This window comes from Cupriavidus sp. 01L46 (assembly GCF_056399905.1).
This window is the reverse complement of the sequence record NZ_JBFTSF010000014.1, coordinates 1-51,550: the sequence shown is the minus strand read 5'-3', so window position 1 is coordinate 51,550 and position 51,550 is coordinate 1. Positions and strand designations below refer to the sequence as shown.

The following is a 51,550-nucleotide window of genomic DNA, read 5'->3' as shown; positions in this document are numbered from 1 at the left end:
GTGGTGACCCACGCCGCGCGCGGCACCGGTGTCGGCACGGCCATGATGCACGCCGCCATGCGGCTGGCCGAAGAGGCAGGCGCCTCCAAGCTGGCGCTATCGTCCAGCGCGCGCCGGCTGCAGGCGCATCAGTTTTACCGGCGGCTTGGGTTTACGGAGCATGGGACCAGTTTCAGCATCGGGCTGCCGGTGGCGGCTGTGCACCTCTGATTGGAGCGCTATCCCATCCGCTTGCCCCCGCTCCGCCTGACCGTCTCCCGCCCGGCCACGGGCACCCTCTCCACCAGCGCCTCGATACGTTCGCGAAAACGTTGCGTGACAGCGGTTTCGGCCAGCGCGTGATACGCCAGCCGGAGCGCGAGGCAACGTTGCCGGCCGCGTTGCTGGGCACGCATACCGACCAGGTGCTGCATGATGCCGGCGTGGTGGCGGGCCMGGAACAGGACCCTACGGCTGGTGTTGGTTCTGTTGCTGTTGCTGGTGGTGGCGCGTGCGCTCGTGCGTGAGCCGCATCAGCGCGCTTGCCGCATCCTCCAGCGCGCCGCTGTTGTCGATCACCGTCAGCCGGCACCCTGCCGGCACGGCGAACGGCTCGCCCGCGCGCTGCAGGCGCCGCACGATGGCTTGCTCGTCCTCGCGGCCGCGCAGCCGCAGGCGCTCTCCCAGCACGTGCAGGCGCACGCTGATCTGCACGGCGTGCAGGGCCGGATAGCGCGCGTGGGCGGCGGCCAGGTGCTCGCGTGATCCGTTCACGACCACGCACAGGCCTTGGGCCAGCCAGTCGTCGAGCTCGGTCCCGATGCCGTAGCACAAGCCGTGGCTGCGCCAGTGCAGCGCAAAGCCGCCTTGCGCCACGCGGTGCTCGAACGCTGCGGGGGTGATCGCCACGCTGTCTTCATCGGCACTGCTGGCGCGGGTGATGCAGCGTTGCGCCACGCGTACGCCGGCATCGTCCTGCAACTTGTCGCGCATCACGCGCAGCAGCGAGTCCTTGCCGCTGCCGGAGGGGCCCATCAGGTAAACCAGGCCGCTGCCGTCCGGGGCTTCGGCACCGGGCGCGGCGATGTCGGCCCGTGCCGCGGTGTGCATGGCCTTGGCGCTCATGCCGTGGCTTCCAGCAGAGCCGCCCCGGCGGCATCGGTGGTGCTGCCGTCAAAGCCATAGTGGCGGGCGGCCAGGAAGGGCGCATCCGGCGTGCTTTGCACGAACAGGCTGACGTCGCTTACCGTCATCGGCTGCTGCAGCAGCGGGCCGCTCGCGGCTTGCAGCATGGCGATGGCGCTGTCCTGCTCGAATTCGTCGAGCAGCCCCGTGAGCGTGATGTGGAAGATGAACGTCTCGAACGCGTAGGGGTAGCCCCAGGCATCCAGCATGCGCCGGGCTGGCTCGCTCAGTTCCCCCGGMTTGCGGCGTGCCAGTTCGGCAGGGGTGGGCGGCGCGCGGAAGCTGTCGAACTCGCGCACCGCTGCGTCCGCCAGCGCGTGCATGCGCGCATTGGCGCTGGCGTCGCCACCGAGGCACCAGGCCAGGAAGCCCCGCAGGTTTTGCAGTGCTAGCGGTACCGCGAAGGGCTGGCGGTCCAGCGCGAAGGCGCGCATGGCGGCGTCCAGCCCGGCAGGCGTCTGGCCGTCCGCCAGCCGGAACGGGGCCTTGAGCGTGGCATGCAGGCCATAGTAGGCCGGTGCCTCAGTCCAGCGGGCAATCTGGGCAATGCGGTGGGCATCGTGCGCAGCGGGACGCGCGATTGCCTCGCCTGTCTCGGCGCTGCGGCCCAGCCATTGCTCGCCCACCATCCGAAAGGGCGCGGCGGGATTGAGGTAGATGGCGTAGCGGTAGGCCTGCGGCAATGGATTGTTCGACATCGGGTTCGGCGTCCTGGGCGTCCTGGGCATTATGGGCGTGACGGTCAGGCCGCGCGCCGCGCGCCGCTGGCCTGCACCAGCGGGAAGGCACGCGTGGCGTGGTGCAGCACACCGCCGACAATGGCGGCGCAGACCTGGGGCAGGGCGGGATCGCGGTCGTCGACGATGATGGCGTCGGCGCGCAGGCCGGGGCTGAGCGCGCCGCGGTCGTTCATGCCGGCGGCGCGCGCCGGGTTGCGCGAGACCAGGTCCCAGGCGGCCGGCAACGGCAGCACGCCGAGCTGCGCCACGCGGAACGCGGCTTGCAGGGGCGCCGGGTAGTAGTAGTCGGAGGCCAGCACGTTGCACAGCCCGGCGGCGATCATCTCGGTGGCGTCCGGGGCGCCGGTGTGGCTGCCGCCGCGGATCACGTTGGGCGCGCCGAATACGGCGTGGTTGCGCAGCGCGTGGGCGGCGCGGGCCACATCCACGGTGAGCGGGAATTCCGCCACGGTGCAGCCTTGCTGGTGGTAGCGCTGGCGGGTGGCGGCGTCGCCGTCGTCGTGCGAGGCGACTTGCAGGCCGGCGGCGCGGGCAGCGGCAATCAGCCGGGCCACGCCGTCGGGCACCTTGCTTGCCTGCGAGGCCGCTTGCTCCAGGCGCTGGCGGAAGATGACCGGGTCGCACTCCGCGCGGTCCGCGTACTGCGCCAGCTTGCGCGCGTCGTGCAGGCGGGTGGCCATCAGCGGCAGGTGGTCGTTGATGGCCAGGAAGCGCACCTTGCCGCTATCGATCCAGGCCAGCGCGGTTTCCAGCCCGGCCAGGTGATGTGCCTCGAAGCGCAGGTGCACATGGTGTTGCGCGCCAAGGGTGCCGCGCATGCGCTCCAGGCCGTCGAACATGCGCTGGGCGTAAGCCTCGCCGCGCAGGCCGCCTTCCCACGACAGCGTCACGCCGTGCAGCTCGGTGGTGATGCCATGCGCGAGCAACTGGCGGTCCACGTCGAACAGCGCGCTGGTGTACGGAAAGCTCACGCCAGGGCGCGGCATCACGGCGCGCTCGAAGGCGTCGCCGTGAATGTCCACGATGCCGGGCAGCACCAGCAGGTCGCCCGCATCGAGGGCAGGCCCTGCCGTGCTGGCCGGCCCGGCCAGGCAACCGTCGCGGAATGCGAAGGCGGCCGGCGCAATGCCGTTGGCGGTGAGAACGCGGCGGCCGCTCAGGCCGGCAAGGGTGGGGTGAGGTGCGTGATTGGTATCCATGCTGGCGACCTTAGCGCGGGCAGATGACAAACAGATGTCTAGACCAATTTGGTCGGTGGGGCGTGCGTTCCAAACGGCCGGCGATTGCGCATTTTAGTCCGGGTCGGCTACGGTCAGCTGGACCCAGTCGCCGGCAAAGCGCACCACGCTGTATTGCAGCGGCACGCCGTCCAGGTCGACGTTGAGCGCCTCCACCTGCAGGATCGGCCGCGTCTTGGGCTGGTTGAGCTGACGGGCCACCGGCGCTGTCGGCATGGCGGCGGTGATGCGCGACCACTTGCGCGTGTAATCGGTAATGCCGTAATGGGCGAACGCCTTGGAGATCGACAGGCGCGCACGCAGCTCGGCGTCCATGCCGGGGAAGCGCGCGGCATCGAAATAATGCTCGGCCACGTCGATGGTGCGGGCTTCAGCCTTGCCCAGCATCTGCACGCGCAGGATGGGCGCACTGCGCGCCAGGCCCAGGTGCTTGGCGATCTCGGGGGCGCGCAGCGTTTGCGACTCCAGCACCTCGATGTGGCCACGCATGCCCTGGCTGGCCAGGTTCTGCGAAAAACGCGTGCGCCGCCCGATGGCGTAGTCGATCGCGTGTTCCTGCACGAAGGTGCCCCGGCCTTGCTCGATGCGCACCAGCCCGTTTTGCTCCAGCTCGCCCATGGCGCGGCGGATGGTATGGCGGTTGACGGCGAAACGCGTGGCCAGCTCTGGCTCGGGCGRCAGGCGCTCGCCCGGGACATAGAGCTTGTTGCGGATGTCGAGCGCCAGGGCCTCGCCGATCTGGCGCCATACCGCTACTCCCGAGCCCCGCTCGACTTCCTGTTCCACCATCGTGTCCTGCCTTTTCGTCATCCTGCGTTAATCATTTGCGTGCTTCAATAGGATGCGATTGTGCCTCAACCTGGCCATGCCGTGCACGGGGCCCGAAGTGGGCCGAAGCGGGCCGAAGCGCCTTGCCGGGCGTCATGAAAGCTTCATCTGGCTGTGTTGTAGTTCGGCCATGGATGGTATTCTACATCTAAACGTATAGACGTATAGGGGATGTGAAATGGATCGAACCGATACCGACGCGGGCACGCAACCAGGGGCGGCGGCCCAGCAGCAAGCGGCCCGAGCGGCCTGGCTGCGCGTGCTGGCTCTGGCCGCTCCGGATGCCCTGGCGCAGGCCGTGGGCCGCCTCGGCGCGCTGCCGGCCTACCGCTTGCTGCGCAAGCCGGAGAGCGGCATGGCCATGGTGCGGGGGCGCGCCGGTGGCACGGGGGCGCAGTTCAACCTCGGCGAGGTCAGCGTGACGCGCTGCGCGGTGACGCTGGAGCCGGGCGTGGTCGGGGTGGGTTACGTGCAAGGCCGTACACACGCCCATGCGGAGCAGATCGCCGTGCTGGATGCGTTGCTGCAGTTGCCCGATTGGCATGCGCGCGTGCAGGCCGAAGTGGTCACGCCGCTGGCCCAGGCGCGTACGGCGCAAGGCGAACACAAGTCCGCCGTGGCGGCGCAGACAAAGGTGGAGTTTTTTACCATGGTGCGTGGAGAGGACTGAGATGCCAGGCCAAACGATTGCCGCCCAGACGGCTGGATACGACAACGTGCCCCCGGGGCGGCACGGCGCGCTTGCGCCGATGCTGCTGCCTGGCTTCGACGATGCGGTGCAATCGGCGCAGCGGACCTTCCGCGCCGCGCTGGATGCCATGTCCCACCCGGGCAGCGTCGGCGAGCTGGCCGAGCCGTGCGGCGTACCACAGGGCCTGTCCCCGGCCTTGAGCGCGCTGCTGCTCGCGCTGGTCGACAGCGATACGCCGGTGTGGCTGCCGCCCGGGACGCCCGAAGGCGTGCGCGCCTTCCTGCGCTTCCATTGCGGCTGCCCGCTGGTGGCGGAACCAGGGCAGGCGGCCTTCGTGACGGTGCCGGCCGGTTACGCCGCGCCCGATCTGGCCGCATGCGCCTTGGGCGATCCGGCGTACCCGGACCGCTCCGCCACGTTGTTGATCGAGGTGGGTTCGCTGAACGGYGGCCCCGAGGTCACRCTGCGCGGCCCGGGCATCGAGACCCACGCCACGCTGGCCGTGCAAGGCTTGCCGGCCGATTTCTGGACCCAGTGGCAGGCAAACCATGCGCGCTTCCCGCTCGGCGTGGACGTGCTGCTGACCAGTGGCAGCGCCCTGAGCGCGCTGCCGCGCACCACCCAAGCGGAGGCTTGACATGTACGTTGCCGTCAAAGGGGGCGAACGCGCCATCCTCAACTCGTACCGCATGCTGGACGACTACCGCCGTGGCGACCGCCGCGTGCCGGAGCTGACACTGGCGCAGGTGCGCGAGCAGATGCCGCTGGCCGTGTCGCGCGTGATGGCCGAAGGCTCGCTGTACGACCCGCACCTGGCCGCGCTGGCCATCAAGCAGGCCGCGGGCGACCTGATCGAAGCCGTGTTCCTGCTGCGCGCCTATCGCACTACATTGCCGCGCTTTGGCTATTCGGTGGCGCTCGATACCGGCGCCATGCGCCTGCAGCGCCGGATCTCGTCCACCTTCAAGGAYGTGCCGGGCGGGCAGGTGCTGGGSCCGACCTACGATTACACCCAGCGCCTGCTSGAYTTCACGCTGGARGCCGAGCGCGACAATGCGCCGCTGCCGGCTGCGCAAACCACGCTGGATGCGCGCATGCCACGCGTGACGGACCTGCTGCGCCAGGAATCGCTGATCGAGCCGGAGACCGTGCCCGAGCACGACCCCGCGCCGCCCGACCTCACGCGCGAGCCGCTGGAGCTGCCTGCGGCCCGTCCGGCGCGCTTGCAGAACCTGGCCCGCGCCGATGAGGGCTTCCTACTGTCGATGGGCTACTCCACCCAGCGCGGCTACGGCAACTCGCACCCGTTCGCGGCAGAGATCCGCTACGGCGAGGTGGAAGTGGAGCTGTTCGTGGAGGAACTGGGCATTGCCGTGACCATCGGCGAGATCGAGGTCACCGAATGCCAGATGGTGAGCCAGTTCGCCGGCAACGCGCAGGAAGGGCCGAGCTTTACGCGCGGCTACGGCCTGGTGTTCGGCTATGGCGAGCGCAAGGCTATGTCGATGGCGCTGGCCGACCGCGCCATGCGCGCCGCCGAACTGGGCGAAGGCGCCGATGCGCCCGCCAACGACGTGGAGTTCATGCTCTACCACAGCGACAACGTGGAGGCCTCTGGCTTTGTGCAGCACTTGAAGCTGCCGCACTACGTGGATTTCCAGACCAATCTCGACCTGCTGCGCCGCCTGCGCGCCGAGCGCGGGCAGGGCGTGCCGTCTCCGGCGCCGACGCCGCCCGGGCAGGACGCTGCCGGCATCTCCCAAGTGCTGGCGCAGGAGGCCATCGCATCATGACCGACACCAATGCCAACGCCACCGTGCGCGACGAACACTACAACTTCGGCTACCTGGACGAATCCACCAAGCGCATGCTGCGCCGTGCGCTGCTCAAGGCGGTAGCGATCCCCGGCTACCAGGTGCCCTTCGGCAGCCGCGAGATGCCGCTGCCCTATGGCTGGGGCACCGGCGGCATCCAGGTCACCGCCTCCATCATCGGCAGCGACGACGTGCTCAAGGTGATCGACCAGGGCTCGGACGACACCACCAACGCCATCAATATCCGCCGCTTCTTCGGCCGCGTGACTGGCGTGCAGACCACCGAGCGCACCGCGCAAGCCACGATCGTGCAGACCCGCCACCGGATTCCGGAAACGCCGCTGGCCCAGGGGCAGATCATGGTGTTCCAGGTGCCCATCCCGGAGCCGCTGCGCTGGCTGGAACCGAGCGAGACCGAGACCCGCACCATGCACGCGCTGGCGGAATACGGCGCAATGCATGTCAAGCTGTACGAGGACATCGCCCGCCATGGGCGCATTGCMACCACCTACGACTACCCGGTGATGGTCAACCAGCGCTACATGATGCGGCCGTCGCCCATCCCCAAGTTCGACAACCCGAAGCTGGACTACAGCCCGGCGCTGATGCTGTTCGGCGCGGGGCGTGAGAAGCGGGTCTATGCGGTGCCGCCCTTTACCAGCGTGAAGAGCCTGGACTTCGACGACCATCCGTTCGCGGTGGAGACGTGGGATGGCTGCTGCGAGCTATGTGGCTCCACCGACAGCTATCTCGATGAAATCATCACCGACGACGCGGGCGGGCGCATGTTCGTCTGCTCCGATACCGAGTACTGCGCCACGCGCCAGGAGCAGGGTGAGACCGGGCCGAACGGCACGGCCGCCAACGCACGCAAGGAGGCAGCATGAGCCGCACCGATCCGCACCAGCCGCTGTTGTCCGTGCGCGGCCTGACCCGCACCTGGGACGGCGTGCATGGCTGCCACGATGTCAGCTTCGATCTGTTTCCCGGCGAAGTGCTGTGCGTGGTGGGCGAGTCCGGCTCGGGCAAGAGCACCTTGCTGCAGGCGGTGTCCTGGCAGGCCGCGCCTGAATCCGGCAGCGTTTGCTACGACACCCGCGAGCAAGGGCTGGTTGACCTTGCCACGCTGTCCGACGCCCGGCTGCGCCTGCTGGCGCGCACCGACTGGGGTTTCGTGCGCCAGAACGCGCGCGATGGCCTGCGCATGCGGGTGAGCGCAGGCGCCAATATCGCCGAGCGCCTGATGGCGGTAGGCGGGCGCCACTATGGGGAGCTGCGCGACGTGGCCGGCACCTGGATGGAAAAGATGGAGCTCGACCTGGGCCGCCTGGACGATGCGCCGACCAGCTTCTCCGGCGGCATGCAGCAGCGCTTGCAGATCGCCCGCAACCTGGTGACGCATCCGCGCCTGGTGTTCATGGACGAGCCCACCGCCTCGCTCGACGTCTCCGTGCAGGCCCGCCTGCTCGACCTGCTGCGCCGGCTGGTGGCGGACCTTGGCCTTGCCGCCATCATCGTCACCCACGACCTCGCCGTGGCGCGCCTGCTGGCGCACCGCACGCTGGTGATGCAAGGCGGGCGCGTGGTGGAAAGCGGCCTGACCGACCAGATCCTCGACGATCCGCACCACCCGTACACCCAGTTGCTGGTGTCTTCCATTCTGCAGGGCTGATCATGACGCACGACGCCTACCACCATCCAAGCATGGCCGCCGACGCCCAGCGCATCCAGGTGCGCGGCCTCGGCAAGACCTTCATCCTGCACAACCAGGGCGGCACGCGCCTGCCCGTGCTGCAGGCCATCGATTTCGATGCMGCCGCCGGCGAATGCCTGGTGCTGGCCGGCAGTTCCGGCGCGGGCAAGAGCACGCTGCTGCGGTGTCTGTACGGCAACTACCTGGCCACCGAAGGCAGCATCCGCATCCGTGACAACGATGCGTGGGTGGAGCTGACCCGCGCGCCGGAGCAACGCATCCTGCAATTGCGGCGCGAGGTGATCGGCTATGTCAGCCAGTTCCTTCATGTGATCCCGCGCGTGAGCACGCTTGATGTGGTGGCCGAGCCGCTGCAGCAGCGCGGCGCCAGTGCCGGCGAAGCGCGCGAGCGTGCCGCGGTGCTGCTGGCGCGGCTGCAGGTGCCGGGCCGGCTGTGGAGCCTGCCGCCCGCGACCTTCTCGGGCGGCGAGCAGCAGCGCGTGAACATCGCGCGCGGGCTGATCGGCGGCCATCCGGTGCTGTTGCTCGACGAACCGACCGCCTCGCTCGACGCGGATAACCGCGCGGTGGTGGTGGCGCTGATCCGCGAAGCGCTGGCCGAGGGCCGGTGCCTGGTCGGCATCTTCCACGATGAAGCCGTGCGCGAGGCGGTGGCCACCAGGCAGCTGCCATTGCACTCGCCGGCTGTCACGCAGGCCGCGCCGGCCGGCAAGCTTGCGGCTGTCGCCGGCTGAGCCGTTCATCCTGATCGTATTCATTCGCTCCCAAGCGCTCCCACTCGTTCCCCATCGTTCCCACTCGTTCCCGGAACCGACCATGCTTCCTGCTTACCTGACTCATGCACGAATCGTCCTGCCCGATGGCGTGCTAGCCGACAGCGCCTTGCTGATCGACAACGGCCATATCGCGGCCATCGAGCCCGATGCCGCCGCCGTGCCGCGTGCCGCCCAGGTGATCGACTTGCGTGGCCAGACGCTGCTGCCCGGCCTGGTCGACCTGCATTGCGACGCGATCGAGAAAGAAGCCGAGCCGCGCTCGCGGGTGATGTTCCCGCTGGATTTCGCCGTGGCGCAGATCGATCGCCGCAACGCCGCCGCGGGCATCACCACGCCTTACCACGCGGTATCGTTCGCCGGTAACTCGTTCGGCGTGCGCAACTTCGACACGGCCGGCGAGCTCGTGCGCGCTGTGGCCGCCTTCCGCGGCCACAGCCTGGTGGATAACCGCATCCATTGCCGCTATGAAGTCACCGACGCCAGCGCATTGCCGGTGCTGGAGCAACTGGTGGAAGCCGGCCTGGTGGACCTGGTCTCGGTGATGGACCATTCGCCCGGGCAGGGCCAGTTCAAGACGCTGGAGTCCTACCTGGCTTACATGATGGGCAACCACGCCATGAGCCGTGAAGAGGCCCATGCCGCCGCCGATAGGAAACTGGTGGAGAAGCACGGCGCACTGGACCGGGTTGAACGCTTGCTGGCGCTGGCCGCCCGCATAGGGGTGCCGGCCGCGAGCCATGACGACGACTCGGCACAGCGTATTGCCACCATGCATGCGCTGGGCGTGCGCATGAGCGAGTTCCCGATCAACCTGGAGACGGCGCAGGCCGCCAAGGCAAAGGGGTTGCCGACCATCCTTGGCGCGCCCAATGTGCTGCGCGGCCAAAGCCAGAGCGGCTCCATGCGCGCCATCGACGCCATCAGCGCCGGGGTGGCGGATTGCCTATGCTCGGACTACCAGCCGTCCACGCTGATTGCCGCCGCCTTTGCCACGGAACGCCTCGCCGGCCTGAGCCTGCCGCAAGCCGCCGCGCTGGTCAGCGCCAACCCGGCCGCGGCTTGCGGGTTGTCCGATCGCGGGCGCATCGGGGCCGGGCTGCGCGCCGACCTGGTAGCGGTTGCCATGGTGGCCGGACAGCCGCTGGTGACGCATACGTGGTCATCGGGCCGCCTGGTGTTTGCCGCGCGCTATCCGGCGGGCGCCCTGGCGCTTGACAGCGCAGGCCTGGTCCAGATGCCGCTGCCGGACGAATCGGACGAACCGGGAGAACCAGGGCGCGCGGCGGCATGACCATGGCGGCTAATATTGGCAATGGGTGGGCCGAGTCGCCGCAGGCGGGCAGCGTGGCCGCGGTAAGCCTTAGCGCCACGCACACCTTCAGCAAGGCGGTGACGCCGGTCATCCGCCTGCTGGCCGGGCTGGGCGTCGAGGGTGACGCGCATCTGGGGGAAACCGTCAAGCACCGTTCCCGCGTGGCGGTGGACCCTAGCCAGCCGAACCTGCGGCAGGTTCACCTGCTATCGGTGGAACTGCAGGCGATGCTGCAGGCCGCCGGCCATGCGGTGGCGCCTGGCGCGCTGGGCGAGAACATCACCACGCGGGGCATCGACCTGCTGGCGCTGCCAACCGGCGCGCGGCTGCACCTGGGCGACACCGCGCTGGTCGAGATCACCGGGCTGCGCAATCCCTGCGCGCAGATCGAACGCTTCCAGCCGGGCCTGCTTGCGCAGGTGCTGGGTCGGGACGATGAAGGCAAGCTGGTGCGCAAGGCCGGCATCATGGGCATTGTCCTGGCCGGCGGACTGGTGCGCGCGCACGACGCGATCCGCGTGACGCTGCCGCCCGAGCCTCACCGGAGGCTGGATCGGGTTTGAGCAGGACGCGTGGATGAAGGTACGGGTGAGGGTGGAGCAGCCCTAGCGATGCGACGCGCGAACGGTTCCGTGGTGGGAGCCGTGCCAGTCGCCCGGTATGTCGGGGAAGATCTCGCACTCGCCGCGCACGATCAGYTCCACCGTYGCGCAKACGCCYTTGACGCCKCGCGGGCCGACGCAGACCAGGCTGTGAGGGTGTTCCGAATGATTGGGAATGGCGTACACGCGCATCCCTTCCTGATACAGGGGATGGGCGGGCAGCCTGGCGTTGAGTAGTTCGACAAAACGCAAGGGACTTACAACCGGCTTTTCCATGTTGCTCTCCCATGGAGCATGGGCGCGACCTCCGGCGGGCTCCGGACGGGCCGAAAGTGCTTGGTGAACCGGCTGGACGGGAGGCGGGGGGAGCCTTCCGTCCATGTCACCTGCACAAACCAGGAATGTGGCCAGGACGCCGCGGCAGGCGCGGAATACGGCGCAAAAGCCGCTTACTGCGGCGATCGATTCAAGGGGCCACGCCGTAAGGTTAGGCGATTTATTGGCGGGATCAAGCTTGCCGTCGGCGTCAAAGCGCTAATGGGACGAGGGCGGTACCCTGCGCTGCCACCGCCGCTCGGGAAGACTGGCTGGCGGGCTGAGGTATATTCCACGGGTGGCAGATACGCGCCTCCTACCGATTTCCCTTTCCGCATGAACGTTACGCCACCCCTTGCCACCGCCGGTGCTGATCCCAAGGCCGCTTCCTTCGCCGCATTGCGCGCGCACTACGATGGCGCCGTCCTGCCGCTCTGGACCGGGCCGGGCTGGAACGCCACGTTGCAGCTGCCCTATGAGGCGCTGTCCGGCACCGGCCAGCAGCCTTTGCCGGTGGCGCGTTACCGCGCCATGGCCTGCGCGCGCCAGCTCTATGTGTTTTCGCAGTGCGATGGCACTGATGGGGCCGCCCATGCGGCGCGCCTGTTCGCATCGCTCGGGGGCCGCTTTGCCGATGGCGGGCAGGGTGGCTTCATCTACAGCATCGACGCGCAGGGACGGCCGCTAGATACCACCAAGGACTTGTACACCCACGCCTTCGTCGTCTTTGCCTGCGCGGCGTATTTCAAGCGCTCGGGCAGCACGCAGGCGCGTGCCTTGCTGGATGGCACCACACGGTTGATCGAGGAGCGTTTCGCCACCGCGGATGGCCTGTACCATGCCGCGCTAGCGCAAGAMCTTCGCCCGCTAGGCGGGCCGCCCCAGCAAAACCCGATCATGCACCTGACCGAGGCCTACCTGGCGGCGTTCGAGGTCACCGGGGAGCGTCGCTATGCGGACCGGCTGGCGGGCATTGCCGCCGCCGTGCTGGCCACCTTTGTCGACCCGGCGACCGGTTGCATTGCCGAGTTGCCGATGTGCACCGATCGCGCTGGCAACCGGGTCGAGCCCGGCCATCAGTTCGAGTGGTTCTCGCTGCTTGCCAGCGCGCCCGCGTTGTTCGAGGGCTCCGGGCTCGCGCAAGCGCTGGCACGCGCCTTCGGCTTCGCCCTGCAGCACGGCGTCGACATCAGCACCATGGGCGTGGCGGCAGCATTGCACCTGGACGGCTCGCCGCGTGACCCGATCCAGCGCATCTGGGCGCAGACCGAATTCGCGCGGGCGCTGGCGGTGCGCGGCGACAGCGTGGCGCTGGCGCACCTGCAGGCCTGGCTGAACGCCTACCCGGCGCGATTCCTGCACGCGGGCGGCTGGCATGAGTGCCTGTCGCCTGCCGGCAAGGTGGAGCGGGCGGAGATGCCTTCAACCACGCCATATCACCTTGCCACCGCGTACCAGGCACTGCCGCAGGATTGACGGCCTGGCGGATCCACCGCCGCATCAGCCGGCCGCGCGGCTGAGCAAACGGTCGAACTCGTTGCGCACGATGCGGTAAGACTCGCCGGAAAAGCCCTCCAGCCCGGCCCGGTCGATCACGGTGATATGGCCGCGGCTGTGGCGGATCATCTGCAGCTCCGCCAGCTTGCCCACCGCCTCGGTCACGCCTTCGCGGCGCACGCCAAGCATGTCCGCAATGGTTTGCTGGGTCACGTCGAGCTCATTGCAGGGCGAGCGGTCCAGCGCCAGCAGCAGCCAGCGGCACAACTGCGTGGTCAGCGAGTGGTGGCGGATGCAGACGGCCGTCTGCGACACCTGCGTGAGCAGCGCCTGCATATAGAGCAGGGCCATGCGCTGCAGCGTGGGCAGCTCGGGGTAGATCGCGCGCAGGTCGCTCGCGCCAACGCGAAAGCCGGTGCCGCTCCTGCGTACTTCGATCCGGTTGGGCATGGTCTCGGCGCCGGTCAGCGCGGGCAGCCCCACCAGACCCTCGCGGCCCACGGAGGCCAGCTCCACGGTGGCGCCGCTTTCCTGCAGCGACATCATCGAGATCACCGCCGTGTTCGGGAAATAGAGATGCCGGATGCGCTGTCCGGAATCGCTCAACAGCTGCCCGGTGCGCAGGTTGACGCTATCCAGGCGCKGCAGCAGCACGCGGCGCTCGTGCGGCGGCAGGGCGCCCAGCAAGTGATTGCCGGCCAGATCCAGTTCGGTATCGATCATCCCCTTGTCTCCCCAAGTCGAAAGGTCGCGGCGGCTGCGCCAGCCGTTTGGTTTTTTCTCTGTTTTCTCTGTTCGGTATGCCACGCAGCCGGGCTTGACCCGTTAACGTATTAAGCGTCATGCGTGCGCTTGCCGACACTGGCCGGAGGTTGGAGATCGCCACGGTATTGGGGGGATATGCTTTCGGCTGGATTCAGCCCCGGGTTCATACTTTAGACGGGGGGAGGGTTTAGGTGGCCGGGGCGCCGCGCGGGGATGCGGCGGACGGATCGGCGCAAACAATCTGAAAAAAAACCTGTAAGTTCCTGTGGGTGGCGGCGACGAATGGGCACATTCACCCAGTTGGAGATTGCCATGTACCCGAACCTCACCAAGTCGTTCACCAAGTCGCTGTTTGCCGCCGCCATCGCCGGCGCCGTGCTTGCCCTGGGCAGCGCCCAAGCCGCCAGCGTGCGTGATATCTACAGCGACGGGGCGCGCACCGCGCCCGTGAACACCTTCACCGATGGCGCACGGGGCGGGCGGTTCGATACCTTTACCGACGGTGCCCACGCCCGCATGGTGGATCCCTTTACCGATGGCGCGCGCATCGCCGGCCTGGACCGCACCGGCCCCTCCGCCGACCCGGCGCGCAGCATCGACCCGTTCACCGATGGCGCGCGCAAGCTCGATACGTTTACCGACGGCGCCCGCATCGCTGGCCTGGATCGCACTGGTGTGTCCTCCGATCCGGCGCGCAATATCGACCCGTTCGTCGATGGCGCGCAGAAAGTGGCTGGCATGGATACCCGCGGCGTTTCAGCGCCGCCGGCCCGTAGCTTCAACGTGTACCAGGATGGCGCGAATGCCTGAGCCGTGCGCGGCCCAATGCGCAGGGGCTGGCTACTCGTCCAGCCAGGACCCGCGCAGATCGCTCTTTTGCAGCAGTTGCAGCAACGTTTCGGCGGGCCGGCTCAGGCGGCCCGCGCGCAGCGAGATGAACTCCACCTCCGGCAGCGCCGGCAAGCTGTCGCCGTTGACCAGCGGCGACAGCCCGCGCCCGGACAGGTATTGCGCGCGCACGGTAATGCCCAGCCCGCCGCGCGCGGCGGCGATGCAGCCTGAGTGACTGCTGCTGGTGCAGACGATCTGCCAGCGCATCCCGGCCTTGGCCAGCGTATCGAGCACGATGGCGCGCGTGACACTGGGCTCGGGCACCAGGATCAGCGGCAGCGGCTGGCGCAGGTCCGCCACCGTGCCGGGCCGGGCTAGCCACTCCAGCTTGCCCCTGAACAATGGAGACCCGCGCCGGTCGCCTTCGCGGCGCTTGCCGATCATCAGGTCCAGCGCGCCGGCATCCATCAGCTCGTAGAGCTTGCCGGTCATGCCGATGGTGATCTCCAGTTCCACATCCGGATGCGAGTTGCGAAACGCCGCCAGCACATTGGGCAGGGGGCCCAGCGCGAGGTCATCGGAGGTGCCCAGGCGCACGCGGCCCTGCAGGCGCGGCGCATTGAACTGGGATTCCGCACGCGCAATGGCATCCAGGATCAGCCGCGCGTGGGCCAGCAGCGCCTCGCCGTCGGCGGTCATGGTCAGGGTGTGGGTATCGCGCACAAAGAGCCGGCGCCCGACGTGCTGTTCCAGGCGCCGGACGTGGTCGCTGACGCTGGATTGGGAGAGCCCGAGCTGGCGCCCCGCGTCGGTAAAGCTGTGCGCGGCGGCTACGGTGGCGAAGGTCTTGATCCAGACGGGATTGAGCATGCCGCATTGTCATCGGAATTTCCGATGACAGTCAATATACCTAGCAGGGTTCCCGATTGGCATGGCCGGTATTAACATCGGCTGCATTCCTGGCACTGGTTTTTGGCCCGATCGCTTCTTCCATGGTCCATTCCAGATGCCGCGCCGGTCATTGCCCCTGATTGCCGGTATTTGCATTTGCCTCGAGACGTACCAGATGACCAGCCAAACCTCGCAAAAGGCCATGYTGTGGATYGTCGCAGCGGGCTTTTTCATGCAAACGCTCGACACCACCATTGTCAATACCGCGTTGCCCGCGATGGCGCGCAGCCTCAACGAAACCCCCCTCGACATGAAGCCCGTGGTGGTGGCCTACACGCTGACCATGGCCATGCTCACGCCGGCCTCGGGTTGGCTGGCCGACCGCTTCGGCACCCGTCGCGTGTACTTCGCCGCGATCCTGATCTTTGTGCTGGGCTCGCTGTTCTGCGCGGGTGCGCAAAGCCTGGACCAGCTCGTGATTGCCCGCGTGATCCAGGGCGTGGGTGGCTCCATGCTGCTGCCGATCGGCCGGCTGGCGGTGCTGCGCAGCGTCTGCGGCGAGCAATACATCGCGGCGCTGGCCTTTGTCTCGGTGGCGGGGCAGGTCGGGCCGATCTTTGGCCCGGTGCTGGGCGGCTGGATCGTGCAGTCGGTGGCGTGGCACTGGATCTTCCTGATCAATGTGCCCGTGGGCGCCATCGGGATGCTGGCGGTCTTGCGCTACCTGCCCGACCACACCGTTGGCCGTGCGCCACCGTTCGACTTTGTTGGCTGCGGCCTGCTGTCGCTTTGCATGGTGGCGTTCTCGCTGGCGCTGGACACCCCGCACGAGGCAAGCCACGCGGCATGGAGCGGCAGCCTGTTCGCGCTGAGCCTGCTGTCCGCGCTGCTTTACATCCCGCATGCGCGGCGGCGTCAAAATCCGCTGTTCCGGCTGGCGCTGTTCCGCGAGCCCAATTTCAGCGTGGGCCTGGCCGGCAACCTGGTGTGCCGCATCGGCTCGGGCGCGGTGCCGTTCCTGATGCCGTTGCTGCTGCAGCTGCAGATGGGATATTCGCCGCTGCATTCGGGGCTGATGCTGCTGCCGGCCGCGCTCGCCGGCGTGCTCGCCAAGCGCTGGATCGTGCCGCTGGTCAAGCGCTTTGGCTATGACAACTTCCTGCTTGTCAACACGGTATTGGTCGGTGGCTCGATCGGCTCGTTCGCGGCGATTGCGCCGGGCTGGCCCGTGGGCCTTGCCATTGCGCAGCTCGCTTTGTTCGGGGCCACCAACTCCATGCAGTTCGCTGCCATGAACAGCGTGACGCTCAAGGGTTTGAGCGTGGAAGACGCGAGCAGCGGCAACAGCCTGTTCTCGATGGTGCAGATGCTGGCAATCGGCCTCGGGGTCACCATCGGCGGCGGGCTGGTCAGCATGTTCACAGCCCAGCTGGGCGTGGCCGGCACAGCCTACCGGCTGGCGTTCTTTACCGTGGGCATGATCACACTGCTATCGGCGCTGGTGTTTCGCCGGCTCKATGCCGGGCAATTCGACAAGAGCCGCGGCCCGGCCAGGGTGGCCAGCCGCTGATGCGCCGGTGCGGGACGCGATGCGTCGCGCACCGGCTTGCCCGCTCATTACTCAGTMACGCCGTTCTCATGCAGCAGCCGCTCGCACTCGTCGAGCAGGTCGTGCGCAAAGGCCGATTGGTAGTTGGGGTCCAGCGCTTCCATCATTTCGTGGGCGGTGTACAGCCCGGCCTCGCGTGAGAGCGTGCCGGCGAGCTGGCGCGCGAACTGATCGCTCAGTTGCGACAGCAAGCGCCGCTCGGCCAGCGCCAGCTGCAGCTTGGAGCGCGACAGCCACAGGCTCGCCAGGGTGGCGCCCTGGGCATCGGTCATCCATTGACGGTGTTCGTAGAATGCCGACAAGCGCTCGGCGGCAAGCGCAAACAGCAAGGCCTTGCGGGTATCGAAGTCGAGCTTGAGCGCGGGCGCTGGCGTGGGGGCGGAAGCGTCGGGGGGAGAGGTTTTCATCATGACTTGCAAATCGTGCGGTGGGGCGCGAGCCTACCACGCTATCGGATGTCGGGGCGGCGTCCCTACGGGTCAGGATTTCCCGGCCGCCGCGAAGCGCGTATTCAGCCAGGCGCCGATCGCCTTGATCTCTTCCATGCAGACCGAGTGCGACATGCGGTAGGTGTGCCATTCCACCTTGCAGCCCAGTTTTTCCACGGTGTTGCGCGCCAGCAGGCCGAGCTGCACGGCCACCACATCGTCCTCGGTGCCGTGTCCGGCAAAGATCGGCGTGGCGCGGCTGGCTTCGCTGAACTCGGCGGCAAGCATTGCCGGCGCGGGGATATAGGTGGAAAGGGCGATGATGCCGCCCAGTGCTTCGGGATGCGTCAGGGCTGTGGTATAGGCCACGGCCCCGCCTTGCGAGAACCCCGCCAGCACCACGCGGTGGCTGGGCACGCCGCGCTGGTTCTCCCGCGCGATCAGGGCGCGGATGGCATCGCGGGAGACCCGGATACCGGCTTCGTCCGCATGGCGGCGCGTGTCATCGAGCGACTCTATGTCGTACCACGCCGGCATGACGTAGCCGCCGTTGCAGGTAACCGGGATCGYCGGTGCGTTGGGAAACACGAAACGCACGCCGGGCGCGGACGTCAGGCCCAGCTCCGGGACCACGGGCACGAAATCGCTGCCGTCGGCGCCGAGCCCGTGCATCCAGATGACCGACCATGTGGGTGACGGCGCGGTTTCGATTTCAATGGCTGGCAGCAGTGCGCTCATTTCGATGTTCCTTGTTCCCGGATCCTGATCGGGCCCCCCCTTGCCGGCACGGCGAGCGCGCCGGGCACAACCGCCCGGTGCGGGGCAATGTGGCTGTGCGCATGGCATGGGGATGGCCGCGTGAGGCGGCAAGTATCGCACAGCGCCGGCGCGGTGCCGGCGGCTGGGCAATCGGGAACGCTTCAGCTAGCGCCAAGCGTCATGCGAGCGGATGGCCGCGGCGGCTTCAAGCCGCGCGGCACGGCATGACGGCAAACCGTCAGGCTGCTGAAGGTACGGTAGGCACCGTGATGAGGCCGGGCGCGGAGCGGGGCGCTTGCGCATGCTCCGCGGCGACGGGGGCGCGCCGCTTGTCCACGACGCTTTCGACGCCGGAGGCGGACACCTCCTCCAGGAAGGCGACCAGGTCGCGGTAGTAGTCGACCTGCATCTGTGCCTCCAGCAGGCGACGCTCGGCTTGGAATAAGGTAAGCCGCATTTGCTGCAATTCCCTTGCTGCGATTTTCTCCGGGGTGGGCGGACTAAACATGTCTGCAAGCGAACGCATGGAAACCTCCCGCTATCGACGGCTTCGAATTGAAGCTCCTGCCATGCAACCAATATAGTAAATAAAAGCGCATTTCAGGCCCTGTCGCGCGCCGTCCACACAKTCGATTGCCGGCATGCAGCGGCAGGAGTAAATTGATCGTCCGGTGTTTTGCAAGGCGCCCGGCAATGCTTACATGGCAAGCGTTCCCGGCTCCGGCTGTTTCATTTTTTCCAGGTAGCCGTGGATCTGCGCGACCACCGCCGCGCCTTCGCCCACGGCTGCCGCCACCCGCTTGGTGGAACCCGAGCGCACGTCCCCGATTGCAAAGATGCCTGGCACACTGGTCTCCAGCGTGGATGCCGGCATGGTGCCTTCATGCGCCGTGTCTGTGCCGGTCAGCACGAATCCCTTCGCGTCCACGCGCACATTGCAGCTGGCGAGCCATCCCGTATTGGGATCGGCACCAGTAAACAGGAACAGATGCCGGACCGGCACTTCGGTCACGCGATCGCTGCCGCGCGAGCGATAGCCGATGGTGGCCAGGCGTTCTTCCCCGCCCAGGGCGAGGATCTCCGTGCCGGTATGCAGTTCGATATTGGGCTGGGCCGCGATGCGCTCGATCAGGTAGCGCGACATGCTGGCCTCCAGCCCCGATGCCCGGATGAGAATGTGCACGCGCTTGGCGTGCGCGGCCAGGAACACAGCGGCCTGCCCGGCGGAATTGCCGCCGCCCACCAGCACGACCTCTTCGCCGCTGCACAGGCGGGCTTCCACCGGGGAGGCCCAGTAGTAGACGCCGCGTCCTTCATAGCGATCGAGTGCCGCGATGGCGGGGTGGCGATAAGCCGCGCCGCTGGCAATGACCACGGTCCGGGCCGCAATCTTGCGGCCATCGCTCAGTTCGACGCGCTGCGGATGCTCGCCACAATGCAGCGCGCTTACCTGCAAGGGGATGGCAAGGTGCGCGCCGAACTTCTGGGCTTGCACAAAGGCCCGGCCGGCCAAAGCTTGCCCGGAAATACCCGTGGGGAAGCCCAGATAGTTCTCGATGCGCGAGCTGGCGCCGGCCTGGCCGCCTGGCGCAAGGCTGTCGAACACCGCAACACACAGGCCTTCGGACGCGGCATACACCGCGGTGGCGAGACCCGCCGGACCGGCACCCACCACGATCACATCGTAGATATAGTCCGGGTCGAATTCGGGCAGCAGGCCCAGGCAGGTGGCAAGCTGACCTGCGTCCGGGCATCGCAGCACCGCGCCGCCGGGGCAGATCACCAGCGGAAAATCGCCGGGCGCGGCGGCGGTGAAATCGAGCAGGGCGCACGCATCGGGATCGGTATCCGCGTCGACCACGGTGTGGGGATAGCCGTTGCGCCGCAGGAACGCCTGCAGATGCAGCAGGCGCGCGTCGCTGCCGCGGCCTAGCAGTGTCGGGCCATTGCCGCGCTCGATCAGGCCAACGCGGCGCAGGATCAGCGCACGCATGATCCGCTCGCCCAGCTCGGCTTCCGCGACCATCAGCGCGCGCAGCCGATCGGGTGGAATCGAGATGGCCTCGATGTCCTCCAGCGCCAGGCCGTCGACTAGCGCGGGCTTGCCCGATAGCTGCCCCACCTCGGCAAGAAAGCTGCCCGGCCCGTGCTCACCGACCACCGACGCACGGTCTCGCGCGTCGCGCTGCAAGACGCGCACGCGGCCCCGCAATACCACCACCATGCCGTGGGCAGGGTCGCCGGTGCGAAACAGGTATTCATTGGCGCGCCACTGCCGCAGTGTGCCGAAATGCTGGAGCCGCACGATCTCGGCGGCGGTAAGCAGGGGCCACATCTGGTGGCGGCGCGACTCCATCGGGGAGAACGCCGCGGTGGCCGCCTCCTGCTCGATGGCCAGGCCCGCCGCATCGATGGCTTGCGGGCCAGGGGGTTCCAGGCTTCCGATAGCGTTGTCTGCGCTCATGGCTGTAAGGCCTCCCGGTGGCACCGCGCTGGCGCCGGTGCGGATGAGTCGAGTGCTGCTGATGCGTGCGCGGGGATGCCCGGGCATGGCCCGGAGAGTTTGCTCGCGATGCCGCGATGCGGCAATCCCTCGTTGCCCGCGCCCCCCAAAAGCGTAGTACACGCGTGGCGTCAAAGGGCGATAGCACACAAATAGTGATCCATGCGCATCTTTGTGGTTTGTGCTGCTTATGCTATTGGTGGATATCGTAAGTACAACCTGGTAAAAACCCTTGACTATCTACTTGCAGGTAGATAAGATGTGTTCCATGGATGCCGCAACAAGGTAACGCCAAGCAGACAAGGCCCAGCCGGCCGGTTTCCAATGCAGCAAATAAGTAACAACGACGAAAGTCATTTTTTTTGCCTCGCTCCTCTACCTAGTGATAGGTAAGAAAGCGAAAAAGACGACGAACCAGCTAAAACCCGGTCCCCGCGGCCAAAGCAGACCCCCGGACCCATGCTTCGATTGGAGAACATCATGAACACCAAGCTTTTTGCCAAGTCCCTGCTCACCGCCGCCACCCTCGCCGCAGCATTCGCTGCTGGCCATGCCCAGGCCGCCGCAACCGTTACCGCCGACAAGTACGGCTATGAATACCGCACCCGCGACGTCTACAGCGATGGCGCCCGCAGCGGCAAGTTCGATCCCTTCACCGAAGGCGCACGCGCCGGCAAGTTCGATCCGTTCACCGACGGTGCCCGCGTTGGCAAGGCCGACCCGTACACGGATGGTTTCCGCACCGTCGCGGGCCTGGATCGCAGCGGCGTGTCGTCTGAACCCAGCCGCAAGTTCGACCCGTACACCGACGGCGCCCGCAACGACAAGCGCAACCCGTACTTCGACGGTGCCCGCAGCGGCGCACGGGACGTGTACACCGATGGCGCAAGGGCCTGAGTGAAAACCGGTACCTCTCAGGTCTCGATGACCGAGGTGCCGGATTGCATGTATCACCCCGCGGCGTCACCGTAACGACGCGCGGATACCAGGAGCACATCATGAACCGTTGGCAGAGTTTCCGGATATTGGCAGGCTGGGCGCTGGTTTGCGTTGCCAGCGGCTCCATGGCCACCGTAGTGGCTCAGGCACTTCCGGCCTGAGGGTTCCCCGGGATCCACGGTATCCGTGGCAAAGAAGGCATAGCGCAGCGTCCCCACGCTGCATGCGAATCGGCGCGCCCACTGTGGCGCGCCGAAGCTTTTTCCAAGCCCCGTCAATCCAGTCCGCATCCCTGCGCCTCGCTAGCTTGCCAGGCGCTTGCTCCATCCGCGCACAATGCCCGTTGTCAGGGCGGTGCCGGCCAGGATCACGGCGCAGCCCAGCAGCATCGAAGGGGTGATGCGCTCGCCCAGGAACAGCGCACCCCACAAGACACCGAAGGCCGGGATCAGGAATAGCGCGGTCATTGCCCGCGCGGGTCCCGCCTTGGCGATCAGGCGAAAGAAGATCACATAAGCCAGCGCGGTGCAGGCTGCGGTCAGCGCGCCCAGCGCCAGCCACGCGTGCGCGCTTGGCTGCGTGGCCGGCCACAGCCAGGCTGCAGGGGCGCACAGCAGCAGTGCCGATGCGAACTGGCTGCCCGTTGCCACCGTGAGCGGCGGTACGTCCGCCAAGTATTTGCGGGTGAAGTTGGCGGAGAAGCCATAGAGCAGGGTAGCGGCCAGGCAGGCCAGCGCGGCCAGGCCGGCGGCCTTGCCCGCGGCGCCGTGGTGCAGCCCGGCCTTGTCCCACACCAGCCACAGTACCCCGGCGAAGCCCAGGGCCAGCCCGGCCACGCGCGGCGCTCCCAGGCTTTCACGCAACCACAGCCAGCCGATGAGTGCGGTAAACAGCGGCGTGGCCGCGGTGAACATGGCGGAAAGCCCGGCCGGAATCGTCAGCGCGGCAAAGCTGAACAGCACGAAGGGCAGCGCTGAATTGGTGATCCCGACCACGGCGATCGCCCACCAGCGGCGGCGCAGGCCGGCCAGCCCGCCGCGCCAGGCCAGCAGCGGGAGCAGCAGCAGGGCCGCGCCGCCGGCGCGCGCGCCCGCCAGCGGCACCGCGCCGAACTCRCCCGCACCCAGACGGATAAACAGGTAGGAGGCGCCCCACAGGGCGGCCAGCGACAGCAACATCGAAAGATCGGAGCGTTTCATTTCCAGGCACCTCATGGGGGATGACAGGGCCAGGATAAGACGGCAAACTGGTACTGGAAAAGAGCCAGAAATTAGGAAGTTTATGGATCCAGAATTCGCCTTCCCGATCCGCTTGCCGGCATCCGGCTCACGCCATTTGCTGCGCAGCCTGCACGGCCAGCTCAAGGGGGCGATCCTTGACGGGCGCCTGCGCCCTGGCTTGCGCCTGCCTGCCACGCGCGCGCTGGCCCAGGCCTGGGGGGTGTCGCGCAACACCGTGGTGGCCGCCTACGACCTGCTGCTGAGCGAGGGCTACGTGGTCGCGCGCGATCGTGGCGGCACCTATGTGGCGGGGCTGCTGGCGCCCGCACGCGAGCCAGCCCCGCAGCCTGTCGCGCCCGAGGCTGAGCGCCGGCTGGCCGCGTTCTGGCGCGCGCCGCCCTTGCCGCCTCGGGAAGCTTCGCCGGTGGTGCCGCGCTTTGATTTTCGCGTTGGCGTGCCCAGCCTGTCGGCATTCCGGGCAGACCTGTGGGGGCGCCTGACGGCGCGCACAATGCGGGCGATGACGCATGCGCCGGTGGCCTATGCCGACCCGCAAGGGCAGCCCGCGTTGCGCGAGGCCATTGCCAGCCACGTCTCGTTTGCCCGCGCGGTCGCCTGCCAGGCTGGCGACGTGGTGGTCACGGCGGGCGCGCAGCAGGCCTTCGACCTGCTGGCCCGCGTGCTGGTGACGCCCGGACGCACCGTGGTGGCGATGGAGGACCCGGGCTACCCGCCGGCCCGCGCTGCCTTTGCCGCCGCCGGCGCCAGGATCGTGCCGGTGCCGGTGGACACGCAAGGACTGGTGGTGGAACGGCTGCCCGCCGATGCGCTGGTGATCTATGTCACGCCATCGCACCAGTTCCCCCTCGGCCATGCCATGTCGGCGGCGCGGCGCGCGGCCTTGCTTGCGTTCGCGCAGGCGCACGGCGCGGTTATCGTCGAAGACGATTACGATGGCGAGTTTCGCCACGCGGAGCGCCCGCTCGACGCCCTGCAGACCCTCGACCGCACCGAATCCGTGTGCTACGTCGGGACCTTCTCCAAGAGCCTGTTTCCCACGCTGCGGCTGGGCTTCGTGGTGGCCCCGCGCTGGGCGCGGCAGGCGCTCACGCTGGCCAAGCAGTGCAGCGACTGGCATTGCGCTGCCACCGCGCAGGACACGCTCGCCGCCTTCATCGCCGAAGGGCACCTGGCGCGCCACGTGCGCAAGATGCGCCGGCTCTATGGCGTGCGCCGCCAGCTGCTGCTGGATACGCTGCGCGAGGATTTCCGCGGCCGGCTCGATCCAGTGCCCTGCGCCGCCGGCTTGCACCTGGCCGCGCTGTGCGTTGGCCATGCCGATCCCGAGCCGCTGGCGGAGCGCGCGAGGGAGCAGGGCATCGGGGTCTGGACCACGCAGGAGTACTACCTCGGCCCGCAGGATCGCGCGGGCTTGCTGTTCGGCTTCGGCGCGATCGACGAGGCGGGCATCGCGGCGGGGCTGAAGGCGCTGCGCAAGCTTTGGTGAGGGCCGGCGCGGTCAGGGCCAAGTGCGCCTGCACAGGATCGGTGAGCCACGGCACCGTCGGTTCCGCTGTGGCCTGTGCGATGGCATCTGTGTGGATCGCACCCAAGTACATCACCCGCGGCCTGCCAGGTATTCTCTCAAGGCATCCCTTCCAATCTGATACGTTGCCTGCTCCCGGTGCACCGAGAAGCCCAGTTGCCGGTTAATCGAGAGCATGGCCGCGTTTGCATTCGCGTTGTTGGTGGCGACCATGCGCACCTCGGGATGGCGTTGTCGAACAAGCTTGAGCATGCGAGCCTTGACCGCCTTGGCCAAGCCGTGGCCTCGCCAGGGCCGCGCGACGGCGGTCAGGTCCTGGCGAACACGGTCCGGGAAGCGTTGGTCCCAGCTGGCATCGCACACGGCAACCACTTCGCTGGCGTCGCGCAACATCACCATGAAATGCTCGCCCCCGCGCCGGTCCATCTCGGCATACCAGGCCGGGTAGCTCGCAAGCTCATAGCGCAAAGGGGGCATGTCAAGGGTCCCTAGCGGTTGTTCGTTCAGCAGCGACGTCAACGGTTCCATCAGCGGTTCGAGCGTAGCCATTGGCACGCGCCCCGCATGGATTTCCCAGGATAGTTTCGGGGAGCGTAGGACGGGTGGCTCGACCCATCGATCTAGTTCATCCCAGTCCACCTGGTCGAACAACAGGYGATTCTCGACATGGCGCAGCTTGCAATCGGCACCAATCCGCGCCATGAACGCGTGCCCGTCGGGCAAGTGAACCTTGGCTGTTGCGATGCCCTTGGATCGCTGGTCCATGAAGTGCGACAGCCCCTTGAGAAGAGCCCTGCCGATGCCTTGGCGCCGCTGATCGAGCAGCACCCCGCCCGCAACGTCTACGTGGTCGAGGCCATCCTCGCTCCCGGGCGACCCTTCGCGACGATGCGAGAGAGTCAGGATGCCAACCATCTCGCCATTGCGCAGGGCAAGCAAGCGCTGGGTATCGAAGATCGGGTGCTGCTGGCGCAGGACATTTTCTGCCTCGTGATCCGGCATGACCGGATCTTCCGGGAAGTCTTGACCTAATCGAAGTCGTCGAAACGCGTGAAACTGCTTCCATTGCGCAGGGGTTGCGGCCGTGGGGTCAAGGCAATGGAGTTCCACGGGCGCAAGATCGGACGAGAAATTGGGCATGGGCGAGAATCCGACTTTGAGGCGATATGCTCGGCACGCGAGCCTATCACAGCGTGAGCATGACCAGCCCGATGGCGCCAACTGCGCGCTACTTCCGCGGTGACTGCGGTGCCTTCTTCGGCGGCGCGCCAAGGGCGCCGGACGCAGCGGCCTGCACGATGCGTCGGAAGGTGGGGCATTCCATGTGGCTGGGCGCGGGGCAGGCGGCGGCGTGGCGCAGGCCGTCGCGCATGGCGCTCAGCCTCTTGATCGTCCTGTCCAGCTCATCCGCCTTGGCTGAGAGCATCTGCCGGTCGATGCGCGGCTGCCCCTGCGGCGCGAACATGAGGGCGATTTCGTCGAGCGAAAAGCCGGCGGCGCGCCCCAGCGCGATCAGCGCCAGCCGTTCCAGCACGCCGGCATCGAACAGGCGGCGCAGCCCGCGCCTGCCGGTAGAGGCAACCAGCCCCTTTTCCTCATAGAACCGCAGCGTCGATGCGGGAACGCCGGACTGCTGCGCCACTTCGGCTATGTCTAGGCTTTTCACCCTCTTGACCTCAAGTCGACTTGAACTGGCACAGTGTAGCTTCCGCTCCCTGGAGCAGCAAAGGAAAACGATCATGGACGTCACGCAACGGGCCGAAAGCGAGCAGGCGGCGCTCTGGAGGGGCCGCTCCGGGCGCGCCTGGGTCGAGGCTCAGGCGCCGCTTGACCAGATGTTCAAGCCCTTCGAAGACCTGCTCGTCAAAGCGGCCTGCGGCGGCGCCGCGCACCGGGTGCTGGATGTGGGCTGCGGTACGGGCAGCACCACGCTCGCCGTAGCGCGGCGGCTCGGTGCGAAGGGCCACTGCGTCGGCGCCGACATCTCGGATCCGATGATCGCCGCTGCGCGGGCGCGCGCCGAACGCGAAGACACCTCCGCATGCTTCATCCGCGCCGACGTGCAGAGCCACGCCTTCGAGCCCGCAAGCTTCGATGTGATCATTTCGCGTTTCGGCGTCATGTTTTTTGACAACCCGGCCCTGGCCTTCGAGAACCTGCGCCGCGCCGCGCGGGACGGCGCGGATCTGCGCTTTATCGCGTGGCGCAGTGCCGCGGAAAATCCGTTCATGACGACGGCCGAGCGCGCCGCGGCAGCGCTGCTGCCGCACATGCCCGCCCGCCGGCCAGATGCGCCGGGGCAGTTTGCTTTCGCGGACCGGCATCGGATCGCTGCCTTGCTGGAAGGCAGCGGCTGGGCTGAAATCGACATCCGGCCGATCGAGGTGGACTGCACCATGCGCGAGAAGGATCTGCTCGGCTACCTCTCCTGCCTCGGTCCCGTCGGCCTGATGCTTCAAGAGGTGGACGAGCGCACGCGCACGCAGGTCATCGAAACGGTCCGCGCCGCCTTCGATCCCTATGTGCATGGCGCTGAAGTTCGCTTCACCGCAGCCTGCTGGATGGTCAGCGCCCGAGCGCCGTCTGCGCCAGGCGCGCTGAAGGGGGCCACCCATGTCTGACGCAGTGGGTTACCTGATGTGCGCATTCCTGATCGGGGCGGGTGCGACCGTGGTGATGGACATCTGGGCCGCGGCTCGACAGTGGCTGCTCGGCATTCCTCCCCTGAACTATGCCCTGGTAGGCCGCTGGCTCGCCCATCTGACGCGAGGGCGCTTTTGCCACGATCCCATTGCCGCTTCGCCGCCGGTACGGGGCGAGCGCCTGATTGGCTGGGTTGCCCATTATCTGATCGGCATCGCATTTGCGGCCGTGCTGCTCGCGTTCTGGGGCCTCGGCTGGGTCCATCAGCCGACGCTCGGCCCTGCGCTGATCGTTGGCATTGGCAGCGTGGCGGCTCCCTTCTTTTTGATGCAGCCAGCCATGGGCGCCGGCGTCGCCGCCAGCCGCACGCCGCGTCCCGCCGYCGCGCGCTTCCATAGCCTCGTCACGCACGGGATATTCGGCCTGGGTCTCTACGGCGCGGGCCGGGTGACAAGCTGGCTGGACACGTTGCCATGGCGGAGCTTTTGGTAGCGGCGCCACGCGCGTTCTTCCCGCCATGCCTACGCGCCCTAAAGCAGCGATTCAGCGGTTTATCCGCATAATCCATCGAAACTATCCATTTACCTTATATTGCCGCGCTCCCTACACTTTGCGCCAACGCCCCCTTTAGCAGGGCGTACGACAAGAGAGGAGCAAGTATGGAGACCACCTTGGCGCGCCGCATGGCGGCGCTGGCGCTAGCTTTGCCGTTGCTCGCCTGCGGCGGCAACGATGACAGCGCGAATACGGGCACCGCTGCCACGTCCACCGCGGCGGCCACCCCGGGCATGACGCTGACCATCACCGCGCGGCAAGACATGCCTGGCACCTACGGCAACGTAGGCGCCTACGAAAAACTCACCGGCACGCTGAGGGGTGAGCTCGATCCCGCCGATGCGCATAACGCCATCATCCAGGACCTGGCGCTGGCCCCGGTGAACGGCCGCGGCCTTGTGGAGTACACCACCGAATTCGTCATGCTCAAGCCCAAGGACATGAGCAAGGCGGGTGGCGTGCTGCGTTACGACGCGCCCAATCGCGGCAATATCCTGACCATGCCGAACCCCACCGCGGTGCCCGGGGATTCGCTCTACTTCGAGCGCGGTTACGTGCTGCTGTACTCGGCCTGGCAGGGCGATGTGCCGAAGAGCTCGGCGGCGCGGCTCACGCTGACGGTGCCGGTGGCAAAGAACAAGGACGGCAGCAGCATTACCGGCCCGTATGCGGCGGAACTGATCCCGAGCGCCGCCAGCCCGTCGATGAGCCTGCCGGGCGGCGTGTTCAACAGCACGATGATTCCCTATGCGCCGGCCAGCCTCGACAACACCTTGCCGGGCTACACGCTGACGCGGCGCGTGAACGAGACCGACCCGCGCGTGGCGATTCCCGCAACGGACTGGAAGTTCGCCACCTGCGATAACGCAGGCAACCCCTTCCCGGGCAAGTCCGACGCCGCCAACATCTGCCTCAAGGGCGGCTTCGTGCCGGGCTACCTCTACGAGATCACCTACGTGGCGAAAGACCCGAAGGTGATGGGCGTGGGCCTGGCGGCGCTGCGCGACACCATCACGTTTTTCCGGCACCAGGCCGCGGATTCGGCGGGCACGCCGAACCCGGTGGCGGGCGCGGTGCGCTTTGCCATCGGGCAGGGCACCTCGCAATCGGGCAACGCGATGAAGACCTTCCTGCATCTTGGTTTTAACCAGGCGCTGGATGGCAGCAAGGTGTTCGACGGCATCTACGCGCACGTGGCCGCGCGCCAGACCAATATCAACACGCGCTTTGCCGTGCCGGGCGGCGGCGGTGGCCTGCGCACCGACCATCGCGCCTTCGGGCAGACCGCGCCGCGCGGGCTGGCTGCCGACTACCAGGACACGCTGGCCGGCCGCAGTGGCGGCGTCATGCAGCGCTGCACCGCTACGCAGACTTGCCCGAAGTTCTTTCTCGGCCTGTCGGGCACGGAGTTCTGGCAGTTGCAGGGCTCGCCGGTGCTGACCGACCCCTACGGCTTTGCCGATCTGAAGCAGCCTGACAATGCGCGCATCTACTACTACGCCAGCACGCAGCACGGCGGCAAGTCGCCGCTGATCAGCTACGCGCCGGCGTCCACGGTGTACCCAGCGGGTTCCATGGTCGATTTTGCCGATACGTTCCGGGCGCTGTTCGTTGCGCTGGAAGACTGGGTGGCTCGCGATGTCGCGCCACCGGCCAGCCAGGTGCCGGCCATCGCCGATGGCACGCTGGTGCGGCCCGACCAACTGACCTTCCCCGTGACCAAGGGCATTACCTGGGCCGGCGCGGGCAGCAATGCCGCGATTCCCGCGCTGCAGTACCTGGCGCGTTACAACGGCTTCCCGCTGCTCGACTACGGCCCGACCTATCGCCCGCAGGATGAGTCCGGCATCCCGACCTTGCTGCCGCCGTCGTACATGGGACGGGACTACGCCATCATGGTGCCGCAGGTGGATGCGCTGACCGGGCTGACCAAGGCCGGCATCCACAGCGTCGACGTGGACGCGCCAGTGGGCACCAGCCTGGAGTTCAACTACGTGGCCACGCCGGGCATTGTGGATCTGGTCAACCTGAGCGGCAGCTACATTCCCTTCCACAAGACCGAGGCCGCGCGCATTGCGGCGGGCGATACGCGGCCCTCGCTGGAGTCGCTCTACACCGACCAGGCAGGCTATGTGGCCAAGGTGCAGAGCGTGGCCGCCGGGCTGGTGGCCAGGCGCTTCCTGCTGCAGGCGGATGCCGACCGGCGCGTGGCGAGCGCGCAGGCGAATCCCGTGTTGCCCTGAGGGAAGGGGCTTTTGACGGGACTTTTGAAGGGGCTGTGATGCGGCGGGCGGGGCGTTTTGCCCTGCCTAGCCCGGAAGCCTCGCTGCGGTCCCTGCGCCTTGCCATCCGGGGTCCGCGGCGAAGCGCTCCGCAAGGAAGTCCAGCATGGTGCGCAGGATTGCCGGCATTTGCCGGCGCGATGCGTAGACGCCGTGGATGCCAAGCGCCTGCGGTTGCCAGCCGGGCAGCAGGGCCACCAGTTGCCCGCCGTGCAGCAGCGGCGCGGCAGAGTAGAGCGGCTGCATGGCAATGCCGGCGCCCGCCACCGCGGCGGCCAGCAGCACGGTCGATTCATTGGCGCTGAGGTTGCCCTGCACCGGCACCGTCAGCGTTTCCCCCGCGCGTTCCAGTCGCCACAAGCTCTTGCCGAAGTACGAGTAGGTGAGGCAGTTGTGCATGGCGAGGTCCTGCGCCTTGCGTGGCATGCCGTGGGCGGCGATGTAGGCTGGCGCGGCGCAGATCACCGAGGCGCAGCTTGCCAGCGGGCGCGCGATCAGGTTGGGGTCGAGGTCGTTGGTGATGCGGATCGCCAGGTCGATGCGTGCTTCCACCAGGTTGACCGCCTGGCTGCCGATATGCAGGTCGACGGCGGTTTCCGGATAGCGCTTCAGGTAGGCCGTCACGGCCGCGGCCAGCACGGACTCCGCCAGCGATTGCGCGCAACTGATGCGCAGCATGCCGCGCGGCATGCCCGCGCGCTCATGGTMGGGCCGCGCCATCTGAGCGGCGATCTCCAGCATCTGGCGGCAGCGCGACAGCGCTTGCTCCCCGGCGGGCGTCAGGCTCAGGCTGCGCGTGGAGCGGTGCAGCAGGCGTTGCTCGGCCCAGGTTTCCATTTGCGCGAGATAACGGGTGACCATGGCGCGCGACATGTCCAGCGCCTCGGCGGCGGCCGTCATGCTGCCGCGTTCGGCAATGGCTATGAAGACTTCGGCGGCGGTGATGCGGTCCATGGCATGGGTTGGGGGGTGCTGCTTGTGCAGCATGTCGCCCAATTTGATCGATTGATGCAACAAAGATGTTCATTCTATGGGATTTTTGTACCGGTCTGTGCAAATTATGCTGGCGGTTTCCTTGATCCCTCGCCATGTGAGACTCCCGATGCGCGCCAGCCTGACCCTTAACCGATTCCTGCGTGGCCTTGCCGCCGCCTTGTGCCTGGGCATCGCCGCCAGCACGCCCGCAATGGCCGCTGCCGCGCTCAAGCTGGAGGTCTACAACCCCGGCACCAAGAGCATGTTCCCGGTCTCGTCCGAACTCGTCACCGGCGCGCACGACGCGGTGCTGATCGACGCGCAGTTCCAGCGCAACGACGCCGAGGCGCTGGTTGCGCGCATCCGCGCCAGCGGCAAGAACCTCACCACCATCTACATCAGCCACAGCGATCCGGATTTCTACTTCGGGCTGGACGTGCTCAAGGCTGCGTTCCCGGCGGCCAGGATCGTCGCCACGCCGCAAACGGTGGCGGCCATCCAGGCATCCATGGCGGGCAAGCAGGCTTACTGGGCTCCGATCCTGAAGGACAATGCGCCCAAGGCGCTGGTGCTGCCCGAGCCGCTGGCTGGCAACGCCATCGAGCTCGAGGGCAGGAAGCTGGAAGTGCTGGGCCTGGACGGCCCGGCGCCGGAGCGCACGGTGGTATGGATTCCGTCGCTCAAGACCGTGGCCGGCGGCGTGGTGGTCTTTGGCAAGAGCCACGTCTGGGTGGCCGATACGCAGACACCGGCCTCGCGCCAGCACTGGATCGCCATGCTCGATCGCATCGCGGCGAAGAAGCCGGCGCGGGTCGTGCCCGGGCACTATCTGGACGATGCACCGCAGACGCTGGCGTCAGTGCGCTTCACGCGGGATTACCTGCGCACGTTCGAGCAAGAAGCGGCACGCGCGCCGGATGCCAAGGCGCTAAGCGCGGCGATGCAAAAACACTATCCGCAACTGGGTGGCCTGGACTCGCTCGAACTGAGCGCCAAGGTCATCAAGGGCGAAATGCAGTGGCCTGCAAAATAACGGCTGTGCGTAACCCAGCACCAGATCTCAGGAAGCATTGATCATGTCCGGTCTCACCCTGCATTACATCTACGACCCGCTGTGTGGCTGGTGCTACGGCGCCGCGCCGCTGGTGCGTGCCGCGCGCGCCGTGCCTGGCCTGACGCTCGCGCTGCACGGCGGCGGCATGCTCACGGGCGCCAACCGCCGCCGCATCACGGCGCAATGGCGCGACTACGTGATGCCGCACGACCGCCGCATCGCCGCGCTCACCGGCCAGCCGTTCGGCGAACGCTATTTCGAAGGCTTGCTGCGCGACGAGAGCGCGGTGATGGACTCCGCGCCGCCCACCACCGCGATCCTGGYCGCGCAGGCGCTGGGCGGCGTGCAGGCCGCCGCCGATCTGCTGGCGCGCTTGCAGCATGCGCACTATGTGGACGGGCTGCGCATTGCCGATGCGCAAGTGCTGGCCGATCTTGCCGGGCAGGCCGGACTGGACCCGCAGCGCTTTGCCGGCCTTTGTGTGGACATTGGGGGTGACAAGACGCAGGCGCATATGGCCGCCAGCCGTACGCTGCTGAACCGCCTGGGCGGGCATGGCTTCCCCACGTTTGCGCTGCAAAACGGCACCGATCAATTTGCCGTGCTGGACGTGGGCCCGTTCCTTGGCGACGTGGGGGCGTGGCAGGAGAACCTGGCGCGGGCGGTTGCGCAGCAGGGCGCGCGCGCGGAGGCGGGCAGCCAGGATGGCGCGGGCGGCCCGGCTTGCGAAGCGCAGGGTTGCGCTTTGCCGGCGCAAGGGTAAACTTCGCGCCCGCATTGCCGTTATACCAATCGACGTCCCGGCACACAGGTTGCGCCGGTTCCGTCGATTGTTGCTTGCGCGCGGCTTGTCCTTTCGTCGGGACTAGCGCTGCGCGAGACGGCATCGACCCTACACCCGCACCCTACATGCCGCACATCCAAGGCCCTCCCGGAGAGACCGAACTTTTTCGCACGCTGGTACTTGGCGTGACCGATTACGCGATCTACGCGCTGGATCCCGCTGGCACCGTGAGCAGTTGGAACCCCGGCGCGCAGCGGGCCAAGGGATACACCCGGGATGAAATCCTGGGCGCGCATTTCTCGTGCTTTTACACGCCGGAGGATCGCGCCGCGGGGCTGCCCGAGCAGGCGTTGCGGCAAGCGCGCGAGGCAGGCCGCTTCGCGGCGGAAGGCTGCTGGCGCTTGCGCAAGGATGGTTCCCGCTTCTGGGCCCACGTGCTGATCACGCCGATCTTCGATCGCAAGGGCAAGCAGCTTGGCTATGCCAAGGTCACGCGCGACATGACGCAGCAAAAGGCCGACGCCGAGCGCATTGCGGAGGTGACACGCACGCTGGACCTGGCGCTGGAGAACATGTCGCAGGGGCTGTGCCTGTTCGATCCGCATGGCACGATCATCCTGACCAATCGCCGCATGGAAGAGATCTTCCGCGGCGCCGGCGCGGCGCTGGTGCCAGGCGCGGATTTTCTCGTCCTGTGCCGCACCATGGCCGGCGTGCGCGAGAGCGAAATCGCGGCGCCAGGCGTGCTCGCCAGCCGCCTTGGCGGCGAGATGCAGGCCGAGGCCGGCCAGCGCGACGACCGCACGGAGCAATACGCGCAGGCGCTTTGCGAGCGGCACCGCGAGATCCTGCGCCGTCACCAGCAATGGCGCAGCGTGGAAGCGCTGCCCGACGGGCGCGCCATTGCGCTGTCGCACAGCGTCATGGCTGACGGCTCGTGGGTGACCACCTGCGAGGACGTGACCGAGCAGCGGCGCATCGAAGCCAAGATCCAGTATATGGCGCGCCACGATGGGCTCACCGGCCTGCCCAACCGCAGCTATTTCAACGACTACCTGGACGAAGAACTGCAGCGCGCGCAAAAGCAGGGCAGCCGCGTGGCAACGCTCGGCATCGACCTGGATCGCTTCAAGGAAATCAACGACCTGCACGGGCATGCGGCCGGCGACACCGTGCTGCGGGCGGTGTCCCAGCGCATCGCCAGCCAGCTGGAGCCAGGTGAGTTCATCGCCCGCATCGGCGGCGATGAGTTCATTGCCGTGAAGCGCTTCGAGCGGCAGGCCGAGCTGAGCGACTTCAGCGCGCGCCTGGTGACATGCCTGAGCGAGCCGGTGCGGCTCGATGGCTTCGACCTGACCACGGGCGCGAGCATCGGGATCGCGATCTATCCCGGCGATGGCACCCATCGCGACCAGCTGGTCAGCAATACCGACCTGGCGATGTACCGCGCCAAGGGCAGCTTGTCCGAATCGATCTGCTTCTACGAAAGCCGGATGGACGAGGCCGAGCGCGAGCGGCGCGCGCTGGCCGGCGAGCTGTGGACCGCCATTGCCGCCAACCAGTTCGTGCTGGACTACCAGGTGCAGACCGCCATTGCCAGCGGCGAGGCCATCGGCTGCGAGGTGCTGTTGCGCTGGCGCCACCCCGAGCGCGGGCTGATCGCGCCCGACAGCTTCATCCCCCTGGCCGAAGAATGCGGCGCCATCTTGCCGATCGGCGAGTGGGTGCTGCGTACCGCCTGCCAGKAAGCCGCGCAGTGGACGTTCCCGCGCAAGATCTCGGTCAACCTGTCGCCGGTGCAGATCACCCACGGCAACCTGGTCACGCTGGTGGCGCAAGTGCTGGAGGAGACCGGGCTGGCGGCCGGACGGCTGGAGCTGGAAATTACCGAGTCGACCATCATCGGCGACAAGGAGCGGGCGTTGGATATATTGCGCCGCATCAAGGCGCTGGGCGTGACCATTGCCATCGACGACTTCGGCACGGGCTACTCCTCGCTCGACACCTTGCGCTCCTTCCCGTTCGACAAGATCAAGCTGGACCGCACCTTTATCGCGGAAATTTCCGACAGCCAGCAGGCCAAGGCCATCATCCGCGCCATTCTGGCACTTGGCCAGAGCCTGGCGATCCCGGTGCTGGCCGAAGGCGTGGAGACCGACGAGCAGCTCAGCCTGCTGCAGGCCGAGGGCTGCGATGAAGCGCAGGGATTCCTGCTCGGTCGCCCGCAGCCGCTCGAGCATTTCCGCCGCGCCCACGCCGTGGTCGGGCCGCGGCTGGTGACGACACAGACACCGGAACGCTAGGCGGCGCATCCGGCGCATCCGGTACGTCTGGCGCTTGCGATGCATCCTGTGCGCGGGTGTCGTGATCTGTGCCTTCATTGCGGTCCCGGCCGCACGCAGCGCCTTCGCCCGGCGGTGGAACTCGCCCGCCCGCCAGCCACTCTCATTGCTTGTCGGCAGCCTCCCGCGCTGCCGCGCGGGTGAAGAACGGGAGGGGCCGTGGCACCACGCATCACCATCGAAGGCGGCCACCCGGCCGGCCAGCCTCATGTGCGCGAGGTGGGCGACCCCACCGGCGGCCAGACACTCGCCCCGCACCGCTTGGCAGGCTGTGCGCATGCCGATCCGCTCACGCCCGCCGATCGCTACCAGGAGTTGTTCGTGGCGGTGCAGATGGGGCGCATATTTCCCGACAGCAAGACCTTCACCGACGCCATGCCCCGGCAGGCCCCGGCCACCATCCTGGCTGCCTACCGCGCTCGCGCCGGCGCCGCCGGCTTCGACCTAGCCGCCTTTGTGCACGAATATTTCGTGGTGCCCGAGGTGCCGCGCAGCTGCTACGAGTCCGACCCCGACCAGCCGCTGGCCGACCATATCGACGGGCTATGGGCGGTGCTGACGCGGCATCCCGCGCAGCACCCGCCGCAATGCTCGCTATTGCCGCTGCCGCATGCCTACGTGGTGCCGGGCGGGCGTTTCTCCGAGCTCTACTACTGGGATTCGTACTTCACCATGCTGGGCCTGGCCGCCAGCGGGCAGGGCGGCTTGCTGCGCGGCATGGCGGACAACTTCTCCTACCTGCTCGACACCTATGGCGTGATCCCCAACGGTACCCGCAGCTACTACCTGAGCCGCTCGCAGCCGCCCGTGTTCGCGCTGATGGTGGAGCTGTTCGAGGACCACGGCGTGCAGCCTGAGCTGGATTTCTTGCCACAGTTGCGCAAGGAGTACGCCTTCTGGATGCGAGGCGCCGACTGCCTCGCGCCGGGGCAATTGTGCCGGCGGGTGGTCAGGCTGGCCGACGGCAGCCTGCTGAACCGCTACTGGGACGAGCGCGACACCCCGCGCGAGGAAGCCTATATCGAAGACATGGGCACGGCCGCATTGGCGGCGCGGCCGGCCGCCGAGGTATTCCGCGACCTGCGCGCCGCGGCCGAATCGGGCTGGGACTTCAGCTCGCGCTGGCAGGAGCCCGGCGGCGGGCTGGAGAGCGTTCGCACCACGGCGATCCTGCCGGTGGATCTCAATTGCCTGTTGTTCAAGCTGGAGCACAAGCTCGCCGAACTGGCCCGGGCCGCCGGCGATGCCGACGCACCGGTCCTGGCCCAGCGCGCGCAGGCCCGCCGGGAGGCCATCGACCGGCTCATGTGGCGCGAGGCAGAGGGCGCCTACTTCGATTTCGACTGGCAACGCCACCACGCCCGCGCCAACCTGACGGCGGCGACCGTGGTGCCGCTCTACGTCGGCGCGGCCACCCCCGCGCAGGCGGCACGGGTGGCGCAAACCGTGGCCGCGAGGCTGCTGCAGCCCGGCGGCATTGCCACCACGGAGCACGTCAGCGGCCAGCAGTGGGACCTGCCCAACGGCTGGGCGCCGCTGCAATGGCTGGCGATCGGCGGGTTTGCGCGTTACGGGCATGCGGCGCTTGCGCGCGAGATCGCCCATCGCTGGCTGTTGACCGTGGCAAGCCTCTACCAGCGTGAGTACAAGCTGGTGGAGAAGTACGCCCTGCAGCCCGGAGAAGACGGCGCGGTAGGCGGCGGGGGCGGCGAGTATCCGCTGCAGGACGGCTTTGGCTGGACCAACGGCGTGGTGCGCAGGCTGCTGCAGGAGCATCCCACGCATGCGGCGTGCCGCTGCCGCGCGGGTGTGAGAAGTCCGTGAATCCGTGAATTCGTGAATCTGTGAAGGCATGAAGGCATGAAGGCATGAAGGCGTGGCTTCAGCGATGGCTGGTGCTGGTTGCCGCCAGCCACCGCGCCACCGTGGCAGCCAGCCAGGCCGGATCGTCGTGCGGCAAATCGTGCCCCGCCCAGGGATGGCGGCGGTGCTGCGCCCCCCAGGCTTCGGCCAGGCGCGCAGAGCACACCGGGTCGACAAGATGATCCGCCGCCGACGACAGCACCAGCGTCGGGCAGGCCGGCGGCGCACCCGGCGCGTGATAGCGTGCCGCGGCCCATAGCTGGCGCAGGGCATTGGCCCGGCTTACCGGCGCGCTGCTGCGAATCGCGCACCATTGCGCCACATCCGTCGCGAAGGCCGCGCTGGCGTTGCAAGTCAGCCGGTAGATGATGCGCTCGCAGTAGGGGGCGTTGTGCCAGCGCAGCGCCATGCCCAGCAGTGCCGGCCAGTTGCGCGGCGGCAGCCGCTCGGCCACGCTGCAAAAGGGCCGCATGCTGGTGTTGACCAGCACCAGCGCGCCGATCTCCTCCGGGTGCCGCCGCGCCCACTCCGCCGCCACCATGGCGCCCAGCGACATCGCCAGCAGCCGGTATGGCCGCGCCAGCCCCTGCCTGGCGGCACGCTCACGCAGGAACCCCACCATGGCAGCCACGTCGGCTGGCGCGCGCCCGGCCGCCTCGACACCATTGCCAGGCAGGTCCAGCATGGTGACGGGCCCGATGTCGGCATTGGTTTGCAGCACACCCGGCAAGACACCCCAGTGGCGGGTTTCGCGCGTCAGGCCGCGCAGCAGTATCCAGTCGCTCATCCGGGCGGCCCCCAGGGCCACAGCGCGTTGGCATGGTCGAGCAATTCCTGGCGGCGTTGCCCGCGTGGCAGCCAGCGCTCGGGCGCGTAGGCCACGCGGGCCAGGAAATCCAGCAGGTTGGCGTGCCGGCGCAGCACGCGCGCGGTGCGGTGCGCCTTGACCGGGTTGAAGAAGCCCTGGCGCGAGAACAACTGGCGGGGATTCTTCTTGATCCACAGCCAGGAACCCAGCTCCAGCGTCATCGGCAGGAAGATATTGCCGGGCGGCGTATGGTCGTAGGCCCAGTCCCACAGGTCGCCGTGCAGCAGGTATTGGCGGCTTTGCGGCTCGAAGGCATAGCCATGGTGGGGATGTGCCTGCTCGAACATGGTCTTGAGAGCAAACATCTCGGGCAGGTGCGGCATCGGCGCGGCGGTCCGCGCGTAGGGAAACCAGATGCTGTCGCCCCAGCCGTAGCCTGAGTGGCAATCCAGCGCGAAGCTCAAGGGCCGGCCCTGCAACTGCTGCTCCACCACACGCAGCATGGCTGCGCTTTCCACCTCCATGGGCGCGCCGAGCTTGCCGCGGTACCACGGCAGCCAGGCCCCCACGCGCTGGCCGCCGGCCAGCAGCGGCACCCGGCCAACCGCGTCTTGCGGCGCGTTGCGCATCAGGTCCACGCCATTGGGGTTGGCGCGCGCGCCCGCCCACATGCCGCCCGGGTTGACGATCGGCATGAACAGCAGCCGCACGGATTGCAACTGGCGCTCCAGCAGTTCGTCCCACTCCAGGCGCCACAGCAGCATGCGCATGTAGTCGAGCAGCAGATGCGTGCCGATGCGCTCCAGGCCATGGATGCCGGCAAAAAAGCCGATGGCGGGCGCGCGCGGATCGTTCGACCCAATGCTGGCGGTGTACAAGGGAAAACGCTGGCCGCCTGCCTGCACCTCGCCGACGCGGCAGGCATCCAGTCGGCTGGCGCCGGCTTCCAGGATGTCCTCCAGTTGCTGCATTTCAGCGAAACTGCCTGCGTTGGGTGGCTGCGCCATGGGCGAAGGCGGCTCCTTGGGGGGCGATGCGATGGTCGATTGTCAGGACGTCAACGTCAATATAGGCGCTGGCAGCCGGTCGGGTTGCAAAAGCGTGCCCGCCATCATCCCCCAGTTTTGTGAAAGCCCCGTGACTGGCGCCGGACTTCAGGCCGTGGCCAGCGCCGGCGCGGGCTCGGCCGAAGCAAACAGCATCAGCAGGGGCCAGCCGCGCGCGTCCGCCAGCGCGCGCAGCGCGGCGTCCGGGTTGGTGGCTACCGGGTGGCTCACGGCTTCGAGCAGCGGAATATCGTTGCGCGAGTCGCTGTAGAACACGGTGCGCTCGAACTGCGCCCACGCCATGCCGAGCGATTCCAGCCATTGCGCCACGCGTGTGATCTTGCCCACCCCAAAGCTCGGCACACCGTCTACCGCGCCCGTGAAATTGCCCGACGCGTCGCGCCCGGCCTCTACCGCCAGCAGGTGCGCCACGCCCAGCGCCTCGGCGATCGGCTCGGTGACGAAGCGGCAGGTGGCGGTGACGATGCAGCAAAGATCGCCAGCGTCCTGGTGCGTGGCCAGCAGCGCGCGCGCCTCAGGGCGGATGGCCGGCGCGATCACGTCGCGCATGAAGCCGCTGCGCAAGCTCTCCAGCCGTGCGTGCGGATGACGCGCCAGCAGGCCCAGGGCGAAGGCGGCGTGGCGGTGGAAGTCCAGGCGTCCGGCGGTGTACTCGGCCAGCCACAGCGCGTTGTTGGCCTCGACTTCGCCGGCATCCGCCGCGCCGGCCTCCACCAGGTAGCGTGCCCATTCATATTCGCTATCGAGCGGTAGCAAGGTGTGGTCGAGGTCAAACAAGGCAAGGCAGGACATGCGCCGTCTCCGGTCGGAAAAGCGGCAAGGATGCCCAACGGCAATGACCCACGGATGAAGCGCGGCGCAAGAATCCCGATACGGCTATCAGGGATTTTTGCCGCTTTTGGCGAAATTGCCGAGGTTGCCGAGGGTGCGTACACCGACTACGCCGCCTTGCGCGGCGCGAGGCATTCCAGGAAAGCGCCGATCAGGCGCGTATGCGTGCGGCCCTGCAGGCAATAGAGGTATTCGTGCAGCACGGGCGGCTGGCTGGCAAACGGCACAACGCACAGCGCCGGGTCGCGCGGCACTTCCCCCAGTGGCACCACGCTCGCGCCAAGGCCCTGGCGAATGGCTTCATAGATGGCTTCGCGGCTGCCGATGACGGTGCTGGCCGGCAGCGGCAAGCCGGCGTCATCCAGCGCGGTCTCGGTGGCCTTGCGCGTCATCGAGCCGTGCTCGCGGATCAGCAGGTGGCAGGTGGCCAGCTGCGCCAGGCTGACGCTGGGCGCGCGCGCCAGCGGGTGGGCGGGGTTGACCACCAGCACCATGGGGTCGGTGGCCAGCGTGATGCGGGCAAGCCTATCGTCGACGACGGCGTGCGAGGAGACGGCGACGTCGATGCGGTACTCGATCAGCGCATCCAGCATCTGCTGCGAGTTGCCGATATCGATGCTGATCTCGATGGCGGGATAGCGTTCGCGAAACGCGGCCACGCTCTTGAGGATGTAATAGGGCCCGGTAGCGCCGATGCGCAGGTGGCCGAGATGCAGGTTGCCGGCATTGCGCAGCAGGAAATCCGCGCTGCCTTCGTGCTGCATCAACTGCTCCACCACCGGCATCAGGGCCACGCCGACGTCGCTCAGGTCGACCCGGCCAGCGCGCCGGTAGAACAGCTCCACGCCGTAGTTCTCTTCCAGCTGGCGGATGCGGCCGGTGACCGTGGGCTGGCTTACGCGCAGCTGCTTGGCGGCGGTGGTGATGCTGCCCTGCCGTGCCACTTCATAGAACGTCGTCAGCAGGTCGCCGAGCATGGGGGGATTTCCGTGGGGATTGCGTAAGCGCGCCAGTCTAGCGGCGATTTATGACAGTTCTTCGCCGCGCGGCCACGGGCGTGGCGGCGCGGCGGCGCGGTGAACAGGCAGGGGTAGCCGGCAAGCCCGGGCCGGCGCGTGCGGCCCGGGCTGCGTTCAGGGCACGGCCCGTGCGGGCTTGCCCTGAGCCGGGTCGGAGACGGCGTCGGCGCCCGTTTCCAGGCGGCCGGCAAAGCGGCGCCGGAAGCTGCCCTGGGTGGTGGTCACGACGAAGTCGTACCAGTTGCCCTGCAGCCCCACCGGCCAGTGCTGGTCGAGCTGCTTGCCGGCCGGGATGTCAAAGGTCCAGGGGCCGTCATCGCGGTAGGCGGCGGGCGTGACGGTGAAGGTGCAGGCGTTGGTGCCGGTATTGATCATGGTCAGGTAGACGGCGGCATTGGCGATGTCGTAGCACACCCGGATTTCCGGCGCGGTGCCGCCAGCAGCGACCACCGTGCTGACGTCGCCCTGGAAGGCGCGGTGGAAGCCGTTCGGGCCCAGTACCCACAGGTCGTACTTGCCGTTGTCGGTGGCGAAAACGTCCCAAACGCCGTTAAGCTGCTTGCCCGGTTCGACCGCATAGCGGCGCGGCACGCGGTCCAGGTGCAGGCGGTCATACACGTGGAAGACCGCGGTGGCAGTGCCGGTGTTGCTGAACAGCAGCCACATGCCCTTGGTTTTGGGATCCGGGCGGCCCGGATCCTCGCGGCCGCTGACATGCAGCTCGTAAGGCAGCGCGCGCGAGGGCCGCGTGCCCACCGGCTGGGTGGCCGGGTTGGCGGCCTGGAAGGCTACGGTCGGCAGCGCTACCTGTGGCTTGCCGTCCTGAGCCGTTCGCACCTGGTCGGCATCGGTCTTGGCGCGGTTGGGGAGCACAGGCAGCGCCGCGCTGTTCGGGCTGACGAAGTTGAACGCCGACAGCATGTCGCCGCAGATGGCGCGGCGGTACGGGCTGATATTGGTTTCGGCGACGCCGAAGCGCGCCTCCAGGAAACGCAGCACCGAGGTGTGGTCGAATACCTGCGAATTGACCCAGCCGCCACGGCTCCACGGCGAGACCACGTACATTGGCACGCGGGGGCCGGGGCCATAGGGATGCATGTCGGTGTGGTACTCGCCGTCGGTGGCGACGGTGGATTGGCCGGCGAGCGCGCCGTTGGCGTCGTAGGCGGGCGCACACGGCGGCGGCACATGGTCAAAGAAGCCGTCGTTCTCGTCGAAATTGATCAGCAGGACGGTCTTGCTCCAGACGGCCGGGTTGGCCGTCAGCGCATTGAGCACTTCCTGCGTGTACCAGGCACCTTGCACCGGGCTGGAAGGCCCCGGGTGCTCGGAGTAGGTTGCCGGTGCCACGATCCACGATACCTGCGGCAGGCTGCCCGCCGCGATATCGTCCTTCAGCGCCTGCAGGAAGCCGCCGTCCGGCATGGTGTTGCCGATGCCCTTGATAAGCGGGTTGATGACGTCGTCGGCGATGGTATAGGCCGGGTAGGGGCTGCCATTGGACGTATTKCCCCGCGCCTCGTTGGCCTTGCGGTACTGCACGAAGCCCGCCAGCGGGTTGTCCGTGAAGTTGTCCGGCATGTTCTGGTACAGCTTCCAGCTCACGCCCGCCGCCTGCAGGCGTTCCGGATACGTGGTCCAGCGGTAGCCGCCGGTGGAGGCGCCCATGGAGTCGCCGCTGTTGTCGATCACCGGGCCGCCATTGGCGCCGGTGGGGTCGTTGGTGCCGGTCCAGTGGAACAGGCGGTTGGTGTTGGTGCCGCCATGGAAGCCGCAGTGGTAGGCGTCGCACAGCGTGAAGGCGTTGGCGAGTGCGAACTGGAAATCCAGCTCGGTCTGGGTGTAGTAGCCCATCGACTGGGTGTTCTTGTAGGTGGGCCACTTGTTCATGCGGCCCAGGTCCCACGCGTTTTGCGCATCGGGGTAGCTGTGCGGCGTGCCGCTGACGCGCTGCGCATTGCCGGCCGTGCTGTCGAGGTGATACGGCTGCACGATGCGGTTGGTGTAGGCCTGCTGCCAGACATTGAGTCCGCCGGCCAGCGGGATCGGGAAGCGATCGCCAAAGCCGCGCACGCCCTGCAGGGTGCCGAAGTAATTGTCGAAGGAGCGGTTCTCCTGCATCAGGATCACCACGTGCTCCACGTCGCGGATGGTGCCGGTGGCGTTGTTGGCGGGAATCGCCAGCGCGCGCCGGATCGAGGGCGGGAAGGCGGCCAGCGCCGCGGTGGCGGCGGCGCTGYCGCCGGCCATCTTGAGGAATTTGCGTCTGCTGTGAAGGCTCATCTTTGTTTTATGCTGGACTGTTCGGTTTGTGCTGGACGTGCGGCCGGCGCTTGCCGTGGGGCTATGGCGCGCAGCGCAATTGCGGCGTGACCGCGGGCGGTTGTCCGGGTTGGGCCGGGTCGGCGGGCTTGCTGTCGGTGGAGTCGCCGCCGCAGGCGGCCAGCGCGGCGCACAGCGCCAGTGCCGCCAGCCAGCCTGGCCGTGCGAGGGAGGAAATCGAAGGCTTCATGGTCACGTTTGCTCTCGTGGGAGGAATCAGGGATTAAGCGTGGACAGCGGCTGGTGCGAACCGGCGATCGATTGCAGCTCGGCAAGGCTGAGCTGGCGTGTCCACATGGCCAGGTCGTTGAACTCCATCACGCCCTTGAGCGCGCCGCCGTTGTTCGGCACATAGGCATGCGTGGCATCGTCATTGAGGCCCCAGACCTTGGTGGCGAGCCCGTTGAGCTTGGTCACGTCGGTGTTGACGATGGCCATGTTCTCGGCCTTCTGCAACCCGAGGACCGGGTCCATGACGTAGGCGCTGAACGTCTTGGCCGTGGCATTGATCGACAAGGCCAGGTAGGTCCACTGGTTGGCGCTGAACGTCATGCCCTTGATGTCGTCGCGCTTGCCGCCGCTGCCGATGTTGAAGCTCACCGAGCAGCTGCCCCACAGACCGATTGCGATGCCCGGGTTGCTGCCGGAGGTCCAGTTCTTGTTCGACAGGATCGGCTCGCCGGTGCCGTTGCCTTGGGTGCAGTCGGACCTGAACCAGAAGCCGATGGTGAACTGCGGGCTGAGCGCGATATCGGCGCCGCTCTGGGTGAGCTGGTAGGCATCGATTCTCGAATCGACCTTCAGCGCCTTGCCGCCGAAGTTGTCGCTGCTCAGCGAGCCGCCATCGGTGCCGGGGACCCAGGGGCCGATGGTGGTCGCGCCCTTGCTGTCGGTTGCCGGCAGCGTCTCGAAACTGTAGTAAGCGGCCAGGTTGTTGCGCAGCGTGTCAGCCAGCACGATCGGTTTGACGTAGTTGATCTGCGCCAGCAACGCGGTGGGCACCCCGTTGCGCACCAGCGTGTAGTTGAGGCGGTACAGACCGCTGGCCGGCGCGGCGATGGTTTTGTCCTCATAGGTGGACGTGCCGGCGGGCAGCGTGGCGATCTGTACGCCGTCGCGCAGCAGGGTCATGTTGCCGGTGGCGGTGGTGGGGTTCTGCCATGACAGCACCACCGAGGTATTGGTGTTGCCCACCACGGACTGCAAGGCCCGCACGCCTGCCGTGCCGGCCAGGGCGGAGCCGTCGATCTGGTACGAGGCGGCGGGCAGGGCCACGCCAACGTGCGCGAGCACGGTCGGCAGCAGGTCGGCCTCGGTCGGCAGCGCCGCCAGCGCGTCCGCATTGGCGGGCGCGGCCGGCAGGTTGCTGGCCACCGCCGTGTTGAAGGGCTTGTTGAGCGCGATGAAGGTGGTGCGGTTTTGTACCGTCGGCAGCGTGGTGGTGGAGCCCGTCGCGTCCAGGCCGTGACTGGTGGTCACGACGACCAGCCAGTCTTCGTTGGCATTGGCCTGGCGGCGCGCCTGCACGGCAGCCAGCAGCTTGCCCAGCGACTGGTCGAAGCCGGACAGCGCGGTGGCGTAGCCGCCGTTCTGGAAGCCTTGGCTGGCTGCGGCCAGGTCAGGCGCGCTGAACTGGGTGAAGACCACGTCGTAGCCAGACTGCACCAGCTTCACACCCTCTTGCGCCACGCAGTTGTCGTCAGCGGTGCAGTCGCGCATCGAATCGAGATTGCCCGCGGCCACGTCGGCCTTGAGCAGTGCCGGCAGCACGGGCGCGCTGGTAGCGGCGCCGCGGCGCAGCCGGCTCGAGCCGGCGTTGGCGCGCAAGTACTGGAACAGGCTCGGCGTGCGCATGCCGGTAGCCACGGCAACGTCGTCGCTGACGCCGTGGCGGTTGGCCCAGTTGCCGGCGAGGACCGTGGCCCAGCTCGGGCCGGCAAGCGGCGCTTGCTCGGTGGTGGTGCCGAGGCGGCCACCGGTCGACGCCGGCGTGACCGACAGCGTGGCCAGGTTGGGCAACGTGCGCTGGGCGATGCCGTTTTGCAGCTGGCTATAGGTGGCGCCGTCCACGCCGACCAGCAGCACTTTCTTGCTGGCAACTCCACCGCCGCCCGTGTTGTTCTGATCGGGGGCCACCACTGCCGCCGTGTCGCTGCCGCCACCGCCGCATGCCGCTACCGTGCCCGCCAGGGCCAGGCTGCATGCCATGCGTGCCTGCTGTTTCCATGCCATATCCGGTTCCTCTTTTCTGTTGTCCAACGCGGCGCGCCGCCCCGGCGGCGCGTCCGATCACGCTCCCCGTGACGCGTTGGCAGAGTAAGAAAAGGGGTTGTCATGCGGGTGACAGGGAGGCAAAGAATGCTGATGCGCCCATTTGCATTCTTGATGGGATAGGCACGCAGAGGCGCAGCCCCTGCCTGGATGGCGGGCTGGAGGACGTGGCAAGCGAGGAAATCGCGGCGTCAGGAATGACCGCGGAGGACGACGACGGGAGGGGAAACGAGGCGTAATGCGACGCACATGGCGACGCATTTGGCGACGCATTTTGCGACGCGTATTGCGAGGATCAAACGTRCTGCGTTGCCCTTGTCATGGCGACGTGGGCAACGCAGCGGCGGCGAGCGCCGCGGATGTCAGGCCTTGGCTGTTTGCGGGGCTGCGCCGCTAGCCTGCGTGCTCGGGCGGCGGACCATCAACGCCAGCAGTGCAGCTACCACGCACGCCGCGCCCGCGGCGTACAGCGCCGGTGTGTAGGTCAGCAGCAAGGTACGGGTAAGGCCCGCGCCAAACGCAGCCGTGGCGGCGCCGACCTGGTGGGCGGCAAAGATCCAGCCGAACACCATCGGCGCGCGCTCCTTGCCGAACACCGAACCCGCCAGCCTGACCGTGGGCGGCACCGTGGCGATCCAGTCCAGGCCATAGAACATGGCAAAGATGGACAAGCCGTACAGCGTGAATGTGGAGTGGGGCAGCCAGAACAGCGACAGGCCGCGCAGGCCGTAGTACCAGAACAGCAGCTTGCGGCAGTCATAGCGGTCCGACAGCCAGCCCGAGAGAATGGTGCCGACAAAGTCAAACGCGCCCATCATCGCCAGCGCRCCGGCTGCCGGCACGGCGGCCATGCCGAAGTCCGCGCACAGCGAAATGAAGTGCGTCTGGATCAGGCCGTTGGTGCTCAGCCCGCAGATGAAGAAGGTGCCGGCCAGGATCCAGAAGGTCTGGTTGCGGGCGGCGTCGCGCAGCACCACGAAGGGCCCGCGCAAGGTCAGCGGCGTGGGCGCGCTGGGTGGTGCCGGCGCGGCTTGCACATGCACCGGCACCTCACCGAACGCAGCCAGGCCCACATCGGCCGGACGGTTGCGCATGAAGCAGAACACTAGCACGGCCAGCACCGCGCAGGCGCCCAGCACCGGCACCACCGCGATGCGCCAGCCCATATGCTCGATCAGCCAGGCGGCCACGGGCAGGAACGCCAGCTGGCCGGTGGCCGAGCTGGCGGTCAGGATGCCGATCACCAGCCCGCGGCGCGCGCTGAACCAACGGCTGGCGACCACGGCTGCAAGCACCAGCGCGGTCAGGCCAGAGCCGACGCCGAGCATCAGGCCCCAGGCAATGAACAACTGCCACAGCTCGGTGGCGACAGTGGCCAGCGCCATGCCGCCGGCAATCAGCGCCAGCGCGGCCCACACCACATTGCGCACGCCGAAACGCTCCATCAGGATTGCCGAGAACGGGGCCATCAGGCCAAACAGCGCAAAGCGAAACGCGAGGATGGATGAGATCTGATCCGTGTCCCAGCCCATCTCGCGCGTCAGCGGCTTGAGGAAGGCGCCGGGCAGGCCGAGCGCGGCCGAGGTGGTGAGCATCACGCAGAAGGTGAGGGCCGCGATCAGCCACGCGTAGTGGATGCCGCGCCGGTCGAGCCGGCTGGAAAGCGCTTGAGCGAACATGGGTCGGGTTCCGGGGGGGCGTTCGGTTTGTCGTGGGGCGTTGGCCCTTGCTGTTACTGCGGATTCGGGCCCAGCAGCATGTCGCGCGCCGCGGCCAGGATGTCTTCGGAAAGGGCATCGCCCTCGGTGGCACGTGCCAGCGTCATGGCGCCTACCAGCATGGCCAGCTCTCCCAGCGCCAGCTTGCGGCGCTCGGCCGGGTCGGCGTGCTCGACCGTCTTCATCCAGTCCTCGACCATGGTCTTGAAGCCGTCGATGTAGACCTGGCGCACCGGCTTGTCCGCCGGCTCGCGGGCAATGTCGCCGGCGAGTGCCACCGCCGCGCAGCCATCGCCGGGGTTGGTGCAATGCGCCGTGGTGAGGTAGGGCTCCACCAGGCTGGCGCGCATCGCTTGCTTGTCGCCTTGGGCGCGTTCGATGCCGCGCGACCAGCGCCGCGCGGATTCCTCGAAGGCGCGCTTGCTCGCCAGCGCGGCCAGCGCGTCCTTGGACGAGAAGTGCCCATAGAAACCACCGTGCGTGAGGCCGGCGCTGGCCATCAGTTCGGCCACGCTCACGCCGTTCAGGCCGCGCTCGCGGAATAGCTTGGAAGAGGCCTGCTCGATGGCTTCCCTGTGCTTGTCTGCCTGCTCTCGTGATGCGCGCGCCATATCGGGCTCTCTTGCAGAAACTTTGCTTGACCGGATTTTATATGACGACCATAATTTATTCAATAAATGTTGGTCATCATTTAAACCGGCGTCGCCGTGCGGCATCCCGGATGCGGGCAGCGTCGCTTTTCCTTTCCTCTTTTTCCTCTGTCTCAGGAGAATCCGTCATGCAGAACTTGTTCGATCTCACCGGCCGCGTTGCCGTCATCACCGGCTCCACCAAGGGCATGGGCCTGGAAATGGCGCGCGCGCTGGGTGCCTCCGGCGCCGCGCTCGTGGTATCCGGCCGCGACCAGGCCACTTCCGAGTCGGTAGCGGCCACCCTGGACGGCGAGGGCTTCAAGGCCAAGGGCATCGCTTGCGATATCGGTAACGTGGAGAGCGTCAAGGCGTTTGCCAGGCGAGCGCTGGACGCCTACGGCCGCGTGGATGCGTTGGTGCTGAACGCGGCGGGCAGCGGCACGGCTGGCGCGCTGCTGAGCCAGGGCCCGGAAGTGTTCGAGCAAGCCATGGCCGGCAATGTGCGAGGCAACCTGGTGCTGGTCAATGCGTTGGCGCCGCAGATGATCGAGCGTGGCGACGGCGCCGTCATCTTCATGTCGAGCATCGCCGCCAAGCGCGGCTCGGCCATGCTTGGCATGTACAGCATCACCAAGGCCGCGACGGACGGCGCGGTGCGCAGCCTGGCGCTGGAGCTCGGGCCGAAGGGGATCAACGTGAATGCGATCAACCCCGGACCGGTGCGCACGGAGTTCTCGCGCGAGGCGCTATGGGGTAACCCGGAGCAGGAGGCGCGCCTGGCCGCCGCGATTCCGATGCGGCGGATTGGCGAGGCGAAGGATGTGGCGGGGCTGGCGGTGTTGCTGGCGTCGCCAGCCGGGCGCTTTATCCATGGCCAGAGCATCGGCGTGGATGGCGGGCTCTCGGCGTGAGCCGTTGAGGGTCAACGGTCAACGGTAAAAGGTAAAAGGCCAACGGCCAACGGTCAAAGCTCAACGGCTAGAGGATCGCGCCCCGCAGGTGCCGGGGCGCGCACGCCCCTCAGCTATGCATGCCCGCCAGCCGCATCAGCAGGCGCAGCAGCAAAGCCGCCACGCCCAGCGCGGCCACGCTGGCCACCCAGATCAGCACCATCCAGCCGAGCCGCTTGAGCCACGGCCTGGGCGGGCCATCCGGCGATTGTCCGCGGTGTTGCGTCGCTGGCATCAGTGATACCCCTCGCCGTGTTTTACCTTGCCTCGGAACACGTAGTAAGCCCACACCGTGTACATCAGGATGAAGGGAATGATGAACAGCGCGCCTACCAGCGCAAATCCCTGGCTTTGCGGTGGCGAGGAGGCGGCCCAGATCGAGATATCCGGGGGCACGATATTCGGCCATACGCTGATCGCCAGCCCGCTATAGCCCAGGAAGACCAGCGCCAGCGTGTACATGAACGGCGCCAGGTGCGCGTGCTGCTGCAACGAGCGGATCAGCCGGTACATGGCAAACGCCACCAGCAGCGGCACCGGCGAGAACCAGAACAGGTTGGGCAGGCTGAACCAGCGCTCGGCAATGCGCGGCTGCGACAGCGGCGTCCAGATGCTGATTACCGCGATGACAGCCAGCAACACCCAGGCCAGCTTGCCGGTGAGTTCCAGCATGCGCTCATGCAGCTTGCCTTCGGTTTTCATGATCAGCCAGGTGCTGCCCAGCACGGTGTACGCCACCACCACGCCAATGCCGCAGAACAGCGGGAAGGGCTGCAGCCAGTCCAGCGGGCCGCCCGAKAAAGTGCGCCCGGTCACCTTGATGCCGTCGATATACGCGCCCAGCGAAACGCCCTGGAAGAACGCCGCCACCAGCGAGCCGCAGATAAACGCCTTGTCCCACACGTGGCGCTCGCGGTCATTGGCCTTGAAGCGGAACTCGAACGCCACGCCGCGAAAGATCAGCCCCAGCAGCATGAAGATCAGCGGCAGGTAGAGCGCGCTGAGCACCACCGAGTAGGCCAGCGGAAACGCGGCCAGCAGGCCCGCGCCGCCCAGCACCAGCCAGGTCTCGTTGCCGTCCCACACGGGTGCCACCGTGTTCATCATGACGTCGCGGTCATGGCGGTCCGGCACGAAGGGATACAGCATGCCGATGCCCAGGTCGAAACCGTCCATCACCACATACATCATCACGCCAAAGAAGATGATGACGGCCCAGATCAGAGACATGTAGGCGATGCCCACGCCGAAGACGAAGAAATAAGCCACCACGAACAGCGCGAGCGAGAACGCCAGCTCCGGCACGCCGTGCGGCGAAACCGCGTCGGCGGTGCGCATCACGCCGTAGACGACCCACGGCTGGCGCCCGATCTCGGTGGTGAACCAGCCGGCCAGGATCGCGATCAACCCGGTCGGGCCCATCCATAGCGCCATGCGCAGGAACGCGCGCGCGTGGAACAGCTTGCCGCCCCGGCGCAGCACGAGGCTCCAGAGGCCGAGCAGGATCATCAGCATGCCCAGCCCCACCATCACGCGGAAACTCCAGAAGATGATGGTGGAGTTGGGCCGGTCCTCCGGCGCGAACTCCTTCAGGCCCTGGATCTGGCCGTCCAGGCTATGGGTGAGAATAAGGCTGCCCAGGCGCGGGATTTCCACCGCGAAGCGGGTTTCCTCGCGCGCCATGTCGGGCCAGCCGAACACGATCAGCGGCAGCGGCTCGTCGCCGTGGTTTGCCCAGTGGCCTTCGAGCGCGGCGATCTTGGCCGGCTGGTGCTTGAGCGTGTTGATGCCGTGCATGTCGCCAATGACGGCCTGGATCGGCGCCACGATCAGCAGCATCCACATGGCCATCGACAGCATCTTGCGGATGGCCGGGTTATCGCGCCGGCGCAGCAGGTGCCAGGCGGCAGAGGCGCCCACGAACAGCGCGGTGGCGAGGAAGGCCGCCACGCTCATATGCAAGAGGCGGTAAGGGAACGACGGGTTGAAGATCACTGCCAGCCAGTCCACCGGCACCACGCGGCCATCGACGATCTCGTAGCCCTGCGGGGTTTGCATCCAGCTATTGGAGGCCAGGATCCATGTCGCCGAGATCAGGGTGCCGAGCGCCACCATCAGCGTGGCGAAGAAATGCAGGCCGGGGCCGACCCGGCTCCAGCCGAACAGCATCACGCCCAGGAAGCCGGCCTCCAGGAAGAACGCSGTCAGCACCTCGTAGGCCAGCAAGGGGCCGGTCACGCTGCCGGCGAAATCCGAGAAGAAGCTCCAGTTGGTGCCGAACTGGTACGCCATCACCAGCCCCGACACCACGCCCATGCCGAAGTTGACGGCAAAGATCTTGGACCAGAAATGATAGAGGTCGCGGTAGACCGTGTTTTGCGTGCGCAGCCAGCAGCCTTCCAGCACGGCGAGGTAGCTCGCCATGCCGATGGTGATGGCCGGGAAGATGATATGGAAGGAAATCGTGAAGCCGAACTGGATCCGTGCCAGGTCGAGCGCGCTCAAGCCAAACATGTCGTGATCTCCGTGGGGCATTGGGAACGGGCTTGGCCGGCCAGTTCGGGGGCGGTCCATTCACGTTGCGTTTCAGGCGCACGCGTACATAGAGTAGACCACAGGCCGAGCGCATAGAGGTGCTCTTTTTCGTGGGCCGGCTGGCGTGGCGAATGGCCCGGGGATGTTGYTCGCAAAACGAAACCCGCCGAGGCGGCCGGGTTTGATGCAGGGATGTCCATGGATGGGGCAGCAGTGAGGCTGGGAGATTGGCGGCATGCCATGGACAACATGCTACCGGTAGCTTGCGGCAGATAACAGAAGCAACGGCTCGGAAAAAGACCGGATCAGATTTGAGGGGGCGTCTTGTTTCGGAACACGGCTCAGCGGCCGAGCCGTCGCCGGGCGTGCTGCCGGCGACGCACTTCATCGTAGTGTAGCCATCCTGGCCATCGGCGAGGAGATCGTTGGAGATGACGGCATAGATCCTGGCCGGGTCCGCCGTTCTGGATCGAGATGTCGGCATTGAAGAAGGCCTTCCCGCGCTCCAGGAACGCTTGTGCCACCAACTGCTGCACGTCGCCGCCGCGGGTCGATCGGCTCGGGCAGCGGTACGCCCTTATTCGTCGATCAACTTCGGATCCCAGGCAAACACGGTCTGTTTCTGCTCGCCAAGCCGCTCGATGCCCAGGGTGATGACGTCGCCCGGCTTCAGGAACTGGGGCTGCGGCTTCTTGCCCATGCCCACGCCGGGTGGCG

49 protein-coding genes and 1 pseudogene are annotated in these 51,550 nt (G+C 67.4%); 22 read left to right on the top strand and 28 right to left on the bottom strand.

The window, feature by feature from the left end; genetic code table 11:
* A partial coding sequence (locus tag AC1DS3_RS04505) for a GNAT family N-acetyltransferase (RefSeq protein WP_477126761.1) occupies positions 1–210 on the top strand: 210 nt, incomplete at its 5' end.
* Between the two features lie 8 nt (positions 211–218).
* Here the strand turns inward: AC1DS3_RS04505 and AC1DS3_RS04500 are convergent.
* The 5 genes from AC1DS3_RS04500 to phnF all read right to left on the bottom strand — a co-directional run bounded on the left by AC1DS3_RS04500 (position 219) and on the right by phnF (position 3,931).
* Positions 219–413, bottom strand: coding sequence for a hypothetical protein (locus AC1DS3_RS04500; RefSeq protein ID WP_441635398.1), 195 nt, complete (start codon positions 411–413; stop codon positions 219–221).
* 34 nt (positions 414–447) lie between these two features.
* Entirely contained in the window at positions 448–1,089 is a 642-nt protein-coding gene (gene phnN, locus AC1DS3_RS04495) for a phosphonate metabolism protein/1,5-bisphosphokinase (PRPP-forming) PhnN (RefSeq protein WP_441635483.1), read from the bottom strand.
* Between the two features lie 11 nt (positions 1,090–1,100).
* Positions 1,101–1,862, bottom strand: a complete 762-nt coding sequence (locus AC1DS3_RS04490; RefSeq protein WP_477126760.1) for a DUF1045 domain-containing protein — start codon at positions 1,860–1,862, stop codon at positions 1,101–1,103.
* A gap of 44 nt (positions 1,863–1,906) precedes the next feature.
* Positions 1,907–3,103: an alpha-D-ribose 1-methylphosphonate 5-triphosphate diphosphatase gene (locus AC1DS3_RS04485; RefSeq protein WP_441635394.1), complete on the bottom strand. Its 1,197-nt coding sequence runs from the start codon at positions 3,101–3,103 to the stop codon at positions 1,907–1,909.
* Between the two features lie 93 nt (positions 3,104–3,196).
* The gene (gene phnF, locus AC1DS3_RS04480; protein ID WP_477126764.1) at positions 3,197–3,931 is read right to left on the bottom strand and encodes a phosphonate metabolism transcriptional regulator PhnF; all 735 of its coding nucleotides are present in this window, start codon (positions 3,929–3,931) and stop codon (positions 3,197–3,199) included.
* 217 nt (positions 3,932–4,148) lie between these two features.
* Here phnF and phnG point away from each other — a divergent pair, with 217 nt between their 5' ends.
* The 8 genes from phnG to AC1DS3_RS04440 all read left to right on the top strand — a co-directional run bounded on the left by phnG (position 4,149) and on the right by AC1DS3_RS04440 (position 10,840).
* Positions 4,149–4,640 (top strand): phosphonate C-P lyase system protein PhnG, encoded by a 492-nt coding sequence (phnG, locus tag AC1DS3_RS04475; RefSeq protein WP_441635392.1) that lies wholly within the window; start codon positions 4,149–4,151, stop codon positions 4,638–4,640.
* Positions 4,641–4,719: 79 nt separating this feature from the next.
* Positions 4,720–5,298, top strand: coding sequence for a phosphonate C-P lyase system protein PhnH (gene phnH, locus AC1DS3_RS04470; protein ID WP_441635479.1), 579 nt, complete (start codon positions 4,720–4,722; stop codon positions 5,296–5,298).
* A 1-nt stretch (position 5,299) separates the two neighbouring features.
* Entirely contained in the window at positions 5,300–6,454 is a 1,155-nt protein-coding gene (locus AC1DS3_RS04465) for a carbon-phosphorus lyase complex subunit (RefSeq protein ID WP_477109193.1), read from the top strand.
* Positions 6,451–7,362 (top strand): alpha-D-ribose 1-methylphosphonate 5-phosphate C-P-lyase PhnJ, encoded by a 912-nt coding sequence (locus AC1DS3_RS04460; RefSeq protein ID WP_441635388.1) that lies wholly within the window; start codon positions 6,451–6,453, stop codon positions 7,360–7,362. Before AC1DS3_RS04465 ends, AC1DS3_RS04460 begins: the two co-directional genes overlap by 4 nt.
* Positions 7,359–8,147, top strand: coding sequence for a phosphonate C-P lyase system protein PhnK (phnK, locus tag AC1DS3_RS04455; protein WP_441635386.1), 789 nt, complete (start codon positions 7,359–7,361; stop codon positions 8,145–8,147). Before AC1DS3_RS04460 ends, phnK begins: the two co-directional genes overlap by 4 nt.
* A gap of 2 nt (positions 8,148–8,149) precedes the next feature.
* Positions 8,150–8,923: a phosphonate C-P lyase system protein PhnL gene (phnL, locus tag AC1DS3_RS04450; protein WP_441635384.1), complete on the top strand. Its 774-nt coding sequence runs from the start codon at positions 8,150–8,152 to the stop codon at positions 8,921–8,923.
* Between the two features lie 82 nt (positions 8,924–9,005).
* Entirely contained in the window at positions 9,006–10,256 is a 1,251-nt protein-coding gene (locus AC1DS3_RS04445) for an alpha-D-ribose 1-methylphosphonate 5-triphosphate diphosphatase (RefSeq protein WP_441635382.1), read from the top strand.
* A gap of 2 nt (positions 10,257–10,258) precedes the next feature.
* Positions 10,259–10,840: an MOSC domain-containing protein gene (locus AC1DS3_RS04440; protein WP_441635380.1), complete on the top strand. Its 582-nt coding sequence runs from the start codon at positions 10,259–10,261 to the stop codon at positions 10,838–10,840.
* Positions 10,841–10,882: 42 nt separating this feature from the next.
* On the opposite strand, the gene AC1DS3_RS04435 is transcribed toward AC1DS3_RS04440, so the two are convergent.
* Complete coding sequence (locus tag AC1DS3_RS04435; protein WP_174423701.1) at positions 10,883–11,155, bottom strand: hypothetical protein; 273 nt, start codon at positions 11,153–11,155, stop codon at positions 10,883–10,885.
* 375 nt (positions 11,156–11,530) lie between these two features.
* On the opposite strand from AC1DS3_RS04435, the gene AC1DS3_RS04430 reads away from it, so the two are divergent.
* Positions 11,531–12,670 (top strand): AGE family epimerase/isomerase, encoded by a 1,140-nt coding sequence (locus AC1DS3_RS04430; RefSeq protein ID WP_477126759.1) that lies wholly within the window; start codon positions 11,531–11,533, stop codon positions 12,668–12,670.
* Positions 12,671–12,694: 24 nt separating this feature from the next.
* Here AC1DS3_RS04430 and AC1DS3_RS04425 read toward each other — a convergent pair whose 3' ends face one another.
* Positions 12,695–13,414, bottom strand: coding sequence for a Crp/Fnr family transcriptional regulator (locus tag AC1DS3_RS04425; RefSeq protein WP_477126758.1), 720 nt, complete (start codon positions 13,412–13,414; stop codon positions 12,695–12,697).
* 354 nt (positions 13,415–13,768) lie between these two features.
* Between AC1DS3_RS04425 and AC1DS3_RS04420 the strand changes: the two genes are divergently transcribed.
* Positions 13,769–14,266: a copper resistance protein CopQ gene (locus tag AC1DS3_RS04420; protein WP_441635374.1), complete on the top strand. Its 498-nt coding sequence runs from the start codon at positions 13,769–13,771 to the stop codon at positions 14,264–14,266.
* 30 nt (positions 14,267–14,296) lie between these two features.
* Here AC1DS3_RS04420 and AC1DS3_RS04415 read toward each other — a convergent pair whose 3' ends face one another.
* Positions 14,297–15,157: a LysR family transcriptional regulator gene (locus AC1DS3_RS04415; RefSeq protein WP_043354809.1), complete on the bottom strand. Its 861-nt coding sequence runs from the start codon at positions 15,155–15,157 to the stop codon at positions 14,297–14,299.
* Between the two features lie 196 nt (positions 15,158–15,353).
* On the opposite strand from AC1DS3_RS04415, the gene mdtD reads away from it, so the two are divergent.
* Positions 15,354–16,748: a multidrug transporter subunit MdtD gene (gene mdtD / locus AC1DS3_RS04410; RefSeq protein ID WP_477126757.1), complete on the top strand. Its 1,395-nt coding sequence runs from the start codon at positions 15,354–15,356 to the stop codon at positions 16,746–16,748.
* A 47-nt stretch (positions 16,749–16,795) separates the two neighbouring features.
* Here the strand turns inward: mdtD and AC1DS3_RS04405 are convergent, their stop codons facing one another.
* The 4 genes from AC1DS3_RS04405 to AC1DS3_RS04390 all read right to left on the bottom strand — a co-directional run bounded on the left by AC1DS3_RS04405 (position 16,796) and on the right by AC1DS3_RS04390 (position 20,438).
* Entirely contained in the window at positions 16,796–17,194 is a 399-nt protein-coding gene (locus tag AC1DS3_RS04405) for a hypothetical protein (protein ID WP_441635477.1), read from the bottom strand.
* 72 nt (positions 17,195–17,266) lie between these two features.
* Positions 17,267–17,953 (bottom strand): alpha/beta hydrolase, encoded by a 687-nt coding sequence (locus tag AC1DS3_RS04400; RefSeq protein WP_477126756.1) that lies wholly within the window; start codon positions 17,951–17,953, stop codon positions 17,267–17,269.
* Positions 17,954–18,212: 259 nt separating this feature from the next.
* A complete protein-coding gene (locus tag AC1DS3_RS04395) occupies positions 18,213–18,500 on the bottom strand; it encodes a hypothetical protein (protein WP_441635367.1) in 288 nt (95 codons plus the stop codon).
* A gap of 171 nt (positions 18,501–18,671) precedes the next feature.
* Positions 18,672–20,438, bottom strand: a complete 1,767-nt coding sequence (locus AC1DS3_RS04390; RefSeq protein WP_441635365.1) for an FAD-dependent oxidoreductase — start codon at positions 20,436–20,438, stop codon at positions 18,672–18,674.
* A 519-nt stretch (positions 20,439–20,957) separates the two neighbouring features.
* Here AC1DS3_RS04390 and AC1DS3_RS04385 point away from each other — a divergent pair.
* Positions 20,958–21,374 (top strand): hypothetical protein, encoded by a 417-nt coding sequence (locus AC1DS3_RS04385; protein WP_441635363.1) that lies wholly within the window; start codon positions 20,958–20,960, stop codon positions 21,372–21,374.
* Between the two features lie 344 nt (positions 21,375–21,718).
* Here the strand turns inward: AC1DS3_RS04385 and AC1DS3_RS04380 are convergent, their stop codons facing one another.
* Positions 21,719–22,615 carry a DMT family transporter gene (locus AC1DS3_RS04380; RefSeq protein ID WP_459375939.1) on the bottom strand — a complete coding sequence of 299 codons (897 nt, stop codon included), beginning with the start codon at positions 22,613–22,615 and terminating at the stop codon, positions 21,719–21,721.
* A gap of 82 nt (positions 22,616–22,697) precedes the next feature.
* Here AC1DS3_RS04380 and pdxR point away from each other — a divergent pair, with 82 nt between their 5' ends.
* Positions 22,698–24,143, top strand: a complete 1,446-nt coding sequence (gene pdxR / locus AC1DS3_RS04375) for a MocR-like pyridoxine biosynthesis transcription factor PdxR (RefSeq protein WP_441635359.1) — start codon at positions 22,698–22,700, stop codon at positions 24,141–24,143.
* A gap of 111 nt (positions 24,144–24,254) precedes the next feature.
* On the opposite strand, the gene AC1DS3_RS04370 is transcribed toward pdxR, so the two are convergent.
* Together AC1DS3_RS04370 and AC1DS3_RS04365 are read right to left on the bottom strand one after the other, a co-directional pair.
* Positions 24,255–25,322, bottom strand: coding sequence for a GNAT family N-acetyltransferase (locus tag AC1DS3_RS04370; protein ID WP_477126755.1), 1,068 nt, complete (start codon positions 25,320–25,322; stop codon positions 24,255–24,257).
* Between the two features lie 88 nt (positions 25,323–25,410).
* Positions 25,411–25,848 (bottom strand): helix-turn-helix domain-containing protein, encoded by a 438-nt coding sequence (locus AC1DS3_RS04365; protein WP_441635355.1) that lies wholly within the window; start codon positions 25,846–25,848, stop codon positions 25,411–25,413.
* A 73-nt stretch (positions 25,849–25,921) separates the two neighbouring features.
* Between AC1DS3_RS04365 and AC1DS3_RS04360 the strand changes: the two genes are divergently transcribed.
* The 3 genes from AC1DS3_RS04360 to AC1DS3_RS04350 all read left to right on the top strand — a co-directional run bounded on the left by AC1DS3_RS04360 (position 25,922) and on the right by AC1DS3_RS04350 (position 29,623).
* Complete coding sequence (locus tag AC1DS3_RS04360) at positions 25,922–26,803, top strand: class I SAM-dependent methyltransferase (RefSeq protein WP_441635353.1); 882 nt, start codon at positions 25,922–25,924, stop codon at positions 26,801–26,803.
* The gene (locus tag AC1DS3_RS04355; RefSeq protein WP_477126754.1) at positions 26,796–27,317 is read left to right on the top strand and encodes a DUF2938 domain-containing protein; all 522 of its coding nucleotides are present in this window, start codon (positions 26,796–26,798) and stop codon (positions 27,315–27,317) included. The genes AC1DS3_RS04360 and AC1DS3_RS04355 overlap by 8 nt, the downstream gene beginning before the upstream one ends.
* A gap of 167 nt (positions 27,318–27,484) precedes the next feature.
* Complete coding sequence (locus AC1DS3_RS04350) at positions 27,485–29,623, top strand: alpha/beta hydrolase domain-containing protein (protein WP_441635349.1); 2,139 nt, start codon at positions 27,485–27,487, stop codon at positions 29,621–29,623.
* Positions 29,624–29,689: 66 nt separating this feature from the next.
* On the opposite strand, the gene AC1DS3_RS04345 is transcribed toward AC1DS3_RS04350, so the two are convergent.
* Complete coding sequence (locus AC1DS3_RS04345; protein ID WP_477126763.1) at positions 29,690–30,616, bottom strand: LysR family transcriptional regulator; 927 nt, start codon at positions 30,614–30,616, stop codon at positions 29,690–29,692.
* A 148-nt stretch (positions 30,617–30,764) separates the two neighbouring features.
* On the opposite strand from AC1DS3_RS04345, the gene AC1DS3_RS04340 reads away from it, so the two are divergent.
* The 4 genes from AC1DS3_RS04340 to treF all read left to right on the top strand — a co-directional run bounded on the left by AC1DS3_RS04340 (position 30,765) and on the right by treF (position 36,641).
* A complete protein-coding gene (locus tag AC1DS3_RS04340; protein ID WP_441635347.1) occupies positions 30,765–31,670 on the top strand; it encodes an MBL fold metallo-hydrolase in 906 nt (301 codons plus the stop codon).
* Positions 31,671–31,713: 43 nt separating this feature from the next.
* Positions 31,714–32,454 (top strand): DsbA family protein, encoded by a 741-nt coding sequence (locus AC1DS3_RS04335; RefSeq protein WP_477126753.1) that lies wholly within the window; start codon positions 31,714–31,716, stop codon positions 32,452–32,454.
* Positions 32,455–32,600: 146 nt separating this feature from the next.
* Positions 32,601–34,778 (top strand): sensor domain-containing protein, encoded by a 2,178-nt coding sequence (locus AC1DS3_RS04330; protein ID WP_477126752.1) that lies wholly within the window; start codon positions 32,601–32,603, stop codon positions 34,776–34,778.
* A gap of 198 nt (positions 34,779–34,976) precedes the next feature.
* Positions 34,977–36,641 carry an alpha,alpha-trehalase TreF gene (gene treF / locus AC1DS3_RS04325; RefSeq protein WP_441635341.1) on the top strand — a complete coding sequence of 555 codons (1,665 nt, stop codon included), beginning with the start codon at positions 34,977–34,979 and terminating at the stop codon, positions 36,639–36,641.
* A gap of 58 nt (positions 36,642–36,699) precedes the next feature.
* On the opposite strand, the gene AC1DS3_RS04320 is transcribed toward treF, so the two are convergent.
* The 9 genes from AC1DS3_RS04320 to AC1DS3_RS04280 all read right to left on the bottom strand — a co-directional run bounded on the left by AC1DS3_RS04320 (position 36,700) and on the right by AC1DS3_RS04280 (position 47,327).
* Positions 36,700–37,467 (bottom strand): alpha/beta fold hydrolase, encoded by a 768-nt coding sequence (locus AC1DS3_RS04320; protein ID WP_441635339.1) that lies wholly within the window; start codon positions 37,465–37,467, stop codon positions 36,700–36,702.
* Positions 37,464–38,495 (bottom strand): M14 family zinc carboxypeptidase, encoded by a 1,032-nt coding sequence (locus AC1DS3_RS04315; protein WP_441635337.1) that lies wholly within the window; start codon positions 38,493–38,495, stop codon positions 37,464–37,466. The genes AC1DS3_RS04320 and AC1DS3_RS04315 overlap by 4 nt, the downstream gene beginning before the upstream one ends.
* 147 nt (positions 38,496–38,642) lie before the next feature.
* Positions 38,643–39,347, bottom strand: a complete 705-nt coding sequence (locus AC1DS3_RS04310; RefSeq protein WP_441635335.1) for an HAD family hydrolase — start codon at positions 39,345–39,347, stop codon at positions 38,643–38,645.
* A 146-nt stretch (positions 39,348–39,493) separates the two neighbouring features.
* Positions 39,494–40,363, bottom strand: coding sequence for a LysR substrate-binding domain-containing protein (locus tag AC1DS3_RS04305; RefSeq protein ID WP_441635333.1), 870 nt, complete (start codon positions 40,361–40,363; stop codon positions 39,494–39,496).
* 156 nt (positions 40,364–40,519) lie between these two features.
* Entirely contained in the window at positions 40,520–42,688 is a 2,169-nt protein-coding gene (locus AC1DS3_RS04300; protein ID WP_477126751.1) for a phosphocholine-specific phospholipase C, read from the bottom strand.
* 61 nt (positions 42,689–42,749) lie between these two features.
* On the bottom strand, positions 42,750–42,923 hold the full coding sequence (locus AC1DS3_RS04295) for a hypothetical protein (protein ID WP_441635329.1): 174 nt from the start codon (positions 42,921–42,923) through the stop codon (positions 42,750–42,752).
* A gap of 20 nt (positions 42,924–42,943) precedes the next feature.
* Positions 42,944–44,959: a hypothetical protein gene (locus AC1DS3_RS04290; protein WP_441635327.1), complete on the bottom strand. Its 2,016-nt coding sequence runs from the start codon at positions 44,957–44,959 to the stop codon at positions 42,944–42,946.
* A gap of 401 nt (positions 44,960–45,360) precedes the next feature.
* Positions 45,361–46,677 carry an MFS transporter gene (locus tag AC1DS3_RS04285; RefSeq protein ID WP_441635325.1) on the bottom strand — a complete coding sequence of 439 codons (1,317 nt, stop codon included), beginning with the start codon at positions 46,675–46,677 and terminating at the stop codon, positions 45,361–45,363.
* A gap of 53 nt (positions 46,678–46,730) precedes the next feature.
* Positions 46,731–47,327, bottom strand: coding sequence for a TetR/AcrR family transcriptional regulator (locus AC1DS3_RS04280; protein ID WP_441635323.1), 597 nt, complete (start codon positions 47,325–47,327; stop codon positions 46,731–46,733).
* Between the two features lie 167 nt (positions 47,328–47,494).
* On the opposite strand from AC1DS3_RS04280, the gene AC1DS3_RS04275 reads away from it, so the two are divergent.
* Positions 47,495–48,259, top strand: coding sequence for an SDR family NAD(P)-dependent oxidoreductase (locus AC1DS3_RS04275; RefSeq protein ID WP_441635321.1), 765 nt, complete (start codon positions 47,495–47,497; stop codon positions 48,257–48,259).
* A 109-nt stretch (positions 48,260–48,368) separates the two neighbouring features.
* On the opposite strand, the gene AC1DS3_RS04270 is transcribed toward AC1DS3_RS04275, so the two are convergent.
* From AC1DS3_RS04270 to AC1DS3_RS04260, 3 genes and pseudogenes are all read right to left on the bottom strand, one after another.
* The gene (locus AC1DS3_RS04270) at positions 48,369–48,533 is read right to left on the bottom strand and encodes a DUF2474 domain-containing protein (RefSeq protein WP_441635319.1); all 165 of its coding nucleotides are present in this window, start codon (positions 48,531–48,533) and stop codon (positions 48,369–48,371) included.
* The gene (cydB, locus tag AC1DS3_RS04265; RefSeq protein ID WP_477126762.1) at positions 48,533–49,528 is read right to left on the bottom strand and encodes a cytochrome d ubiquinol oxidase subunit II; all 996 of its coding nucleotides are present in this window, start codon (positions 49,526–49,528) and stop codon (positions 48,533–48,535) included. The genes AC1DS3_RS04270 and cydB overlap by 1 nt, the downstream gene beginning before the upstream one ends.
* A pseudogene (locus AC1DS3_RS04260) lies at positions 49,526–50,812 on the bottom strand (cytochrome ubiquinol oxidase subunit I); the annotation flags it as partial. The pseudogene AC1DS3_RS04260 and the gene cydB, both read right to left, overlap by 3 nt.
* Positions 50,813–51,550: the final 738 nt, after the last annotated feature.

Bases quoted from the DNA above. Each gene is read 5' to 3' on its own strand.
- AC1DS3_RS04500 (WP_441635398.1), bottom strand. From the start codon at position 413: ATGCAGCACCTGGTCGGTATGCGTGCCCAGCAACGCGGCCGGCAACGT.
- phnN (WP_441635483.1), bottom strand. From the start codon at position 1,089: ATGCACACCGCGGCACGGGCCGACATCGCCGCGCCCGGTGCCGAAGCC.
- AC1DS3_RS04485 (WP_441635394.1), bottom strand. From the start codon at position 3,103: ATGGATACCAATCACGCACCTCACCCCACCCTTGCCGGCCTGAGCGGC.
- phnG (WP_441635392.1), top strand. From the start codon at position 4,149: ATGGATCGAACCGATACCGACGCGGGCACGCAACCAGGGGCGGCGGCC.
- phnK (WP_441635386.1), top strand. From the start codon at position 7,359: ATGAGCCGCACCGATCCGCACCAGCCGCTGTTGTCCGTGCGCGGCCTG.
- AC1DS3_RS04445 (WP_441635382.1), top strand. From the start codon at position 9,006: ATGCTTCCTGCTTACCTGACTCATGCACGAATCGTCCTGCCCGATGGC.
- AC1DS3_RS04440 (WP_441635380.1), top strand. From the start codon at position 10,259: ATGGCGGCTAATATTGGCAATGGGTGGGCCGAGTCGCCGCAGGCGGGC.
- AC1DS3_RS04420 (WP_441635374.1), top strand. From the start codon at position 13,769: ATGTACCCGAACCTCACCAAGTCGTTCACCAAGTCGCTGTTTGCCGCC.
- AC1DS3_RS04415 (WP_043354809.1), bottom strand. From the start codon at position 15,157: ATGCTCAATCCCGTCTGGATCAAGACCTTCGCCACCGTAGCCGCCGCG.
- AC1DS3_RS04395 (WP_441635367.1), bottom strand. From the start codon at position 18,500: ATGCGTTCGCTTGCAGACATGTTTAGTCCGCCCACCCCGGAGAAAATC.
- AC1DS3_RS04390 (WP_441635365.1), bottom strand. From the start codon at position 20,438: ATGAGCGCAGACAACGCTATCGGAAGCCTGGAACCCCCTGGCCCGCAA.
- AC1DS3_RS04385 (WP_441635363.1), top strand. From the start codon at position 20,958: ATGAACACCAAGCTTTTTGCCAAGTCCCTGCTCACCGCCGCCACCCTC.
- pdxR (WP_441635359.1), top strand. From the start codon at position 22,698: ATGGATCCAGAATTCGCCTTCCCGATCCGCTTGCCGGCATCCGGCTCA.
- AC1DS3_RS04360 (WP_441635353.1), top strand. From the start codon at position 25,922: ATGGACGTCACGCAACGGGCCGAAAGCGAGCAGGCGGCGCTCTGGAGG.
- AC1DS3_RS04350 (WP_441635349.1), top strand. From the start codon at position 27,485: ATGGAGACCACCTTGGCGCGCCGCATGGCGGCGCTGGCGCTAGCTTTG.
- AC1DS3_RS04340 (WP_441635347.1), top strand. From the start codon at position 30,765: ATGCGCGCCAGCCTGACCCTTAACCGATTCCTGCGTGGCCTTGCCGCC.
- AC1DS3_RS04320 (WP_441635339.1), bottom strand. From the start codon at position 37,467: ATGAGCGACTGGATACTGCTGCGCGGCCTGACGCGCGAAACCCGCCAC.
- AC1DS3_RS04315 (WP_441635337.1), bottom strand. From the start codon at position 38,495: ATGGCGCAGCCACCCAACGCAGGCAGTTTCGCTGAAATGCAGCAACTG.
- AC1DS3_RS04310 (WP_441635335.1), bottom strand. From the start codon at position 39,347: ATGTCCTGCCTTGCCTTGTTTGACCTCGACCACACCTTGCTACCGCTC.
- AC1DS3_RS04305 (WP_441635333.1), bottom strand. From the start codon at position 40,363: ATGCTCGGCGACCTGCTGACGACGTTCTATGAAGTGGCACGGCAGGGC.
- AC1DS3_RS04290 (WP_441635327.1), bottom strand. From the start codon at position 44,959: ATGGCATGGAAACAGCAGGCACGCATGGCATGCAGCCTGGCCCTGGCG.
- AC1DS3_RS04280 (WP_441635323.1), bottom strand. From the start codon at position 47,327: ATGGCGCGCGCATCACGAGAGCAGGCAGACAAGCACAGGGAAGCCATC.
- AC1DS3_RS04275 (WP_441635321.1), top strand. From the start codon at position 47,495: ATGCAGAACTTGTTCGATCTCACCGGCCGCGTTGCCGTCATCACCGGC.
- AC1DS3_RS04270 (WP_441635319.1), bottom strand. From the start codon at position 48,533: ATGCCAGCGACGCAACACCGCGGACAATCGCCGGATGGCCCGCCCAGG.